This is a genomic window from Maritimimonas sp. 2205BS37-2, assembly GCF_056591755.1.
This window is the reverse complement of the sequence record NZ_JBWQOI010000001.1, coordinates 1,499,454-1,544,790: the sequence shown is the minus strand read 5'-3', so window position 1 is coordinate 1,544,790 and position 45,337 is coordinate 1,499,454. Positions and strand designations below refer to the sequence as shown.

The 45,337-nt window shown below is 33.0% G+C and carries 49 protein-coding genes (1 of these 49 running past the window's edge); 20 read left to right on the top strand and 29 right to left on the bottom strand.

Annotation, left to right across the window (positions count from 1 at the left end):
- Positions 1 to 1,081: type IX secretion system protein PorQ (gene porQ, locus AC1EUU_RS07375; RefSeq protein WP_480200747.1), on the top strand; the 1,081-nt coding region annotated here is incomplete at its 5' end.
- 1 nt (position 1,082) lies between these two features.
- On the top strand, positions 1,083 to 1,790 hold the full coding sequence (gene cmk / locus AC1EUU_RS07370) for a (d)CMP kinase (RefSeq protein ID WP_480200746.1): 708 nt from the start codon (positions 1,083 to 1,085) through the stop codon (positions 1,788 to 1,790).
- Positions 1,791 to 1,846: 56 nt separating this feature from the next.
- Here the strand turns inward: cmk and AC1EUU_RS07365 are convergent, their stop codons facing one another.
- From AC1EUU_RS07365 to AC1EUU_RS07345, 5 genes are all read right to left on the bottom strand, one after another.
- Positions 1,847 to 3,037: a retropepsin-like aspartic protease gene (locus AC1EUU_RS07365; protein WP_480200745.1), complete on the bottom strand. Its 1,191-nt coding sequence runs from the start codon at positions 3,035 to 3,037 to the stop codon at positions 1,847 to 1,849.
- A 119-nt stretch (positions 3,038 to 3,156) separates the two neighbouring features.
- Positions 3,157 to 4,461, bottom strand: a complete 1,305-nt coding sequence (locus AC1EUU_RS07360; protein ID WP_480200744.1) for a M20 metallopeptidase family protein — start codon at positions 4,459 to 4,461, stop codon at positions 3,157 to 3,159.
- Between the two features lie 68 nt (positions 4,462 to 4,529).
- The gene (locus AC1EUU_RS07355; RefSeq protein WP_480200743.1) at positions 4,530 to 5,120 is read right to left on the bottom strand and encodes a Crp/Fnr family transcriptional regulator; all 591 of its coding nucleotides are present in this window, start codon (positions 5,118 to 5,120) and stop codon (positions 4,530 to 4,532) included.
- An 85-nt stretch (positions 5,121 to 5,205) separates the two neighbouring features.
- The gene (locus tag AC1EUU_RS07350) at positions 5,206 to 5,835 is read right to left on the bottom strand and encodes a 7-carboxy-7-deazaguanine synthase QueE (protein WP_480200742.1); all 630 of its coding nucleotides are present in this window, start codon (positions 5,833 to 5,835) and stop codon (positions 5,206 to 5,208) included.
- Positions 5,836 to 6,321, bottom strand: a complete 486-nt coding sequence (locus AC1EUU_RS07345) for a RidA family protein (protein WP_480200741.1) — start codon at positions 6,319 to 6,321, stop codon at positions 5,836 to 5,838.
- 118 nt (positions 6,322 to 6,439) lie between these two features.
- Here AC1EUU_RS07345 and AC1EUU_RS07340 point away from each other — a divergent pair, with 118 nt between their 5' ends.
- The 5 genes from AC1EUU_RS07340 to AC1EUU_RS07320 are packed head-to-tail and all read left to right on the top strand — an operon-like array spanning position 6,440 to position 10,245.
- Positions 6,440 to 7,957 (top strand): helicase HerA-like domain-containing protein, encoded by a 1,518-nt coding sequence (locus AC1EUU_RS07340; protein ID WP_480200740.1) that lies wholly within the window; start codon positions 6,440 to 6,442, stop codon positions 7,955 to 7,957.
- 3 nt (positions 7,958 to 7,960) lie between these two features.
- Positions 7,961 to 8,506 carry a hypothetical protein gene (locus tag AC1EUU_RS07335; protein ID WP_480200739.1) on the top strand — a complete coding sequence of 182 codons (546 nt, stop codon included), beginning with the start codon at positions 7,961 to 7,963 and terminating at the stop codon, positions 8,504 to 8,506.
- Between the two features lie 50 nt (positions 8,507 to 8,556).
- Positions 8,557 to 9,054 carry a YkgJ family cysteine cluster protein gene (locus AC1EUU_RS07330; RefSeq protein ID WP_480200738.1) on the top strand — a complete coding sequence of 166 codons (498 nt, stop codon included), beginning with the start codon at positions 8,557 to 8,559 and terminating at the stop codon, positions 9,052 to 9,054.
- 5 nt (positions 9,055 to 9,059) lie between these two features.
- Positions 9,060 to 9,734 carry a signal peptidase I gene (gene lepB / locus AC1EUU_RS07325; RefSeq protein WP_480200737.1) on the top strand — a complete coding sequence of 225 codons (675 nt, stop codon included), beginning with the start codon at positions 9,060 to 9,062 and terminating at the stop codon, positions 9,732 to 9,734.
- 49 nt (positions 9,735 to 9,783) lie between these two features.
- Positions 9,784 to 10,245 (top strand): DUF6174 domain-containing protein, encoded by a 462-nt coding sequence (locus AC1EUU_RS07320; protein ID WP_480200736.1) that lies wholly within the window; start codon positions 9,784 to 9,786, stop codon positions 10,243 to 10,245.
- A 6-nt stretch (positions 10,246 to 10,251) separates the two neighbouring features.
- On the opposite strand, the gene AC1EUU_RS07315 is transcribed toward AC1EUU_RS07320, so the two are convergent.
- Positions 10,252 to 11,487: an exo-beta-N-acetylmuramidase NamZ family protein gene (locus tag AC1EUU_RS07315; protein ID WP_480200735.1), complete on the bottom strand. Its 1,236-nt coding sequence runs from the start codon at positions 11,485 to 11,487 to the stop codon at positions 10,252 to 10,254.
- A 5-nt stretch (positions 11,488 to 11,492) separates the two neighbouring features.
- Between AC1EUU_RS07315 and AC1EUU_RS07310 the strand changes: the two genes are divergently transcribed.
- A complete protein-coding gene (locus AC1EUU_RS07310) occupies positions 11,493 to 12,728 on the top strand; it encodes an ABC transporter permease (protein WP_480200734.1) in 1,236 nt (411 codons plus the stop codon).
- Positions 12,729 to 12,898: 170 nt separating this feature from the next.
- Positions 12,899 to 14,272, top strand: coding sequence for a dihydrolipoyl dehydrogenase (gene lpdA / locus AC1EUU_RS07305; RefSeq protein WP_480200733.1), 1,374 nt, complete (start codon positions 12,899 to 12,901; stop codon positions 14,270 to 14,272).
- Between the two features lie 143 nt (positions 14,273 to 14,415).
- Here lpdA and AC1EUU_RS07300 read toward each other — a convergent pair whose 3' ends face one another.
- From AC1EUU_RS07300 to AC1EUU_RS07285, 4 genes are all read right to left on the bottom strand, one after another.
- Entirely contained in the window at positions 14,416 to 15,099 is a 684-nt protein-coding gene (locus AC1EUU_RS07300; protein ID WP_480200732.1) for a DUF4386 domain-containing protein, read from the bottom strand.
- 74 nt (positions 15,100 to 15,173) lie between these two features.
- The gene (locus AC1EUU_RS07295; protein ID WP_480200731.1) at positions 15,174 to 15,416 is read right to left on the bottom strand and encodes a hexameric tyrosine-coordinated heme protein; all 243 of its coding nucleotides are present in this window, start codon (positions 15,414 to 15,416) and stop codon (positions 15,174 to 15,176) included.
- Positions 15,417 to 15,487: 71 nt separating this feature from the next.
- A complete protein-coding gene (locus AC1EUU_RS07290) occupies positions 15,488 to 16,111 on the bottom strand; it encodes a Crp/Fnr family transcriptional regulator (RefSeq protein WP_480200730.1) in 624 nt (207 codons plus the stop codon).
- Positions 16,112 to 16,241: 130 nt separating this feature from the next.
- A complete protein-coding gene (locus AC1EUU_RS07285) occupies positions 16,242 to 17,213 on the bottom strand; it encodes a YitT family protein (RefSeq protein ID WP_480200729.1) in 972 nt (323 codons plus the stop codon).
- A gap of 104 nt (positions 17,214 to 17,317) precedes the next feature.
- Between AC1EUU_RS07285 and AC1EUU_RS07280 the strand changes: the two genes are divergently transcribed.
- Entirely contained in the window at positions 17,318 to 17,740 is a 423-nt protein-coding gene (locus AC1EUU_RS07280; RefSeq protein WP_480200728.1) for a secondary thiamine-phosphate synthase enzyme YjbQ, read from the top strand.
- Between the two features lie 223 nt (positions 17,741 to 17,963).
- The gene (locus tag AC1EUU_RS07275; protein ID WP_480200727.1) at positions 17,964 to 18,191 is read left to right on the top strand and encodes a hypothetical protein; all 228 of its coding nucleotides are present in this window, start codon (positions 17,964 to 17,966) and stop codon (positions 18,189 to 18,191) included.
- Between the two features lie 141 nt (positions 18,192 to 18,332).
- Here AC1EUU_RS07275 and AC1EUU_RS07270 read toward each other — a convergent pair whose 3' ends face one another.
- From AC1EUU_RS07270 to AC1EUU_RS07260, 3 genes are all read right to left on the bottom strand, one after another.
- Complete coding sequence (locus AC1EUU_RS07270; RefSeq protein WP_480200726.1) at positions 18,333 to 18,749, bottom strand: hypothetical protein; 417 nt, start codon at positions 18,747 to 18,749, stop codon at positions 18,333 to 18,335.
- Positions 18,750 to 18,864: 115 nt separating this feature from the next.
- A complete protein-coding gene (locus AC1EUU_RS07265; RefSeq protein ID WP_480200725.1) occupies positions 18,865 to 19,560 on the bottom strand; it encodes a hypothetical protein in 696 nt (231 codons plus the stop codon).
- Between the two features lie 42 nt (positions 19,561 to 19,602).
- A complete protein-coding gene (locus tag AC1EUU_RS07260; RefSeq protein ID WP_480200724.1) occupies positions 19,603 to 20,064 on the bottom strand; it encodes a MarR family winged helix-turn-helix transcriptional regulator in 462 nt (153 codons plus the stop codon).
- A 156-nt stretch (positions 20,065 to 20,220) separates the two neighbouring features.
- On the opposite strand from AC1EUU_RS07260, the gene AC1EUU_RS07255 reads away from it, so the two are divergent.
- Complete coding sequence (locus AC1EUU_RS07255) at positions 20,221 to 20,859, top strand: peroxiredoxin (RefSeq protein ID WP_480200723.1); 639 nt, start codon at positions 20,221 to 20,223, stop codon at positions 20,857 to 20,859.
- A gap of 71 nt (positions 20,860 to 20,930) precedes the next feature.
- On the opposite strand, the gene katG is transcribed toward AC1EUU_RS07255, so the two are convergent.
- On the bottom strand, positions 20,931 to 23,126 hold the full coding sequence (gene katG / locus AC1EUU_RS07250; RefSeq protein WP_480200722.1) for a catalase/peroxidase HPI: 2,196 nt from the start codon (positions 23,124 to 23,126) through the stop codon (positions 20,931 to 20,933).
- Between the two features lie 210 nt (positions 23,127 to 23,336).
- On the opposite strand from katG, the gene tpx reads away from it, so the two are divergent.
- The 7 genes from tpx (at position 23,337) to lpxK (ending at position 31,053) form a co-directional block, all read left to right on the top strand.
- Positions 23,337 to 23,843, top strand: coding sequence for a thiol peroxidase (gene tpx / locus AC1EUU_RS07245; RefSeq protein WP_480200721.1), 507 nt, complete (start codon positions 23,337 to 23,339; stop codon positions 23,841 to 23,843).
- Positions 23,836 to 24,207: a diacylglycerol kinase family protein gene (locus AC1EUU_RS07240; RefSeq protein ID WP_480200720.1), complete on the top strand. Its 372-nt coding sequence runs from the start codon at positions 23,836 to 23,838 to the stop codon at positions 24,205 to 24,207. The genes tpx and AC1EUU_RS07240 overlap by 8 nt, the downstream gene beginning before the upstream one ends.
- A gap of 62 nt (positions 24,208 to 24,269) precedes the next feature.
- Positions 24,270 to 26,657, top strand: coding sequence for a DNA translocase FtsK (locus AC1EUU_RS07235; protein WP_480200719.1), 2,388 nt, complete (start codon positions 24,270 to 24,272; stop codon positions 26,655 to 26,657).
- Between the two features lies 1 nt (position 26,658).
- Positions 26,659 to 27,306 (top strand): outer membrane lipoprotein periplasmic chaperone LolA1, encoded by a 648-nt coding sequence (gene lolA1, locus AC1EUU_RS07230; RefSeq protein ID WP_480200718.1) that lies wholly within the window; start codon positions 26,659 to 26,661, stop codon positions 27,304 to 27,306.
- A 102-nt stretch (positions 27,307 to 27,408) separates the two neighbouring features.
- Positions 27,409 to 28,851: an LptF/LptG family permease gene (locus tag AC1EUU_RS07225; RefSeq protein ID WP_480200717.1), complete on the top strand. Its 1,443-nt coding sequence runs from the start codon at positions 27,409 to 27,411 to the stop codon at positions 28,849 to 28,851.
- A 1-nt stretch (position 28,852) separates the two neighbouring features.
- The gene (gene ribB / locus AC1EUU_RS07220) at positions 28,853 to 29,998 is read left to right on the top strand and encodes a 3,4-dihydroxy-2-butanone-4-phosphate synthase (RefSeq protein ID WP_480200716.1); all 1,146 of its coding nucleotides are present in this window, start codon (positions 28,853 to 28,855) and stop codon (positions 29,996 to 29,998) included.
- A 20-nt stretch (positions 29,999 to 30,018) separates the two neighbouring features.
- Positions 30,019 to 31,053 (top strand): tetraacyldisaccharide 4'-kinase, encoded by a 1,035-nt coding sequence (lpxK, locus tag AC1EUU_RS07215; protein ID WP_480200715.1) that lies wholly within the window; start codon positions 30,019 to 30,021, stop codon positions 31,051 to 31,053.
- Here lpxK and AC1EUU_RS07210 read toward each other — a convergent pair whose 3' ends face one another.
- The 11 genes from AC1EUU_RS07210 to AC1EUU_RS07160 form a co-directional block, all read right to left on the bottom strand.
- Positions 31,054 to 31,602, bottom strand: coding sequence for a hypothetical protein (locus AC1EUU_RS07210; RefSeq protein ID WP_480200714.1), 549 nt, complete (start codon positions 31,600 to 31,602; stop codon positions 31,054 to 31,056).
- 6 nt (positions 31,603 to 31,608) lie between these two features.
- On the bottom strand, positions 31,609 to 32,085 hold the full coding sequence (locus AC1EUU_RS07205; RefSeq protein ID WP_480200713.1) for a hypothetical protein: 477 nt from the start codon (positions 32,083 to 32,085) through the stop codon (positions 31,609 to 31,611).
- Positions 32,086 to 32,168: 83 nt separating this feature from the next.
- Entirely contained in the window at positions 32,169 to 33,827 is a 1,659-nt protein-coding gene (locus AC1EUU_RS07200; RefSeq protein WP_480200712.1) for a serine hydrolase domain-containing protein, read from the bottom strand.
- Positions 33,827 to 34,246, bottom strand: coding sequence for a nuclear transport factor 2 family protein (locus AC1EUU_RS07195; RefSeq protein ID WP_480200711.1), 420 nt, complete (start codon positions 34,244 to 34,246; stop codon positions 33,827 to 33,829). The genes AC1EUU_RS07200 and AC1EUU_RS07195 overlap by 1 nt, the downstream gene beginning before the upstream one ends.
- A gap of 10 nt (positions 34,247 to 34,256) precedes the next feature.
- Complete coding sequence (locus AC1EUU_RS07190; RefSeq protein ID WP_480200710.1) at positions 34,257 to 35,024, bottom strand: type 1 glutamine amidotransferase domain-containing protein; 768 nt, start codon at positions 35,022 to 35,024, stop codon at positions 34,257 to 34,259.
- Between the two features lie 76 nt (positions 35,025 to 35,100).
- On the bottom strand, positions 35,101 to 36,147 hold the full coding sequence (locus tag AC1EUU_RS07185; protein WP_480200709.1) for an AraC family transcriptional regulator: 1,047 nt from the start codon (positions 36,145 to 36,147) through the stop codon (positions 35,101 to 35,103).
- A 366-nt stretch (positions 36,148 to 36,513) separates the two neighbouring features.
- A complete protein-coding gene (gene lipA, locus AC1EUU_RS07180) occupies positions 36,514 to 37,380 on the bottom strand; it encodes a lipoyl synthase (protein WP_480200708.1) in 867 nt (288 codons plus the stop codon).
- Positions 37,381 to 37,432: 52 nt separating this feature from the next.
- Positions 37,433 to 38,650 carry an Nramp family divalent metal transporter gene (locus tag AC1EUU_RS07175; protein WP_480200707.1) on the bottom strand — a complete coding sequence of 406 codons (1,218 nt, stop codon included), beginning with the start codon at positions 38,648 to 38,650 and terminating at the stop codon, positions 37,433 to 37,435.
- A gap of 102 nt (positions 38,651 to 38,752) precedes the next feature.
- Positions 38,753 to 39,313: an RNA polymerase sigma factor gene (locus AC1EUU_RS07170; RefSeq protein ID WP_480200706.1), complete on the bottom strand. Its 561-nt coding sequence runs from the start codon at positions 39,311 to 39,313 to the stop codon at positions 38,753 to 38,755.
- On the bottom strand, positions 39,313 to 40,422 hold the full coding sequence (locus AC1EUU_RS07165) for a glycosyltransferase (protein ID WP_480200705.1): 1,110 nt from the start codon (positions 40,420 to 40,422) through the stop codon (positions 39,313 to 39,315). Before AC1EUU_RS07165 ends, AC1EUU_RS07170 begins: the two co-directional genes overlap by 1 nt.
- Positions 40,423 to 40,437: 15 nt before the next feature.
- Positions 40,438 to 40,641: a membrane or secreted protein gene (locus AC1EUU_RS07160; protein WP_480200704.1), complete on the bottom strand. Its 204-nt coding sequence runs from the start codon at positions 40,639 to 40,641 to the stop codon at positions 40,438 to 40,440.
- A 136-nt stretch (positions 40,642 to 40,777) separates the two neighbouring features.
- Here AC1EUU_RS07160 and aqpZ point away from each other — a divergent pair, with 136 nt between their 5' ends.
- Positions 40,778 to 41,458 carry an aquaporin Z gene (aqpZ, locus tag AC1EUU_RS07155; protein WP_480200703.1) on the top strand — a complete coding sequence of 227 codons (681 nt, stop codon included), beginning with the start codon at positions 40,778 to 40,780 and terminating at the stop codon, positions 41,456 to 41,458.
- Between the two features lie 162 nt (positions 41,459 to 41,620).
- Here aqpZ and AC1EUU_RS07150 read toward each other — a convergent pair whose 3' ends face one another.
- The 4 genes from AC1EUU_RS07150 to AC1EUU_RS07135 all read right to left on the bottom strand — a co-directional run.
- Entirely contained in the window at positions 41,621 to 42,121 is a 501-nt protein-coding gene (locus tag AC1EUU_RS07150; RefSeq protein ID WP_480200702.1) for a DinB family protein, read from the bottom strand.
- A gap of 159 nt (positions 42,122 to 42,280) precedes the next feature.
- Entirely contained in the window at positions 42,281 to 42,754 is a 474-nt protein-coding gene (locus AC1EUU_RS07145; RefSeq protein ID WP_480200701.1) for a hypothetical protein, read from the bottom strand.
- 713 nt (positions 42,755 to 43,467) lie between these two features.
- Entirely contained in the window at positions 43,468 to 44,475 is a 1,008-nt protein-coding gene (gene murB / locus AC1EUU_RS07140; RefSeq protein ID WP_480200700.1) for a UDP-N-acetylmuramate dehydrogenase, read from the bottom strand.
- A 60-nt stretch (positions 44,476 to 44,535) separates the two neighbouring features.
- Positions 44,536 to 45,337: the 3' portion of a pyridoxal phosphate-dependent aminotransferase gene (locus AC1EUU_RS07135; protein WP_480200699.1), read on the bottom strand. The gene runs 389 nt beyond the window's last position; the window shows 802 of its 1,191 coding nt (coding positions 390–1,191); the start codon falls outside the window, past its right edge; the stop codon is at positions 44,536 to 44,538.

Genomic DNA, 45,337 nt, shown 5'->3' with positions numbered 1-45,337 from the left:
GAATAATTACGTTATAATTTATATTTCTCTTTTCTTTGCGCATTGTATGAGAGTAATTGTAGCATTTCTTTTATGGTTCATTTCTGCCACTTCTTTAGCACAGGTAGGTGGCGAACGCATTTATAATTTTTTAAATGTTACTACTTCAGCAAGACAAGCAGCTTTGGGCGGAGAAACACTTACATTAGTTGACGATATTCATCAAGCCCTTTGGAACCCATCAATGATTAACCCGGAAATTGATAACCAAGTAGGACTGAGCTATGTCGATTTTTTAACAGATGTAAATTACGGATCACTTTCTTTCGCACATTTATTTACCCGAAGAGTAGGAACATTCCATGCAGGGATTACCTTTGTAGATTACGGTAAATTAATTGCTGCTGATGAACAAGGTAACGAAACAGGCACATTTAAGGCCAGAGACTTAGCATTTCAAGTTGGTTATGCATATGAATTACCTTGGCAGAACTTTTATGTTGGTGCTAATTTAAAGTTTATCAATTCAACGATAGAAAATTTTTCCTCAAGCGGAATCGCGGCAGATTTCGCATTGACCTATTATGATGAGTTTAAACCTTATATGTTCTCTGCCGTTATACGTAATATAGGTTATCAGATTTCTGTTTTTGATGAAGAACGGGAAAAACTTCCTTTAGAAATTGCCCTTGGAGCTTCTTATCAACTAGAACACATTCCGCTAAAATGGCATGTAACTATTAATAGCCTGCAAAAATGGAAATTAAGTGTACCGAACCCTTCAGACAGCCAGACTTCCATTGGAGGCGAAACAACAAATGATGATGTTACCTTTTTAGGAAATGCCATACGCCATGTAAGCGTTGGAGCTGAATTTTTTCCTGATAAAGGATTTAACCTAAGATTGGGCTATAATTTTAGACGTGGAAGAGAATTACGATTAACCGAAAGCCGAACTTTTGCTGGATTTACTGCTGGTTTTGGCTTAAAAATGGGTAGATTTAAACTAAATTATGCTTTTAGCAAGTTTCATCCAGAGACAAACACAAATACATTTTCTTTAAATATTGATTTGGCCAGAGAAGGCTTTAAACGTTATTAATTTGAAAAACAAGAATAAAATAATCATTGCTATTGATGGATTTTCTTCAACAGGAAAAAGTACTATTGCAAAGCATCTAGCTAAAGAGTTAAATTACTTATATGTTGATACAGGTGCCATGTACAGGGCTGTGACTTATTATGCCATGCAACATGATTATGTAACTTCTAACTATCTTGATGCAAAGCGATTGATAGCCGATTTAAAAAAAATAAAACTAGAATTTAAGTATAACGGAGATTCAAAATTCTCTGAAATGTATTTGAATAATGAAAATGTTGAACGAGAAATAAGAACAATTAAAGTATCTAAATTTGTTAGTCAAGTCTCTGAAATTTCTGAAGTTCGTAGAAAGCTGGTTGAGCAGCAACAGTTAATGGGCAAAGACAAGGGTCTTGTAATGGATGGACGAGATATTGGCACAGTGGTTTTCCCTGATGCAGAGCTTAAGCTATTTATGACAGCTTCACCTGAAAAGAGAGCTGCTAGACGCTATAAAGAACTACTTGATAAAGGGCATAAAGTAAATTATGAAGAAGTACTGCATAACGTTCAACAACGTGATAGAATTGATTCTACGCGAGAAGACTCACCTTTAAAAAAAGCAAAAGACGCCATAGAATTTGATAACAGCGATATGGGCTTGCGAGAACAATTTGAAAGAGTTTATAGCTTGGCGCTAACAAGAATGGACAAGAAAAACAAGTAATAAGTCTTACGTATCAAATTTATAGGTAAAAACTATTGTTTTTGATCCCTATACTATTATAAATTTTCTATTTTTTTTACTTCTACTTCCTTTCTATTCCCATTGTATTCTACTTCAATTTTTAGTAAATCTTTATTGATAATGTTTTTCCATTTTTTTGACCAAAACTCACATAACTCTCCCGATTGTCCATATTTAGTCAAATCAATATTGTTAATTTTTAAAACTCTAGATTGAGGTTTTATTTTACCAATTAAGCTACTTTTTTCATATATATTGCCGATGGTGATTATTCCCTTATCATAATCTGTAAAAAAACCTACCTCATAGATAATAGGATTAACATAATTTAATTTATTTTTCTCATCTAAAATTAAACTATCATTTTCCCAATCTATAGTAACTGTAAAATTTTGAAAAAACGAGTTCCCCAAAACAGAAGAATTAAGAGGTTTAATTAAAAAATAATATGGCGATTTAAATTTATAATCATTGATATAGAAATGTTCTAGTTTCTTATAATGAGTTACTCCTTCTTTGGCTCCTGAAAAATTAGCTCCTTTTACTCCTATTTTCTTAATTGATGGCTTTTCTTTTAAAACAGTAGTGTCTCCTGTTTGGATAAAACCATTAAATCCGGTATCAAATGTAAAACGTTTATTTTTTTCTCCTACCTTTAAATTTAGATGAATGTTACCGACAATCCCCGAATTCATTTTTATTTTTTTGTGATTATCAGAAACAGTAAACTTTTTACTATCGTCAGAGATTCTAATGACTTTTTTTTGATAATCTATTTGCCAATTTGATTTTCTCATTAAGTTATTTCCGATAAAACCGTCTATCTTTTTACAGCTTATGTATCTTCCAAATTTTGAGATATCCCAAACCATTCCTACAGTTTCTTTGAATGTAATACCACCAATATCTATTGCACCAATTCGAACTCTCTTTACTTTTTTCTTTGAATCTTTACCATTCGAAATTGTTCCTTTTTTTAACCGTTTTAAATTTAATTGATTAACAATTGTTGGGTCTATGAGATTTAATTCAGCTCCAGTATCAAATAAAAAATTGAATTCTTTTCCATCAATTGTCACGGGAATGAAAATAAAACCATTTACATAATCGAAAGGAATTTCTTTAAAATAATCATGATCAGTTACAAATCCTTGTTTTTTATATTTAAAAGTTGCACAACTACTAAGAAGGATAATTAAAGAAATAAGAACTATTCGTTTGCTCATTTTTTGTTAGAATTTTTGGTGTTAATAATTAAATTTTATGCAATCTTTTGAACAAATAATGTTCCAAAAAGAATAGGCATATCTTTTTTCTGTAAATTTTTATTTAAAAGTATGAGAGATTATTCTTTTAGTCTTTCAACTATCATTGAAGAAAAGTAATTTACACCTGTTTTTATACATTCTTCGTCTACAGCAAAGTTAGGTGCATGTGGCATAGAAATAATACCTTTTTCAAAATTAGATCCTCCTAGATAAAAATATACTCCAGGTACATGCTTTTGAAAGAAAGCAAAATCATCACCTCGACCATCAGGCATTTCGCCATATAAAAGAAAGGTATTTTCCCTGCCATAAATCTCTGAAATGCTCTTCATAGATTTCTTAGTTAGGTTTTTATCGTTTACGATATTTGCTCTTCCAGTTTCAAGGTATTCGATTTTAATTAAGTCTTTTGAAAATTTTGACGTACTAAGTTTTTCTTTTAATAAGGGCAAGATAGTATCTAGTTTTTTCATTATGCTCGAACTAATAAAGGTACTTATCGATATCTTTTCATCTGTTTTTTTAACGGAAAAATTTTGATTTACGGTTACATAATTTTTATAAATCGTATTCGGATTAGCAATACCAATATTTGGGTCTAACAAATTTCTATTATCCCAAAATTTGCTTTCTGGTTCAACATTTTGAAAACTAGATATTACTTTTTTTGCATGATCTATAATTGCTTCATCTTTATTAGAACTTTTATAGGATACTTTAAGTACTCGATATTCGGCGAACATCCATTCAGGCTTCGTTGAAATCATTGTTGATGGCATTGGAGCAATATGTGTAGCATATATTTCAGCTGGATTAATAATATCGAACAACCCATCTTTAATCATTGCTTTGGCACCTTTAAAATTTTCTTCAGATGGCTGAAATATGAAATAAACTGTTCCGGTTAAATTTTCTTTTTGACTTGTCAATACATTGGCTATCCCCAGCCCAATGGTTGTGTTAACATCATGGCCACATATATGCCTTACACCTTTATTTTTTGATTTAAAATCTACAACGTCTGGAATATCTGAAGGCATTGCATCTATATCTGATCGCCAAGCAATTTTCTTCCCTGGTCTATTTCCCTTTAGAATACCTACAACTCCATAGCCACCTATGTTAGTTTTAACTTCTAACCCAAGCGATGATAAATACTCTCCTATTTTTTCCGAAGTTCTTTTTTCTTGTTGAGAGACTTCCGGATATTGATGAAAATCTCTACGAATTTTGATGAGACTATCAAAAATAATTTCCGTTTGTTCTTGAATATTTTTATGAATTAATATCTTCTCTTTAGAGGTTTGACATGAGGCGAGAAATCCGATAAAAAAAGAGAAAATTATGAAAGCATTCTGAGGATTAATTTTAGTTAAAGACATATTTAAAGTATTGATATTACAAACATTAAATATTTTACGATTATACACCTGTCACATTTGTGACATAATTATTTTTTAGCAAGTTTGCTTCGTATTCTACTTAGCGATTGGCGCTCAATACCTAAAAAAGAAGATAAATGAGAAAGACTAATTCTATTTATGATATCTTTATTATTCTTAATAAAACTTAGATACCGTTCTTCTGCCGTATTAAATAAAAAGCCTTCCACTCTGTCATTTAATATAGTTAAAACCTCTTCTGCGGTTAAACGGCCATATTTTTCACCATTTTTAAACCTATTGTAACTCTCCTGAATAACTTCATAGGGTAATTTAATAATAATAGAAGGTTCTAAACATTCCATAAAATATTTTGAGGGTCGCTGCTTTATAAAGGCAGGATAATCGGTTGCATAACTATTTTCTTTTGCAAAGCCTGTTGTTATTTTATTTCCTTTATCGTTAATATAATACCGCCTTAAAAGTCCCTTACAAATAAACCCCATCTCCTTTTGAATCTCACCTCTTTTAAGGAAAAATTCTTTTTTTTCGAACTCACATATAGAAATGTAGGGTCTAATAAAATCTATTTCTTCTTTAGATGAATTAGAGAATAATTTGATATAAGAATCGTAATACTTCTCATATTCTTTTTTCATTTTATTCTTATTTAATTGTTAAGTAAAAATTCAATATAAAGAGATGTACATTAAAAAAATAGAACAATGATGCAACATTTAAAATTTAAGGAATATTCAAATACTTATGGGTTTGTAGCGAAATTTTCCATTTTGGGTTTTTCATTACATAATCTACCAAAAGTGGTGTCATTTTTTCTTGCTTGCTCCACTCAGGTTGTAAAAATAATTGACAATTCTCATTTACTTTTGCTGCCTGCTCTTCAGCAAACATAAAATCATTTGTATTATAAACAATCATTTTCAGCTCATGAGCTTGCTCATAAATTTCATCTAACGGAAGTTTTGTTTTTTTGGGTGAAAGACAAACCCAATCCCAAACACCAGTTAATTCGTAAGCACCAGAGGTTTCAATATGCGTTTTAATGTTATTCTTCTGAAGGTTTTTAGTTAAATAAGACATATCCCACATTAATGGTTCACCTCCAGTAATTACCACTGTATTTGAATATTTTTTAGCATTATTAACAATGCTATTAGCTTCAGTCGGAGGATGTAAATCTGCATTCCAGCTTTCTTTCACATCACACCAATGACAACCAACATCACAACCTCCAATCCTAATGAAATAAGCAGCGGTTCCTGTATGATACCCTTCACCTTGAATTGTATAGAACTCTTCCATTAATGGAAGCATTTCACCTCTATCGATTAATTCTTTTATTTTTTTATCCATTTATTTAACGGCAGCGATTACATCGATCTCAATTTTTGCATCGATTACTAAATCGGCCACAAAGGTAGTTCTTGCGGGTTTATTTTTAGGAAAATACTGACGAAAAACTTCATTAAAATCTGCAAAATCATTTTTATCAGTTAAAATCACAGTACATTTTGAAACATGTTCCAGATCTGAGCCGTTAGCCTCTAAAACATCTTTAATATTTTCTAATGCCTGTGTGGCCTCAGCTTTTATTCCACCATGTGCAATCTTTAAAGAGTCATTATTAAAACCCACTTGGCCAGTTAAAAATAGAATATCACCAATACGAACGGCGTCTGAATAAGGAGCACTTTTTCTACGTTCAATTTTAGATTCTAAAAAATCAATTTTAGATTTTTCAATAGTAACGATTTCTTGAGTTTCTTCTTTTTTGATAGTATCACAACCAAAAAAAGTAAGTACGGTTAAAAGGCCAACGAATAGTAGTAGTTTTTTCATGATTTTAAAATTAGTTGTAACGAAGATACAAAACACCCGTATTTTAATTAAAGTGTTAATTTTTGTTTTGGCATTTTTAATCTTATTTTTATGACTTCAATCAAACAGAACACTTTAAATGAGTAAAAGCGAAGAATTTTTTAATTATATAAACGAAGGTTATAAAACCAAAGGAGAATTTCTTACTCTGGGTTCAGCCATGTTAGGTGAAGAAACAATTACTGAAGCCTTTATAAAAGTTCCTTTAAAAACATTGAATCGACATGGTTTAATAGCTGGAGCAACTGGTACGGGTAAAACAAAAACGTTACAAGTATTGGCTGAAAATTTATCCGATCAGGGGATTCCTGTTTTATTAATGGATGTAAAAGGAGATTTAAGTGGTTTAGCACAACCAAGCCCTGGACACCCTAAGATTGATGAAAGGCATCAAAAAATAGGTTTACCTTTTGATGCAAAATCTTTTCCGGTTGAAATTTTAACAATTTCTGAGCAAGATGGCACACGTATGCGTGCTACGGTTTCAGAATTTGGCCCAGTCTTATTATCCAGAATTCTCGATTTAACAGAAACGCAAAGTGGTATTGTTGCGATCCTATTTAAATACTGCGACGATAAAAAATTACCTCTTTTAGATTTAAAAGATTTTAAAAAAGTTATTCAATTCGCAACCAGTGAAGGTAAAGAGGAATTACAACAAGAGTATGGCCGTATTTCTACAGCATCAACGGGAGCAATTCTTAGAAAGATCGTTGAAATTGAGCAACAAGGAGGTGATTTATTCTTTGGCGAACGTTCATTTGATGTACAAGATTTAACCAGAATTGATGAAAATGGAAGAGGCGTTATTTCTGTTCTTCGCTTAACAGATATTCAAGATAAGCCAAAATTATTTTCAACGTTTATGCTACAATTGTTAGCAGAAATTTATGGAACATTTCCAGAACAAGGAGATTCTGGCAGACCAGAATTGGTGCTTTTTATTGATGAGGCACATTTAGTGTTCGAAGAGGCTTCTAAGGCATTATTGGCTCAGATTGAAAGTATTGTAAAATTAATTCGATCTAAAGGAGTAGGGGTGTACTTTGTTACACAAAACCCTAAAGATGTTCCAGAAGATGTATTAGCACAATTAGGATTAAAAATTCAACATGCTTTACGTGCATTTACTGCAAAAGATAGAAGAGCAATAAAGTTAACCGCAGAGAATTACCCTGATTCTGAATACTACGATACAAAGGAAGTATTAACAAGTTTAGGTATCGGAGAAGCATTGGTATCTGCCTTAAACGAAAAAGGAATTCCAACACCTTTGGCTAGGACAATGTTGCGTGCTCCTATGAGTAGAATGGATGTTTTAACCCCGAAGGAGCTAAAGGACCAAATCGCAAAATCAAAAATTGCTAAGGGATATAATGAAGAGATTGATCGTGAAAGTGCATATGAAATCTTAAATGGCAAAATAGAGAAGATTAATGAGCAAGAAGAAAAAGAACGAAAAGTTAAAGAAGCGGCTAAAACCAGAGGCAGAACAACAACTAGAAGAAGCACACGAATGAATCCGATCTTAAAAGTAGTAACCAGTGCAACATTCATAAGAGGTGTACTTGGAGTTTTAAAAAAAGTAATAAAATAAAAAATGAAGAAGTTTTTGTTAGTAGCGTTGGTAGCAATAATGTTTGTACAATGCAAAAAAGAGGATAGACATACAATAGCAAGCGGGCAGTTAGGAATGCTAACTTCAAATACACAAGTGTATGAACTAAAAGATTTATTTAAGAAAGATTCTTTAGTTAGTAGAACGGGAGAAGGGGAGTTCGCCGATGCTTCATTCGACGAGCATCTGGTTTATGAAAAAGGAGGGAAGCACTTGCTGACTTTAATTCCTAAGCAACAGCACGATTCAACATCAGTTATTGAAAGTATACAAATTTTTGACAAACGCTATAAAACGGTAAAAGGCTTAAACCTAAGCTCTACCTTTAAAGATATTGTAGAAAATTATACAGTTAATAAAGTAGAGTCTACACCTGCATCTGCAGTTTTATTTATTGATGAATTAAATGTAACGATAGCCATTGATAAAAAAGATTTAGGGATAGGCGAATTTAATTTTCAAAAAGTACGATTGGATCAAATACCTGATTTAGCCAAGATTAAATACTTTACACTTTGGTTTGATTAATAAGTGAATTGCTAGCTATAAATTCTAGTAATTTCGATCTAAACTTTTATATGGAAGAACAGCTCAATAACTTACCAAGAAAAGCTAAAGAGAAATATGCCGAGACTAAAAAGTATTTTACCAAACTAAAGAAGAAAAACCCGAAGCGTTTAGATCTTTTAATGCAACAGCTGCATGATGAAGAATTTGAAACGACAGACTGTTTAACTTGTGCAAATTGTTGTAAAACAACAAGTCCAATATTTACTGATAAAGATATTGCTCGAATTGCAAAGCACTTTCGCATGAAAGAACATCAATTTATTGAGAAATATTTACACCGTGATGAAGATGATTTTATGGTACTTCATAGTGCACCATGTACTTTTTTAGATGAATCTGACAACACTTGTTTTATTTATGATATACGACCAAAAGCTTGTGCAGAATACCCACATACGAATCGTAAAAAATTTGCTCAGTTAACGAGTTTGACTTTAAAGAATACAGAGGTATGTCCGGCTGTATTTAATATCGTTGAAGAACTAAAGAAGAACCTACCTTTATAGCTATAATGAAGTCACTTAAAATTGTAATTATTACTTTAATTATACTCTATTCTATTGCGGAAATTTCGGGTGCATTTAAATTCTATAATAATCCTTCTACTGCTAATGAGCCAAATTTAAAGATGAATTCAAAGATGTTGGTCTCTAATTTATTTTCTCCTAAAGTAGGAGATTTTATCTGTTTTAAGCACGAAGATGACTATTTCGGTAAATTTATTAAAGTAAATAGGCTTTGCGGGCAGGGGAAGGATACTATTGAAATAAAAGATGGCGTACTTTATGTAAATGGAAAGAATGTGGATAAGGACTTAAATTTAGTTCATAATTATATTATCGAAGAAAAAGATTTTATGGAATTGGAAGGCGACGGATTTATCAACAAAGAATTAAACGGAGCAAAAATTGATAGTAATAGTTATTTAGTATCTCTAGAGAAGAAAATAGCAACCAAATATCAATTACATTCTAAACAAAACATTATATCTGTAGGAGAAGGGAAAGGGAAAATATATAAAGGATTTGATCAGAGATGGAGTAAAGATAATTTTGGCCCTGTTGTGGTGCCTAAAGGCAAGTTTTTCGTTTTAGGTGATAATAGAGCTAATTCTATGGACTCTAGATCAATTGGGTTTAAAGATGTTGATGATGTGATTGGAATAGTAATTTATCCTAGAGAATAATACAAGCAACCAATTTCTTTTTCGAACATCTTATCTGCAAACAATAAACATGAAAAAGGTTTTATTTCTTCTGGCAGCCACATTACTTTTTATTTCTTGTACTTCAGATGATGATGGTGAATTTACTGAGCTAATGAAAAATCGTCAGTTATGGGATTCATCTGGGATAGATACTTATTTTTGGACAGAAAATATAAGCTGTTTTTGTGGAGGAGTATTAGAACGTAAATTAATGGTAATTAGTAACGTTAAGAATAGTGTAGTATTTGATGAATCTCATTTACCGCCTACACAAACGGCTGAAGATATTTTAAATGACACCAATAGTATATTGGAGGCTTTTGATTTAATTAAAACCATAATAGATCAAAACCCCGCTTCTCTTGTTGTTGAATATAATGGCGAGTATGGATTTCCTACGCTAATCAGTGTTGATTATGATTTTCAGATTGCCGATGACGAAATAGTATATAGTTATTCTGATTTCGGACTTCCGCTTATAACAAACTAACACAGTCTAGTTAGGATAAATTAGGTACTTATTTCTAATTTTTTTAAACTTTTCTAGGTCTATTTGCCAAGTCTTTTTTATCTCTTCTGCCGATAAGCCTTGTTCTATTTGTTCTTGTAATTTGGTAGTGCCTGCATGTATAGTAAATGTAGTACCAAAAAACTTTTCTGATTTGGGTGTTCGCTTATAAGCATCTATTAGCCATTTTAAATTAACAATGTTTAAATGCTTTTCATTTCTTAGGTCAATACCGTTGCAATTTTCACCTTTATGTTTTGGGTATTTCGCACCAAAATTTGCTTTTGGCGTATAACTAAAATCGGTGGGTTCAAAAAAAGGGGCGCCATAAATTTGAAATTGCATTTCGGTTCCGCGCCCGGCATTAATAGTTGTACCTTCAAAAAAACCAAGGCTAGGATATAAATTAATTGCTTTGGTATTTGGTAAATTCGGTGATGGTCTTATTGCTAAATCATACTTCGTTGTATGCGTATAATTCTGTAAGGGAATTACAGTTAAGTCGCACTTATCGCCATTTTTTAACCAACCCTCATTATTGATCATTTGAGCGTATTCACCAATAGTCATTCCATATACCAATGGAATAGGGTTTAACCCTAGAAAACTTTTGTGTTCAAGCTCGAGTGTTGGTCCGTCAACATAATGTCCATTTGGATTTGGCCTATCAAGAACTACCACCGGAATTTTGGCTTCGGCGCACGCTTCCATAATATATTGTAGTGTTGCTATATAAGTATAAAATCGAACACCAACATCTTGAATGTCGAAAACAACAATATCTAAACCTTTTAATTGCTCTTGAGAAGGTTTTTTACTTTTACCATGCAATGAAATAATGGATAACCCCGTTTTTGTGTCTTTTCCATCATCAATATGTTCGCCAGCATCTGCTTTTCCTCGAAAACCATGTTCAGGAGCAAAAACTTTCACTATTTTTATTTGTCTTGAAAGTAAACTATCAATTAGATGTGTATAAGAATGATCTTTCTTAAAAATTACTGAAGTTTGATTGGCTACCACACCTACATTTTTCTGTTTTAAAAGATCTAAGTATGCTTTTGTATTGTTAGCACTTATAATAACTTCTTTCTTTTGTTGTTTAGTTGCGTCCTCAGCAATTTGGGTCTCTTTTTTTGAGGTTTGTGACTTGCAGGAAATCAATATAAAAAGAGAAAATAAAACCGAAAAGAAATATGTACTTTTGAACCACCTATTAATCATCTACATTGAATTACGAGTTATTTATAGCAAAGCGAATCATTGCTGCTAAACAGTATAAAAGTAGTGTTTCGTCTCCAATAATAAAAATAGCTATTGCGGCCATCGTTTTAGGTATAGTTATTATGATGATTTCTATTGCTACGAGCCTTGGATTAAAACATAAGATTAAAGAAAAAATATCTGGATTTAATGGGCATATTCAGATAACAAATTATGAGGATAATAATTCGCAGATTACGGTTAATCCTATTCCAATTGAGCAAGATTTTTATCCTGATTTTACTTCAGTTGAAGGTGTTAAGAGTGTTCAAACGTATGCCACTAAAGGTGGTGTAATTCGTACCGAAACGGATTTTGAAGGTATTATTCTAAAAGGGGTTTCGCATGACTTTGACTGGTCTTTTTTTAAAGATTATTTGGTCAACGGCAAGCTATTAACTACTAGCGATGAAATGTCAAGTGAGGTACTTGTTTCTAAAATTACAGCAGACAGGCTTGGCTTTAAAGTGGGAGACACCTTCAACACCTTTTTCGTAAAAGATGATCCAAGTAAAGCCCCAAATGTACGTGTATTTACTATAGCTGGAATCTATAGTTCCGGATTTCAAGAGTTTGATGAAAATTATGTAATTGGAGATATTAAACAAATTCAGAGGCTTAATAAATGGAGTCAAAATCAAGTTGGAGGTTTTGAAGTTTTACTTAAGAATTTTGATGAATTAAAATTTAAAGGCGAAGAAGTTTATCAAAATGTGGGTTCAACGTTAAATGCTCAAACTATTGGTGAAAAGTACCCTGCTATTTTTGAGTGGATGGATCTATTTGATGTAAATACATATGTTATTTTGGGTATCATGATTTTAATTGCGGGTATTAATATGATTACAGCTTTATTGGTTTTAATACTAGAACGCACCCAAATGATTGGAATTTTAAAGGCGTTGGGAAATTCAAATTGGAGCATTCGAAAGATATTTTTGTATAACGCTGCTTACTTAATTGCAGTGGGTTTATTTTGGGGTAATGTTATTGGAATTAGTATTCTATTAATTCAAAAGTATTTTGGCGTAATTAAATTAAATCCTGAAACTTATTATGTAAATCAAGCGCCTGTATATTTAGATGCAGGCTATATTGTTTTATTAAATGTTGGTACCTTAGTTTTATGCTTACTAATGCTTCTAATACCTTCTTATATTGTTAGTAAAATTAGCCCGGTAAAAGCTATTAAGTTTGATTAGTTTTAATAATTATTATGAGTTCATATGGAAGTAAACTACTTATTTATTGGTAATTTATTGTGCGTTACTGGCATTGAAGAAAAAGAACATAAAAACCCATAAAAAATACCTAAATTTGTGCTTCCAAAAATCAGCATAACGAATAACTCTTTAAAGATAAAATTTACGAAATGAAATACGATATTATAGTTTTAGGAAGTGGCCCAGGCGGATATGTAACTGCTATCAGAGCTTCTCAATTAGGCTTTAAAACTGCTATTGTAGAAAAAGAAAGCCTTGGAGGTGTTTGCTTGAACTGGGGGTGTATACCTACGAAAGCCTTATTGAAATCTGCTCAGGTATTTGAATATCTTAAACATGCCGAGGCATATGGTTTATCTGTAAAAGATGCCGATAAAGATTTTGAAGCCGTTGTAAAACGTAGTAGAGGTGTTGCAGAAGGAATGAGTAAGGGGGTTCAGTTCTTAATGAAGAAAAATAAGATTGATGTACTCGAAGGTTTTGGTAAATTAAAACCGGGTAAGAAAATTGATGTTGAGGGGAAAGAATACAGTGCTGATCATATTATTATTGCCACTGGTGCTCGCTCTCGTGAATTACCAAGTTTGCCTCAAGATGGAAAAAAAGTAATTGGATATCGTGAGGCTATGGTATTGCCTAAGCAACCTAAGAAAATGATTGTTGTAGGCTCTGGTGCCATTGGTGTTGAGTTTGCATATTTCTATAACTCTATGGGTACTGAAGTCACAATTGTAGAGTTTATGCCTAATGTTGTACCGGTAGAAGATGAAGAAGTATCAAAACAATTAGAGCGTAGCTTTAAAAAGAGCGGAATTAAAATTATGACTTCAGCTGAGGTTACTTCTGTTGATACTTCAGGTAAAGGGGTAAAAGCAACAGTAAAAACCAAGAAAGGCGAAGAAGTGTTAGAGGCTGATGTTGTTTTATCTGCGGTTGGTATTAAAACCAATATTGAAAATATTGGATTAGAAGATGTAGGGATTGTGGTAGATAGAGATAAGATTTTAGTAAACGATTTTTACCAAACGAATATACCTGGGTACTATGCTATTGGTGATGTAACTCCAGGCCAAGCATTAGCACATGTTGCTTCTGCAGAAGGAATTTTATGTGTTGAGAAAATTGCGGGACAGCACGTGGAAGCCTTGGATTATGGTAATATACCTGGATGTACTTATTGTACACCAGAAATTGCTTCTGTAGGATTAACAGAGAAGCAAGCTAAGGAAGAGGGCTATGATATTAAGGTTGGAAAGTTTCCATTCTCAGCATCTGGTAAAGCAAGTGCCGGTGGTAATAAAGACGGTTTTGTAAAAGTAATTTTTGATGCAAAGTATGGTGAATGGTTAGGTTGTCATATGATTGGTGCTGGTGTTACCGATATGATTGCTGAGGCTGTATTGGGTAGAAAGTTAGAAACTACAGGGCATGAAGTTCTTAAAGCAGTACATCCACATCCAACAATGAGTGAGGCCGTTATGGAAGCAGTAGCCGCTGCTTATGATGAAGTGATACATCTTTAATAATCATTGCTTAACTAAAATTTGTTGAGTCGAAACAATCTATAAATTGTTTTACATAAAGTATTAAAAAGCCAAAGTGAAAACTTTGGCTTTTTACTTTAATTCAATGGTGTTCATTTTATCTTTTGTTCTAAATGAAAAAATTAATTGATAGCATTGTACTTCTCTGTTTTGAACCCCACAATAAGTAAGAAAATAATAAAACTTAATACAAAGATGCCGTTTTGAACAAATAAATAGAACGATACGGGTACTTCAAATAGCTGTAAAGAACCACCGGCAAACACAATCATTTGTGCTAATATTCCCCAAGTAGCTAACCACTTTGGTACTAAAGTGGTCTTCAATAGAAAGTAATATAAAATGCCGCCACCAATAGCATAGCACATCAATAATAAAAAATGGGCCCAATAATAAGCGCTGTGATGCATAGCGGCCAGCGTTGTGAAATTTGATAAGCTAGTTACTGAAGCTGAGCTATACTCGGACGCTACGGTTAATAAAGAAGTATGAATAACATTACTAATAGTAATAATCGAAAAACTTAGTAAAGCAATTCCAATATAGGCAACCGCTAAACGTGAGCTGTATTTTTTAACAACCGGATAAAGATAGATTGCAATTAAAACAGAAATTGCACTTCCGAGCATATCTAAACCAATTGCTAACTTCATTTGATCACTGTTGACAACTAAATGATCTAAGAATTCTTTGCTATTAGATGCTACGCCAGCCAGCCCTCGCGTAGCGGTGCCCCAAGCTCCGGCAATCATATTTAACAAAAAAAGGATACCTACTATACGACCTGTATTTCTGGTAATCTGCATGATGAAAAATTTAGTTAGTTATTCTTATTAGTGTCAGATCACCCGATATCGTTACATAAAATTTAATTGCATATTTATTGTCTCCAGTAATTGTTTGCTTTGGCAATAATGGCAAACTCTGTAGCTACCGTTTGACCAATAGCAATTAGCATATTGGCATCATTGGCATATGTTGGCCGAAGTTTTTCGCGAATTTGGGCATCTGGCTGTGTAATTTTTATGGTAAGCCTAGCAATTTTTATAGCTAACACTCGGCCTTCTTCTGGGGTTTTGGTAATTAAAGAGTTACCAGGAATTAAAGTTGTTTGCGCCGTCATAATACATTGATTTTAAATTAATACATCAAAATTAAATTCTGTATAATTAGAAATCGGTGATATGTGTCACACTACCGCACTTTTATTTTTCTACCTATTTGCTCAACTTTATTATCAATTCCTAATTTTTTAAGTAATCGACTTATAACTTCCCTCGATGTACCTAAGTCTATAGCAATTTCTTGATGAGAGATGCTCAATAACATTGCATTAGTAAGTTTAGATTTTGTTTTTAAATAATTATACAAACGCTCCTCAAGATTGTAGCATATAATTTGTTTCGTTGTGTCTAAAAGATCATTGTAATGTCGTTGATAGTCTTTAATAACTAGGCTACTGAGCGAAGGATATTTAGTTAGCCAAATTTTTACACGTTCTATTGGAAGTAATAATAATTGTGCCGATGACTCAGTGATCGCAGAAAATGATGCGTATTCATTGCTAAATAAATGCGCAAAACTATAAATGCAAGAACCTCCTGAAGAAATATAATAAAGAAGCAACTGAACAGAACTTTCAACACGATACACTTTCACCGTTCCGTTGATTACAATTGGCAAATATTTCACAAAATGACCCTGTTGAACAATATAGTCCCCTGGTAAATAATTTTTTAACAATGAGTGTTTTTCTATTTCAATAAGTAGCTCTTTATCAAAATTTGGATAACATTCTTTTAGAAAATCAGATTTCAAAATATAGTATTTATAATACAATCAAACTTATTAAGAATCTTTTGATCTTTCAACAAGTAGATCCTAATTTAACTCATAAAAAAGTTTGTAATGAGTTCTGTTTACCTACTTTCGGTATAAGGCCATTTAATTATTTTACAAAAACCCGTTTCTTAATCATACCACCTTTGGTATCTTTTATACTTTGTTTAAACACAAAGGCGTTAGAATCTATTTTATCGATTTCGGTTTGCAATCGGGCTATTTCGAGCCGGGTTACAATGGTGTAAAGAATGTTAAGATCACGTCGCTCTTCACTGCTTTTACCATATCCGCCTTCTCCTTTGTAGATGGTAACTCCACGACCTAGTTTTTCGGTAATCATAATTCGTAATTTTTCACTTTCCTTAGAAATAATGGTTATACCGGTATATTCTTCAACACCTTCGATGACGAAATCTACGGTTTTAGACGCAGCAAAATAAGTGAGCATGGCGTAGAGTGCAACTTCTACAGAAAGAATATATGCACCTGCCAAGAAAATGAGAATATTAAATAACAGTATAACGTCACCAATGGTTAATCCTGTTTTTTTACTGAGGTAAATCGCAAGTACTTCGGTGCCATCGATTACGGCACCGCCTCTAATGGCTAAGCCAATTCCGGCACCTAAAAAGAAGCCGCCAAAAACGGCGATTAACAATTTATCTGAAGTGATAATAGGATAAGGTACAAGGTATAAGATCAAAGCTAAACCCAAAATCGCAAGAGCACTTTTTAAAGCAAAGCGAGGCCCAATATGAAAATATCCTAAAATAATAAAAGGTAAATTCACTAAAACTACAAGTATGGAGAGTGATAAAATTGTCGTTTCAGAAATTAGTAATGAAATGCCCATGGCACCGCCATCAATAAAATTATTTGGCAGTAAAAACCCTTTAAGCCCAAACCCGGCAAAGAAAATACTTAGAAGAATGAAGAAAATATCATGTGCTTTATGCCATATATTTACGCGAAGTAATTTGGCTTCCTTTGCAAGCTTTCTGTTAGTACTAATATCTCTTTCTTTTTTGAACTTTCGTTTTGCTAGAACGATGCTTATTTTTTGCCAAAATGATTTCATAAAAAGTAATGTGTTTTACAAAAAGTTTATTTTTATTGAGACTGTTACTAAGTTACCTGATTTTAATTTAAAATTGATAATTTCAATATCAAATTCTAACACCAATGAAAATAGTTCAAAAAGAATTTCGTTTACCCGCCTTTAACCGAGGATATCACCTAATTACTAATTTAGTGTTAGAAAAGACTCCTGAATTACGTCAGATTAAACAAGGAGTTTGTCAAATATTCATAAAGCATACTTCGGCTAGTTTAACCATTAATGAAAATGCTGATTCAACAGTTAGGCAAGATTTTGAAAGCCATTTAAACGTAATGGTGCCTGAGAATGCACCTTATTATAAACATACTTTTGAAGGCCCTGATGATATGCCGGCTCATATTAAAGCATCACTAATGGGGGCTTCGGTGCAAATTCCTATTTCTAATGGAAGATTAAATCTTGGTACTTGGCAAGGAATTTACCTTTGCGAACATAGAGATTATGGTGGTTCTAGAGAATTGGTTGTAACTATTTTTGGAACATAAATCTCTTGATCTCCAGACTTAAATTTTAATAGGTAAAACCCCCTTTTTTTACTACAGGTAATTCCCTTTGTTAAACAGGTAAATACCTCTTGCAGCAAACAAGTGTTTAGCTGTACTTTTACCACATAATAGTTGACTATTATAGGTCTTACTTTTTATGCGTAAAGATTACCGCTATTAAGTACGATTAAACGGATGAATAGTAATCACAATAAAAATTGTTATGGCTACAGAAATAGTAACCGATTATTGGTTGAATTATAAGCCCGCAACTCAAACTGTTCGAGTTTGGATTAAGACGGCGGCCAGTGGTTGGAACCTCGTTAATGAACTAGCTTCGGAAAAAGCTGTTTTTTTAAGTGATATGTTACGTAACGAAAAGCCTGTTTTTTGGATAACGGGTAATGTTGCTTTACATACAAAAGAAGAACCACCAGGAGAAGCTGAATAGGCTTCCTATTTGGGATACGTTGGATAGGTACTGTCTTAAAAAATAGTGCCTATCTTTAAAATAATTCCCCTCTGATAGTTGTTTTTTTAATGGTCGTAGAACAATGAAAATTCAAAAAAGATCAAATGGAAGTTAAAATAATTAGCCAAACGCCAATAAATCGGGTTCTAGATATTCGATTTTTGCTTTGGCATCCGTAAAAATATTCTTACTGTAATGCTTTTTAAGTAAGCTTTTAAAATTATTTTTTAATCTTGGGAATTCCGCTAGCATACCTCTAAAATCCATAGCCTTCGTTTTTTGCATAAAATGATGCACAACATGTGCAGATGCTATGGTAAGTGTTTTATTAAACTTGGTGCCATCTCCATATTTATTATCAAATTCAATTATCTGTTGACTAATATTTCTAATAGCTTTTTTAACACCGTATTTTTTAATGTGAATATATGCTAATCTTAAGTGGGCTTCATGAGTGAAATAGCATTCTGGGAGCATACAGCTCTCAAACTTTTCTTCAAACTCATCATTGGTTAGTAGATGATGTTTTTCAGTCATAGTTGGTAGGTTTAAGTAACTTAAACTTTTCCATTAGCTTGACGAATTTAATCTTTTTTATTTAATATCCAAATTATTTAACAGCTTGATCAATAGATATATCTGTTAATAAATTCTATTTTTTTGTTAATTGCCGAATGGCTACTAAATGACAAAACAAGACAACAGGTACTATAAATGCTGGTAACAACACATATGGAGCATACAAAACCGCAATATTTGGTTGGTCGAAAGCGAGTTGTTGAAAATTAAATGGCGCAGAAAGTAATGCATTTACTACAATAAATAATAAAAGTGCGAGACACACTACATTCCACAATAACAATATAGCTTTGTTAATACGAAGTTTTTTAATTCCAAAATATGCTATAAATGGAGCTGTTATGCCCGCTAGAATATCGTAGTTTCTACCTGCAAAAGTCATGAGATCGGGAATGGTTTTATACAATGCCAACGCATATAGTATAATTTCAACTGGTATTCGTACCACATGTAGGAGTGTAGATTCATACATAGGTAAGCTATCAATATATCTTTTTCCTTTTTTCGTGCTGAATAAATATGTTATAAATACTAAAACTGGACCGAATATATAAATGAATGGAGGTGGAGTAGTTCTCGTATTTTCAAAATATAATCCATAGGTAGTGATTATATATTGTGCTAGTATCCAAATAGAGAGTGCGAGACATATTCTAGTGGTGAGATGACTATATTCTGATGATTTTTTTAGAACCCTATAGAAGAGATAAAATGTTAGTAAGGTTGTGCCAATAAAGGCCAGATCTAAACTTAAAGGTAGGTTCTCCATAATGCATTATATTAATTGTATATACAAGTATATTTATAAAAATTATTCACTTATTTCAGATAGATTGGCTCTCAGAGCTTCAGTTATCACATCTAGTTGTTTAATATTATATAGCCCTAAAATAGTTTCAACTTTTTGATGTAGATCGTGCCAAATTGGAGCGACTTCTTCTAATAATTTATAGCCTTCACTCGTAATATATAGTAAGGAATTTCTAAGATCATTGCCTTTTTCTGAATGCACCCATCCTTTTTCCTTTAAACGTTTTAAATCTCTGCTCATAGTAGATTGATCTAAGATCAACATGTCTGCAATGGCCTTCTGGTTAATACCATTTTTTTTACCTATAATAAATAGTATAGATAGCATACTACCCCTTAATCCAAAAGGGTTGATTTTTTTTTGATATGCAGAATTTAAAATACGGTGTAATTTTCGCAATTTCGCATTAATACAAAATTGTGGCTCAATAACATCAAAATTTGGAGTTTCTATGTTTTTCATAATTGATTGTAAATATACAAATTATTTGTATATACATGTTTTTTTAATGCTAATAAATTCTCGCTATTATTTTATAAAATTTTTAAATACAAGAGGTACTGTTTGCCAAATTCAGTTCGTATATTTGCCGCTTAATTTTAAAAAACTAAAAACATAATGGCTGTATTAGTAGGCAAAAAAGCTCCTGAATTTTCTGCACAAGCTGTGGTAAACGGAGGCGTATTTGAAGAGAATTTTTCATTAAATCAATATATCGATAACAAATATGTAGTATTATTCTTTTATCCTAAAGATTTCACGTTTGTTTGTCCAACAGAATTACATGCGTTTCAAGAGAAATTAGCAGAATTTGAAAAAAGAAATACTGCCGTAGTAGCTGTTTCTACAGATACTGAACAATCGCATTGGGGATGGTTACAATTAGCAAAAGACCAGGGGGGCATTAAAGGAATCACATATCCTTTAGTTGCTGACACAAATAAAACAATTTCAAAAAACTATGATGTGTTAGCAGGCGATTATTATTATGATGATAATGATATGCTACAAGCTGAAGGGGAACTTATCGCTTATAGAGGTCTATTTTTAATAGATAAAGAAGGTGTGGTACGTCATCAGATTGTGAACGATCTACCTTTGGGGAGAAACGTTGATGAAGCTTTACGTATGATTGATGCTTTACAGTTTAATGAAGAGCACGGAGAAGCGTGTCCAGCCAATTGGAATGCTGAAAAAGAAGGTTTAAAAACTACCCATGAGGGTGTTGCTGAATATTTGGCGAAACACTTAAATTAGAGATATAAACGCTCATTAATAAAAAAGGCCAGCTTTTAAAAACTGGCCTTTTCATTTTAAACAGAGATAGTTTAGTTTAAATCAAAACGATCTAAATTCATTACTTTCGCCCAGGCAGCAACAAAATCGTTCACGAACTTTTGTTCTCCATCATTAGCACCGTAAACCTCACATATTGCTCTTAATTCTGTGTTTGAGCCAAAGATTAAATCAGCCCGAGTAGCTGTAAATTTAACTTTACCTGTGCTACGATCACGCCCCTCAAATAAAGTATCATCTTCATTAATTGCATTCCAGGTATATGTGAAATCTAGAATATTTGTAAAGAAGTCATTGGTTAAGCGTCCTATCGTATCTGTAAAAACACCATGATTGGAACCATCAAAGTTAGCACCAAGTACGCGTAGTCCACCTACAAGCGCGGTCATTTCCGGTATCGAAAGTGTCAATAAATTGGCACGATCTACTAATAGATCTTCGGCTGCAGCTTTTAAATGAGGATTCATATAATTTCTGAATCCATCTGCCAATGGTTTTAAGTGATTAAATGATTCAATGTCCGTTTGTTCTTGAGAAGCATCACCTCTTCCTTGTAAGAATTGTGCAGAAACCGAATATCCGGCCTTACCAGCTGCCTCTTCTACAGCAGCATTTCCGGCTATTACAATTAGATCTGCCATAGATACTGTTCCTGAAAATTCATTTTGAATACCTTCTAATGTATTTAACACCTTTTCTAAATTCGCCGGATTATTCACTTCCCAACTTTTTTGAGGTTCTAAACGCAAACGACCTCCATTAGCACCACCCCGCATATCAGAACCACGATAGGTAGAGGCAGAAGCCCAAGCTGTTCTTACTAATTCAGAAATTGATAAATCAGAAGCTAAAACCATTTTCTTAAGTGAAGAAACATCATCATTACTCAATGTATAACTAACCTTAGGTATTGGATCTTGCCAAATTAATTCTTCTTGAGGCGCTTCGGGTCCTAAATAACGATCGATCGGTCCCATATCTCTATGTGTTAACTTAAACCAAGCTCTAGCGAACGCATCTTCAAAAGCAGCATGGTCTTCATGAAAACGTTTTGATATTTCTAAAAATCCAGGGTCCATTTTAAGCGCCATATCAGCCGTAGACATGATCAATGCTTGCTTACCATTAGCATCGCCAGCTTTCGGAGCCATTCTTGCATTTGAAGCAGCAGAAGGAGTCCATTGATGTGCTCCTGCCGGACTTTTGGATAACTCCCAGTGATAATTCAATAATACATCAAAATAATCATGATCCCATTCAGTAGGGTTTGGAGTCCAAGCTCCTTCTAAACCACTTGTAATGGCATCATCTAAAACACCGGTTCCAAATGTATTTTTCCATCCTGTACTCATTTCCTCGATGGAAGCTCCATGAGGTTCGGCACCTACATATTGGTCTGGATCGGCTGCACCATGCGCTTTACCAAAAGTATGTCCGCCCGCAACAAGCGCTACAGTTTCCTCATCATTCATAGCCATTCGTCCAAATGTAATTCTTATATCATGTGCAGACTTTAAAGGATCTGGAATCCCATTAGGCCCTTCTGGATTTACATAAATAAGTCCCATATGAGCAGCGCCTAAGTGTCCTTCTAATTCACCGGTTTCATAGCGGTCGTCATTGCCTAACCATTGATTTTCTGATCCCCAATAAATATCTTGTTCGGGCTCCCATACGTCTTCTCTACCACCGGCAAAACCAAACGTTTTAAATCCCATAGATTCTAAAGCACAGTTTCCAGCAAGAATCATTAAATCTGCCCATGAAATTTTGTTACCATATTTCTTTTTTACGGGCCATAATAATAATCTGGCCTTATCTAAATTTCCATTATCAGGCCAACTGTTTAATGGTGCAAAACGATGTGTTCCTGTAGCGGCTCCTCCGCGCCCATCTCCCACACGGTATGTCCCGGCGCTATGCCAAGCCATACGAATCATAAATGGTCCGTAATGTCCATAATCAGCAGGCCACCATTCTTGTGAGTTTGTCATTAAATCAATAACATCTTGTTTTAATTCATTGTAATTAATACTGCTAAACGCTTTGCTATAGTCAAAATCTTCACCCATCGGATTAGATTTTACAGCATGCTGTCTTAGAATATTCAGTTTTAATTCATTTGGCCACCAATCTCTATTAGTGGTTCCGCCGCCGGCACTTTGTTTATCATTTCCATTATGAAATGGGCATCCGTTTGCCCCATTTGTATTGTTATTTCCTTCCATGGTTATTTGTTTTTTGAGGTATCTAAAGTTACTGATTTTTGTTGTTAAAAGAAGATTCAAAAATTGATTCTAACTATTTTATAATAATCAATTTTTATAGAGAAGCTCTTACCTATAATAAATAGCTGTCATTGAAGAAAATATTTATACGCCTAGTTAGCATCAAATGTTTATTATTTTTTAATTTTAAAACTCAAAAAATATATTAATATGGCAACAATAACATTAGGAGGAACTCCTACGCAAACTATAGGTAACTTACCAGAAGCTGGTTCTCAAGCACCAGATTTTACTTTGAGAAAACCTGATTTATCAAAAACCAGCTTATCAGATTTTAAGGGATCAAAAGTGGTCTTGAATATTTTTCCTAGCGTAGATACTGGCACCTGTGCTGCTTCGGTACGCCAATTTAACAAGGAAGCGGCAGAATTAGAAAATACGAAAGTATTATGCATATCACGTGATCTGCCGTTTGCTCAAGCTCGTTTTTGTGCTGCTGAAGGTATAGAAAATGTATTATGTCTTTCTGATTTTGATACTGCCTCTTTTGGGAAGGATTATGGGGTGGAAATCGTAGAAGGACCTTTTGAAAATCTACATTCTAGAGTAGTCATTGTTTTAGATGAAAATGCAAAGGTTTTATATACAGAACAAGTACCTGAAGTTGGAGATGAACCAAATTATAAACCTGCGTTAGAAGCGTTGATGGATGCTTAAACAAAAAGATGATTTCTTTATTAGTAGAATAAAAAGTGTAAAATTCGCTTTAAGAGGTATTTGGCTCTTAATAACTACAGAGGCGAGTATTATGGTGCAATTTGTAATCGCAATACTCATGACCATTTTAGGTTTTATAGTACATCTATCGGCTACAGAATGGATATTACAATTTTTAGCTATTGGTTTGGTGCTTGTTGCCGAATCTGCCAACACAGCTGTTGAAAAATTGGCTGACTTCATACATAAAGATTATCATAAAGACATTGGCTTTATTAAAGACATTGCTGCCGGAGCTCCGGCTTTTGCAGCAATAATTGCGGCGATAATTGGCTTTATTATCTATTTGCCAAAATTTTCTTAAACCGTAATGATAAATAGCCACTCTTATAAAATTGTGTATTTTTGTGACATACTGAATTATTGATGGCAAAAAAGAAAAAAGGCACTACAAAAAAAAAGGGAAATAATCGCATAATTAATTTTTTTAAGAGTAAACAAACACATTTAATTTTTGGTGTTTTTTTAATGCTCTTTAGTATTTTCTTGTTGGTTTCTTTTTTCTCATTTTTTTCTAATTGGCAAGCAGATCAAAGTCAGTTAGCACAGTTTGCCGAACGTACTGAACAAGCTAAGAATCTACTAGGGAAATTAGGAGCGCAGGTGAGCCATTTTTTTATTTATAAAGGTTTTGGACTAGCGTCTTTTATACTACCAATTCTAATGTTTTTTACAGGATTGGTTGCCGCATTTAGTTTGCAGTTAAAACTTCTTCGAAAGTCCTGGTTTTTAGGACTTGTTTTTGCCGTTTGGATTTCTTTAGCTTTAGGCTTCTTTTTACCTGGTAAGCCATTATTTGGTGGAGTAGTGGGCTTTGAACTTAATGATTTTCTAAACGATTATATTGGAAAAACCGGAGTATTCTTAATATTGCTTTTTAGCATGTTGGCCTTTTTAATTTCTCGTTTTAAATTGACACCAGAACTTATTAAAGAAAAAATTCCGAAAAGGAAATTAAAAAATAAAGCTACAAATGTTGTAGATGATATAACTGATGAGGGCTATGTTACCGAGGCGATTCAAGAGAAACCAGTTTCTGAAATAGAATTAAAAATGCCGGAAACTCTAATTGTTGAAGAAAAAACAGTAAGCCCTGAATTAGAATTTGAACGTACAAAGAAAATAGTAGAGAAGGAAGAACCAAAAATTGATGAAATGAAAGTAGAGGTTGAAAAAACCTTTGAAGAAGATCAATTGGTAGAAAATCTTTCAAACAAATTGGTAGAAGATTTTGGCGAGTTTGACCCTACGTTAGAATTATCTCAATATAAATTTCCTACGCTAGACCTGTTAAATGATTATGGCAATCAAAATATAACCATTGATCAAGAGGAGCTAGAAATTAATAAAAACAAGATTGTTGAAACATTAAGTAACTATAAAATTGGTATAGCAAGTATCAAGGCAACCATTGGCCCAACGGTTACCTTGTACGAAATTGTACCCGATAAAGGTGTACGTATCTCTAAGATTAAAAACTTAGAAGATGATATTGCATTGTCACTTTCTGCATTAGGTATACGTATTATAGCACCAATTCCCGGCAAAGGAACTATTGGTATTGAGGTGCCAAATAAGAAGCCGAGTATCGTTTCTATGAAATCGGTGTTGTCAACTCAAAAATTCCAGAAAGCTAAAATGGAGCTTCCATTGGCTTTGGGTAAAACAATTTCTAATGAAACTTTTGTTGTTGATTTAGCAAAAATGCCTCACTTGTTAATGGCAGGAGCTACCGGACAAGGAAAATCAGTTGGTCTAAATGCTGTATTGACCTCATTATTATACAAAAAACACCCGGCAGAGGTGAAATTTGTATTAGTAGACCCTAAAAAAGTGGAACTGACCTTATTCAATAAAATAGAGCGACACTACTTAGCTAAATTACCAGATTCTGAAGAAGCCATTATTACCGATACTAATAAAGTGGTGAACACTTTAAATTCTCTTTGTATAGAGATGGATAATCGCTACGATCTTTTAAAAGATGCATATGTTCGTAATATCAAAGAATATAATGAAAAATTTAAGGCTAGAAAATTGAACCCAGAGAATGGGCATCAGTTTTTACCTTATATCGTCTTAGTTATTGATGAGTTCGCAGATTTAATTATGACTGCTGGAAAAGAGATTGAAGGCCCAATTGCACGTTTGGCTCAATTGGCAAGAGCAATTGGTATTCATTTGATTGTAGCAACACAAAGGCCTTCTGTTAATGTAATTACCGGATTGATCAAAGCGAACTTTCCTACAAGAGTGGCGTTTAGAGTTACTTCAAAAATTGATTCGCGCACAATTTTAGATGCGCAAGGGGCAGACCAATTAATAGGTAAAGGAGATATGTTAATTTCTACAGGAAGTGATTTAGTACGATTACAATGTGCTTTTGTTGATACACCAGAGGTCGACAGAATTACTGATTTTATAGGTTCTCAGAGAGCGTATCCTAATGCTCATTTACTGCCAGAATATGTTGGCGAAGAGAGTGGCACAGGTCTTGATATAGATATAGCGGATAGAGATGTACTCTTTGCTGAAGCAGCGCATGTTATTGTTAATGCACAACAAGGGTCGGCATCTTTATTACAACGAAAACTAAAGTTAGGGTATAACCGAGCTGGACGTATCATAGACCAATTAGAAGCGGCCGGAATTGTTGGGCCATTTGAAGGAAGCAAAGCACGACAAGTATTGATAAGTGATATATTAGCGCTTGAAGAATTTTTAAAAAATGAAACGAATAATAAAACCAATTAAAATGAAGAAGATTTTTACTTTTTTAATAGTATTTATTTCAACAACGGTAGCATTTGCACAAAACGGTGCAAAAGCACAGAAGCTATTAGATGAGGTCTCTGCCAAAATGAACTCCTATGAGAATATGTATGTAGAGTTTAAATATGTGCTAGATAATACTAAAGAAAATGTGCATCAAGAAACACGTGGTAACGCGACAATGAAAGGTGACTTGTATAATGTGAATTTTTTAGGTACAAATCAATTGTACGATGGTAAAAAAATATATACCATTATACCAGAAGATGAAGAAGTGAATATAACCGATGCTGATGCCGAAGAAGATGATACCTTAACTCCTTCAAAATTTTTCTCTTTCTATAAAAACGGATTTACATATGATTGGGCAGAACTTAAAAATGTAAATGGTAGAAAAATACAATATGTTAAATTAAATCCGATTGATAGTAATTCACCGATTGCTAGTGTATTACTAGGTGTAGATGTGAATACAAAACATATTTATAATCTAATTGAAACAGGAAAAAATACAACTGTAACCACATTAACAGTGTCTAAGTTTAAACCAAATCAGGAATTAGCGAGTAACTTTTTCTCTTTTGATGAAGCAAAATATAGAGCTAAAGGATACCTGATCAATAAACTTTAGTTATTGATAAAATAGAAGGTGAAATACCCTTGAAATAATTAAGTATTCTCTAACAAGGGAATACTTATTTTTTATGTAGTTTTGACCTGTTAAAATCTGACGTTGAAAATATTAAACAGATACATACTCAAGAGCTTTCTAGTACCATTTTTAGCTACTTTTTTTGTGATATTGTTTGTGTTAGTAATGCAAACATTATGGCTGCAATTTGATAAGATAGCTGGAAAAGGAATTAGCATACTTTTAATTCTTAAATTTCTTGGATACATAGCTCAGATGATGACGCCAACAGCATTGCCAATTGCAATTTTGCTTTCGTCAATTATGGCACTTGGTAGCTTGTCTGAAAATTATGAATTTGCCGCTGTAAAATCAGCCGGAATTTCCTTACAGCGATTTTTACGGCCATTAATACTTTTAATGGTGGTCTTGAGCGGATTAAATTTTTTGTTCCTAAATTATGCCTTCCCCAGAGCGGCATTTAAATTCAAGAACTTATTGCTCGATATGCAAAAAACGAAACCTGCATTAGCATTAATTCCTGGTTCCTTCAACACAGAAATACCTGGCTATAGTATCAAGTTTGCCGAAAAATATGGAGAAGAAGATAATCTCTTAAAAGATGTACACATCTATTATGATCTCGATAAAGGAAATGCAAATACTAAAGTTATTAAGGCAGAACATGGTAAGATTGTCTCGGAAGATGGTAGTAAATACATGACGTTAATTTTAGAAAAAGGTTATCATTACGAAGATATCATTCCTACAAAAAGAACCTATCAAAAAACGAAGAGTATGCCTTTTACGAAATCGTATTTTGATGAGTATACCGTGAATATTGATGTTTCTAAGTTAAGTGATATAAATGCATCAGAATACAAGCAAGATCGTGAGATGTTAAGCCTAAGACAGCTTGGTTATTATACTGATTCTTTAAAAACACCCTATGATGAATTTATAAAGAACAAAGCCGAAAGTTTTTATACTCGAGTAGGGGTAGGAGAAATGTATTCAGATTCATTATTTAAAAAAGATTTAGAGCCACAAATACTTGCAAATTTTGATTCAGTAAATAAGATTTTGGTATTAGATAATGCAGTTAGCAATATTAACAGAACTATTTCTGATATTTCTACTTATAAAAAGACTTTTAAAAATAAACAGAAGTTTCTCAATGTTTATAATACCGAATATCATAGACGATTGGCATTTTCAATCGCATGTTTGGTTTTATTTTTTATTGGAGCTCCGTTAGGATCTATTATAAGAAAAGGTGGTTTTGGACTACCTATGGTATTAGCAATCCTTATCTTTGTAATCTATTATTTTGTGTCTACTTTAGGAAGAAATATGGCACATTCGAGTTCAATAACAGCTGTATTTGGAGGATGGTTAGCGACCCTGATTTTATTGCCATTGGGCTTGCTACTAATGCGAAGAGCAACACAAGATAAAGGTATTTTCAATGTTGATCTGTTTTTACAACCAATTACAGACTTTTTTAAACGATTGTTTCAATCGAAAAAACGAAAAATAAATTAAGATGATTTCAACAAAACCAGAAACATTTAAACTCAATACGATCAAGGAAGCCGTTAAAGACATTAAAGATGGTAAACTGGTAATTGTAGTAGATGATGAAGATAGAGAAAATGAAGGTGATTTTATTGCAGCAGCAGAAACTGTAACACCAGAAATGATCAATTTTATGTCTAAACATGGTAGAGGGTTGATATGTGCTCCTTTAACTGTAGATAGATGTGAGGAATTGGGTTTAGATATGATGGTTAAAAACAATACCGTTTTACATCATACTCAGTTTACGGTTTCCGTTGATTTATTAGGGCACGGATGTACTACAGGGATCTCTGCACATGATAGGTCTAAAACGATAAAAGCATTAGTTGATGATACCACTAAACCTCATGATTTAGGACGCCCGGGACATATTTTTCCTCTAAAGGCAATGAATGGAGGTGTTTTGAGAAGAACAGGCCATACAGAAGCTGCGATAGATCTTGCACGTTTAGCAGGATTCAAACCAGCAGGTATTTTAGTTGAAATTTTAAATGAAGATGGTTCTATGGCACGTTTACCACAACTTATTGAAGTTGCGAAGAAACATGACCTAAAGATAATTTCTATAGAAGATTTGGTTGCTTATAGAATGCAACATGATTCATTGATTGAAAAAGTTGAAGATTTTACAATGGAAACCAGATTTGGTAAATTCCGTTTACGAGCGTACCAGCAAACAACAAATAATCAAGTTCATATAACATTAAGTAAAGGCGAATGGGAAGAAAATGAGCCTGTACTAGTACGCGTTAATTCAACACTTATCAATAATGATATTATAAGATTATTGACAAGCAAACCAGATGACACCTTTAGTAGAACATTTAAATTAATCAATGAAGCTGGTAAAGGAGTGGTTGTTTTTATTAATCAAGAGAACCAATCATTTAATCTAATTAATAGGTTAAAAATGATTAAAGATTTACAATCTGAAGTAGAGAATGAAGTGCCAAAAATTAAACTAGACGCAAAAGATTTTGGTATAGGAGCTCAGATTTTACATGACCTTAATATTAGTAAGCTTCGAATCATATCTAATAGCCCAACACTAAAAAAACGTGTAGGTATTATTGGTTACGGACTAGAAATTATAGACACAGTAACTTACTAGTATTTTATACTTTTACTATCGTGAGTTTAATCCGTAAAATATTATATCCATTTTCCTTACTTTATGGAGAGATTACAGGTACTCGCAATAAACTATATGATAAAGGTGTATTAAAGTCTACAAAATTTGATCTACCGGTTATAGTGGTTGGAAATTTAAGTGTTGGTGGTACCGGAAAATCCCCACAAATTGAATATCTAATTCGCCTATTAAAGGATGCTTATAAAGTAGCTGTGCTAAGTAGAGGTTATAAAAGGGCTTCAAAAGGTTTTGTAATTGCTAATAAAGATACTTCTGTAGAAAGTATCGGTGATGAGCCTATGCAATTTTACACTAAGTTCAAAGATGAGGTTACCATTGCCGTAGATGCCAATCGTGTAAATGGAATCAATCAACTTATTGAACTTAAAAACCCAGATCTTATTTTATTAGATGATGCCTACCAACACAGAAAAGTAGAAGCAGGATTTAATATTTTGCTTACATCATATGACAAGCTCTATGTAGACGATACCATGTTACCCACAGGAGATCTTCGCGAGAAAGTAGATGGAGCAGATAGGGCACAAGTTATTATTGTTACAAAGTGCCCTGAAACGTTATCAGAAAAAGAGCAATTCGAACTAAGCAACAAATTAAATAGCACGTTACATCAAACGGTATTCTTTACTAAAATAGCGTATAATGACTCTATTATTAGCAAGAAGAATAAGATTTTAATAGAAGATTTAAAAGAATATGAGTTGCTATTGGTAACAGGTATTGCTAAAACAAAGCCTTTAGTTGATTTTCTAAAAAAGCAAAAAGTTATTTTTGAGCACTTAACTTTTAAAGATCACCATAACTTCTCACAAGTTGATTATGCTAAAATTAACGATCAGTTCTCGAAATTGACTTCCGATAAAAAGATTATTCTGACTACTGAAAAGGATTATGTACGTGCTTTTTCAAGTAGTAATGATGTTTATTACTTACCCATTAAAACCGAGTTTATAGCCCACGGAAATGATTTCGATACTTTGATCAATGCCTATATTGAAAAGAGCAGAAAATAATTATTGATTTTCTTTTTTCCATTGCTCCCAATTGGAGGATCCTTCTCTCCATAGTGGAGTTGGTGTTATTTCCTTCGGATTTTTAGGATAAAGAACATACCAAGTGGTGGCGCTATACCTATCCGTACCACCACCAACTAAACTGTCTTTAAAATAATCAACCATAATAGCAGACGAATATCCATTAGTACCTGCAATTTTTGTCCAATGATTTTGCATTCTAAATCGCAATTTTAACGAATCATTTTCAATAGCCGGTGCTTGGCCAATAATTGTTTTGATTTGGGCAAACACCTCCTTACCTTCAAAAATGGTAAGAAAATCGGCACTAGCCACATGTTCAACTCTATTGCTTCCCCAACCAATTCGAATCGGATATCCTAATCTAACTGCATTTAGGAGCTCGGATTTATCTCCAAAAATCGAATTTCCTTCGGCATCATTTTGAAATACTTTTTGCCAACCATAAGTATGTTCAGCGGTTTTCATTTTATCTGTAGTACATGAAATCAGTAATGTTAAAAGGAAGAATATTGAAATATTTTTCATGGCCATTTATTTTAAGAATAATGGTTTGGCGTTATTATCACTAATATTAGCGAACCAGGTCATTATATGGTTTTGTGGAATTCTTTTAATGAGCGTATCACGCTTTTTGTCATACCATACGGCATCAAATTCACCTTTGGTTGTAATCACCACTCTCCATTCTTCAACCAATTTTAAGGTGTCAGCGTAACTTGCGGATAACTGACTCCAATCTACCTTAGAAAGTACTTGAGGGTCTAAATGAGCTATTACTTCTTTTTCGTCTAAAATGGCTAACCAAATAGGTTCGCTTAAATGTTCAATACTATGATTTTTTCCTTTACTTCCCCAACCTATTTTTATTTCTGCTCCATTTCTTATGGCATTAATTACATTAGATTTTGATCCGATCAAGCTATTTCCTTCTTTATCATTTTTATAGATAATTTTCCATTCCTCATTTTTATCATTTTGTTTACATGAAGAAAACAATAAAAAAAGCATCAAGAAAATTAATCTATAACTCGAAAAATTGCTCATAATGAATGATTCATCCTTTAAAGATAATCATTTTATATAGAGAGAAATCATACCTTTTTAAATTTGAGATTAGTGAGGCCATCAGTAGTTATGGAAAACCCACTTATTTTATTCTCTTCATTTTTAATGAATTCAAGGCCAGAAAGCATATAGGTATTACTTCTAAACACTTGGTTAAAAACTGCATATAGTTGTGTTACCCCAGTTCTTAAGTTTCTTGCTTCTAGATTATCTTTTTTTAAAGTAAGTGTATACGCTACATCTAATTCACTGTTATAATAGGTTCCTTCATAATCTTTTAATTCTGTAAGTGTGGGTTTAGAAGGTTGATATTCTTTATAGATCTGAGGTTCGCTATCACCAATGGTTACCGAATATTGATCATTATTAAATGTTACAATAATAATATCATCACTGTCAACTACAAATTGAAATTTGTTTTTACTTAATGGCACCAATGCGGTTTCTCGGCCACTTTCTAATCGCTTATAACGGAGGGTATCACTTTTAATATATATTTGTCTTGCGAGCCCACTTTTATTCCTCCAATAAAAACCTTCATGCCTCTTGAGTTGATTTAATGATAGCTTTTTAGTGTCATCGTCATTAAATGTTATTGATTGGGGCCTTGGGAAGTCATCTTTTAATAAGTCGTAGGCCATAGACATTGCGGGCATGCCATTATATCTATTGTTGTTTCCTAAAACGAATGAAATAAAGTTTTTTGTGTGAAATCTAAAAATATTGCTTCCATAGCCGCCCATTAAACCAAATTGCCATATTGATTCCAACCCTCTTTCAAGATGGTCAAAATATCTTCCATACGTCATGGTGCCCCAAGAAGAAGTAAAATTTTTGCCTGAATCGGTAGTCACAAAAGTATCTAGTTTTTTAATAAGTTTTCCAAGTTGAGGTGTTGGGTTCGTATAGTTCAAATACCATTTGGCTAAATCTTCTGCAGATGTATATAGATTAGTTGCTCCAAGCGTTAAATCATTAATAGGATTATAATTTATTTCTTCCTGAACTTGATATGACTTAGCCGTATTTTTCAGAATATTCCTTGTATTATTGAATATCGTATTATTCATTTCTAGAGGTTTAAATAAATGCTCTGATGTATATGCAATAAAGGATTGAGTTGATGCTTTTGCTACTATTTCTGATAATAAAATAATTTCGGTATCCGATCTGTGGTAAGAAAAGTCAGACCCAGGAATAAAATTCAATTCTTTTTGAGAACTGATTATTTTTAGTGCATCTTCTTTGGTAAATAGATCGTTCGGACGAATACCCAAGAGCTCTTTGATAGGATCTAAATTGTTTAAACCACTTGTATGATTTAGTAAGTGTTTAATTTTTATTGAATGCCTATATATTGGTAAATCTGGTAAGTATGTTCTGATGTTATCTTCAAGTGAGAGTTTTCCTTGTTGTTCTAAAAGTAGCACTGCTAGAACGGTGAACTGCTTGGCAAGATCATCAACTTGAAATTTGGTTTGAGGTGTTATCCTTTTTTGGGATTCAATATCTGAAGCGCCAAACCCTTTTAAGTAAATTATTTTTCCATTATGAATTGCACCAGCAGCAACTCCAGGTTTACTGGTATCTTTCCATGGAGAAAGAATACTGTCAAATCTTTGTTCAACTTGAGAGCAAAGATTAGTTGTATAAGCTATTAAGAGAAATACTAAAATTGGTTTCATTACTCAGGATAGTTTTTAAAAGTGAATGATTTGTGAATTATCTTCCATTGTCCATCGACTTTTAGAAGTAGCATATAATCGGTATAAATGCGTTTTCTGGCTGGCATTAAAATTTCTATTCTGGCCATTGCAGCATCGCCCTCGTAATCAATAGAAATTACTTTTCCAATACGATTACTTTTTCGCCCTGGCTTTACATTATTTATATATTGTTTACCAGACCAAACCCTTAAAGTATCATTGGCAACAAAGTAGAGATTGAAGTTTTCATCAAAAGCTTCCCTTAAACGATCTGGTTCACCATTCGCAGTGCCATCGATATAATCATAAAGCACTTTATTTATTTTTTCAATTTCTGATTGCGAGTTTGCATATGCGAAAGTGATGGCAAGTAATAAAAATGTAAAAAGTCTTTTCATTTGTATAATTTTAATTGTTTTGATTTTCTAATGCCTTGATAATTTCTTTTGCTACAGAAGCGGCAGCGGTTGGATCTTGACCGGTAATTAATCGCTCATCAACTTTAAAATAGTTGTCCCATCCTTTTTCAGAATAGCTAAAGTTTCCTCCCCGTTCTTTAATGAGCTCTTGAATAGAAAATGGAAATGTTTTATAGTATTGTGCATTTTTATTTTCGAATAGATCTGGAAAACCGTTTACCTGCTTTCCGCTATATAAATAGTTTCCATTTTTATCTTTTAGATGTACAATGCCCGCGGTTCCATGACAAATTGCTGAAACAATCCCATTATTATTATAAACAGAAGACGAAATGTTTTGAATGGTTTCATTTTCTGGAACCCCGAACATTGCTGCTCCACCACCTCCATAATACACAGCTTTATAAGCTTTTGGGTTGATCTTAGTAGCTTTAAAGGTTGTTTTGAGTTTATTCATAAACTTAGCATCGTATAGATACTTTTTCTCTATAGAGTCTGAGGTGTACAAGTAACCAAGAGGGATTGCTCCGCCATCTGGACTAACAAAATCTATGTGATAGCCATTATTTACTAATACATCATAGGCAAGAACTATTTCACCGAAGTGATTTGCAGTATTTATATCTGTATTGCCATATGTGTGTTGATTAGAAACAATGAATAAGATTTTCCCTTTAGATAAATCTTCTTCACTTTCTGATTTAACAGTACAACTAAAGGATAAACAAATGCCTAGTAAAAAGATAAATAAACGCATAACCGAAGTAATTTTCAGCTAAAATGAATCTTGAAACCCAAAAATGGTTTTTGAGTTATAAATTAGAAGTTCGGATTTATAAATTAAAACTGCTCTTAAATTGTGAAGGAGTTGTGCCGGCTATCTTTTTAAAGGTGGTGAAAAATGTAGATTTAGAATTGAATCCACATTCATAACCTACGGCTTCTAAGGTTATATTGTTATTCTGTATAAGCATGTTTTTAGCCGCTTCAATTCTATATTCATTAATAAAAACAGAAAAATTCTTACCAAGATTATCATTCAACAATTGAGAGAGTTGGTGTGTGGATAACTGTATTTTTTTTGCGACATCTGAAGATTTAAGATTTGCATTCTTAAACAACTCTTCATTGGCCATAATTACCTCTAATTTTTGAACTAATTCTACAGCTTTATTTGTGTCAATCTTTTTATCTGCATACTTATTATGTTTATTAAATAAAATGGCTTTTTGATTTCTATTAAAGAAAACAAATAAGATTAATAGATAAAGTAAAAATGAAAACGTTAATGCGCCCGATATATAATTGATAAAGCTCGTAAAGTAATAAGATGCTACAAGTGATAAATTACCGATGAGAATACTAAGTAACCATATATCTAAGCTTGTAAGTTTTTCATTCTTATTAAATATTTTTATAAAAATATGTCGTACCGTGTAAATTGAAGCAATTATATAGATAAACCATTGGATATAGATCGTTTTAATGAAATAGGGTCTCCAAAGTTTTATATTGGTTTCAAATGGATATAGATAGCCTACAATTACGGCAATTGGAAGTAAAATAGCAATATGATACTTCCAGATTCTTTTGATGTTACCTGTGGGCTCAGCTATAGATTTTATGTAGAAGTATAAAAATGGACCAACAAAAAAACAGGCTGTAAGTCCGAGTTGTAAGTAATCAAAAGATAGATCTGGATTAAAATAAAAGAATACAGATTTTCCTATTCTAACACTTAACATTAATAAGAAAGCACCCAAAAATTTATTAGATATGTGCTTTGGTTTAGCAAAAAGTAAGAAGTACATGCTTAATACGAGGCCATTAAAGGCACCCAAAGCGCTGAAAAAAAATAAGAGCTCTCTGCTAAATTCCATTTGCTAGAAATAATTTGCAGATAAAGATATTAATTTAACTGAAAGAAGAAATGTTAAAATAAAAAGCGCCCTCGAGAGAGGGCGCATTTCTTAACTAACTCAAATAATTCATACAATGAAAACAAACCTTTAATTTGCTTCACTATCTATATATCAATTCACGTGCCAAACTTTCAAAACTCTAAAATTTTTACATAAAAAAACGCCCTTTAAGCAAAGGACGTTTTCTTTTAACTAACTCAAATAATTTATACAATGAAAACAAACTTTATTTGTTATCAATAATATAACGCAAAGATCGAACGAAAATTGCTTTTTAAGAGTTAATGAACAGTTAAACAGGTGTTATAGAACTGTTAAGATTCTTTAGAGTATATGCTTTTGTGCTTTATATGATGAACGTACTAAAGCACCACTTTCTACATGTCTAAAGCCCATTTCTAGACCAATTTTTTGGTATTTATCAAATTGTTCAGGGTTTATAAACTCTTTTACCGGTAAGTGTTTTTTACTTGGTTGTAGGTATTGACCAATGGTAACAACATCAACATTATTGTTTCTTAGGTCTTCCATTGTTTGTAGTACTTCTTCTTCACGTTCTCCTAAACCTAGCATTATTCCAGATTTTGTTCTATTAATACCCTGATCTTTTAAATATTTTAGAACAGCCAAGCTTCTGTCATATTTAGCTTGAATTCGCACCTCACGGGTTAAACGTCGTACCGTTTCCATATTATGAGAAACTACCTCAGGAGCCACGTCAACGATTCTATCTAAGTTCTTATGAATTAATTGAAAGTCTGGAATTAAAGTTTCTAAAGTAGTTTCTGGATTAGCTCTGCGAATTGCTTTTACTGTTTCTGCCCAGATAATAGATCCTCCATCTTTTAAATCATCCCTATCAACAGAGGTAATTACCGCGTGTTTTATTTGCATCAATTTTATAGAACGAGCAACTTTTTCAGGCTCTTCCCAATCAACTGTTTCTGGTCTTCCTGTTTTTACTCCGCAAAAACCACATGAACGCGTACATATATTACCTAATATCATAAATGTAGCAGTTCCTTCGCCCCAGCATTCGCCCATATTTGGGCAACTACCACTAGTACAAATAGTATGTAAATTATACTTATCTACTAAACCACGCAATTCGGTGTACTTTTTACCAACAGGTAATTTTACACGAAGCCATTTGGGTTTTTTTACAGGTTGTATAACAGATGTTTCAGACATAATTGTTAATCAGAATGCAAATTTACAAAGAAATACTTTTTACACATACACATTATAGGTTCAATAAATACCAAACACTAAATCCAATTAAGAAAAGAATACCTAAGTAGCTCAATATCTTCATACCTAACGAAGGATGCCATTTTTTTGGAGTGTGCTTTCCAGAGATTAATATAAAATTCGCAATGGCATAAAAAGGAGCTGTTAAAAAGGATAAAATGGTAGCTATATAGACCATATCTTTCATGCTGTTAACAAAAAAAGAAAGTATTATGATAGTACCTGTTGAAAGTAAAAGTATCCAAACTAAATAATTAGCTTTAAATGTTTTATTAAATAATAATTCTGTAGACCTGGCCATGGCTCTAGGCGAAGCATCGAGTGTGGTTAGGGTGGTACTAAACATTGTTGTAAATGCAGCTATAGCGATAAAAATTGAAGTATTGCTACCTAAGCTTTGGGTGTAAAGGTTTATCAATTGTTGGGCAAACTTTCCTGCCGATCCGCTAAACTGCTCTCCCGATCCAAACATTACCAATGCTCCCAATGCAATAAAACAAATTCCTAAAAAAACAGTACCGATATAGCCTATATTAAAATCAAATAAAGCTTTTTTCGTATTAAAGTCTTCGCTTGTTGCCTTTTGCTTCTCAAGTGCCCATAATGAATGCCAAGCTGAAATATCAAGTGGAGCGGGCATCCAACCCAAAAAGGCAATTAAAAAAGCTATCTCTATACTCCCTTTGGGTATAATTTGAGTGAAATCTGATGGAGTACCAGAGTTAACTAGCGCCATGCTTACAGCAATAACAGTACTTAAGGTAAGAGTAATAATAATTACCTTGATGAGATTATCTAATACCTTATACTTACCAACCATAAGTATAAGAAGGCAAATAATTGTGATAATAATGCTCCATACGGTGGTATTAACGGTAATACCAAATAGGTTTGCTGCTAAACCTGCAGTAACAATGGTCACTGCGGCCTGGATGGTAAACATGGTTGCGAAAGTGAGCAAATAATAAGCCCATAAAACACCATTCCCTAATTTTTTATACCCATCAATTAAACTTTCACCTGTGGCCGAAGCATATCTTGGGCCGTATTGAAAGAATGGGTATTTAAATAAGTTTACTAATAACAGGGCCCAAAGTAAACCAAAACCAAAATCGGCTCCGGCTCTAGTACTTTGTACCAAGTGCGAAACACCAATGGCGGCTCCCGCAAACAGTAGGCCTGGTCCGAGAGATTGTAAGAGTTTTTTCATAGTTATTATGAATGTAATCGAAAATCTTATTAATTAAACTTGGTGAAATTAAGAATAAATTAATAAGTGGTTTTCAAAGTACAATAAGAATAAATGTTGAAATTAAGAATTAGAATTCTTAATAATTTCAGCCAAAAGCTTTTTTGCCCGAAGTAATTTTACCTTAACATTATTCATGGGCTCATTGGTTTCTTTAGCAATTTCTTTATAGCTCATTTCCTGAAAAAACCGCAGGTTTATAATCTCTTGATAATGGGGCTTTAACTGTTTTATATAAGCTAATAATTGAGCAAGATTTTGTTCAATGATTAATTTATCTACTGGGGTTGGTTCTTCATCTTTTACTCTGTACGCTTCAGAGTCATCTTTATGTATCGATACGGTCTCTGTTTTCTGTTTGCGAAGTTGATCAATTAGTAAGTTATTAGCAATGGTAAGAAGCCAGGTTTTAAACTTATATTTTTCGTCAAAAGAATCTATTTTATCGAACGCTTTTGCAAAACTTCTTATAGTAAGATCTTCGGATTCATTCTCATTACTAGTTTTACTGAACAAAAAACGATATACATCTTTCCAAAAAGTATTTAGAAGCAGTGTGTAAGCAGCTTCTTCACCTTTTTTAGCGTTTTGTATAGCTTCAATTATTTTATCTTTTTCACCCATTACCAATGCTTAGGTTTATTAAATACATTATTTACAAATAATAATAACTGTGAAAAGACTAATAAAAAATCTAAAATAGGAGATAGAAAGATAATATCCTTTTCATTCAATTTTGATGCAGCATTATAAATGGCAATGTATTGAGAGATTAGACGAATAGTTACTAATATAGTTACAGTTTGCCAATTAAACGAGAAAGCGAGTAAAATTATTGCTAACAACCAAAACGAGAGTTGCGAGCTATAAAATAAACCCAATAAGAACTTATGTGTGTTTTTATAATAGCTAGCTGTAGAAATATGTCTTCTTTTTTGCTTAGACCAAGAGGCTAAAGTTGTTTTTGGCTTAGAAATGGTAAAACTTTCTTTTGAAAGACTAAATGTGGTATTCTTTGAAGTTGCTATTTGATTGATAAAAAGATCATCGTCACCCGATTTTAAAGACTGATGCAATTTGAACCCATTAGCTTTATAGAAGAGTGTTTTTTTATATAGTAGATTTCTTCCAACACCCATATAAGGCAATCCTACTTTTGCATACGAAAAGTATTGAATTGCTGTTAGTAAGGTTTCGTATCGAATAAACTTATTAATAAATGACGGTAACTTTTGATATGCACCATAACCTAAAACTATCTGCTTTTCTTGATTAATATTCGAAAGCATTTCAGATATCCAGTTTGATGAGTTTGGGTAGCAGTCTGCATCTGTAAACAATAAAATGTCGTGAGTAGCTACTTCAATTCCTTTTGTAATCGCGTTCTTTTTATTACCGCTGTATGTTTGAGTGGCTTTAAGGTTTACCAATTTTAGATGCTTGTATTTTTCTTGAAAACTGATAATTATTTGTTCTGTTTCATCAGTGGAAGCATCATTGATTATAATAACCTCAAAATTGGCGTATTCTTGATCTAAAATGAGTGGCAAAAATTCTTGAAGATTATTTGCTTCATTTTTAGCGGCAATAATAATAGAAACAGGAGTATTATTTGAATGTTCATCATTATTATTTACAGTGGAAAATGCGAATTTTCCAAATAGGACTATCCAATAAATAACTTGAATGAAGGTAAAAAGTACAAAAAGGTAAAATAGGACTGTGAGTAGCATAAGCTACAAACTTACTTATTTATGTTGAGGTTCAGTACAAGTATCAAATTGATCGGGTGTTTTACCACAAAACCCACATGCATCGCCATCTTTATTCAACATTGGATTTTGACTAGCACAGGTACCGGCAAATTCTCCATCTTTTTTTGCCCATATTTTAATCGCAATTCCTGCAAATGCCAATGCTAATAACCCTAGTGTAATAAAAAACAATTTCATGCTAAAAATCTTTATGCAAAGATACAAAAAAGCCAAACTAAATAAGACGAAAAAAGAATATTGTATCTTTGAGATAATGTGACCTTATCTATTTGTAAGTGTCTTAATTATAATCAATTAATTAAATCTTTTTATTATGAAAAAATATCTAGCAGAGATGCTTGGAACATTTGTTCTTGTATTTATTGGCTGCGGTAGTGCGGTTATTGCTGGTGGTGATGTTGGGTTTTTAGGAATTTCTTTTGCGTTCGGTATTGCCGTTCTGGCTATGGTTTATGCTATTGGACCAATTTCAGGATGTCATATCAATCCTGCCATTACAGTGGCTATGCTCTTTTCAGGAAAAATTAATGCGAAAGACGCTGGTGGTTATATCGTATTTCAAATTATTGGGGCAATTTTAGGTGCAGGAGTATTGTATGTTATTGCTCAAGGTTTATCGGGTTATGATATTGTTGTAAATGGATTAGGGCAAAATGGCTATGGAACCGGTTCTCCAAATGGTTATGATATGCAAGCTGGCTTTATAGCTGAGGTAGTGTTAACAGCTCTTTTCTTACTGGTTATTTTTGGAGCAACACATAAAAATGCGAATGGAAAATTTGCCGGAATTGCAATTGGTTTAGCATTAGCCATGATTCATATTGTAGGGATTCCGGTAACAGGGGTTTCCGTAAATCCAGCTCGTAGTATAGGTCCGGCCTTATTTGTAGGTGGTGAAGCCTTGTCACAATTGTGGTTATTTATTGTAGCACCATTAATTGGAGGCTTAATTGGAGCCTTACTTTGGAAAGTAATTAAACCTCAAGAAGATTAATGAATAATTAAGCTTTCAAAGTATTAAATACCAGGCAAAATGCTTGGTATTTATATATAATTGAATTTTTTAGCTCTGAAGACCTCGCTATTGTGAGGTTTTTAATTTGTTTTGTAGTGTGACTTTATCACCGGAAATGTAAAAAACCAAACTCTAAAAGAACTAAGGAGCGGGGCTATTTTTAATTAAATACTTAATGATAATTCCTAATTGCCCTAAATGGTAGATATCATGATGAAGCATTCCGTTTATTAAAAAATGGTATTTATACACTCCTTTAAAGTCTGTGTCATAATATGTTTCATCAAGAAAAGAATCGTCTTTTGCCTTTAATAATGTAATTAAGTTTGAAAGGGTTGTGTCGTATTCTGATTTTATTTGAATCCAACCTTTAATTTTTAGCTTTTCATTTGTTTGCCAATTTTCTTCACAATCATCTGTTTTACTTCCTTTTCCTGTTTTGATTTTTAAGATGGCCTCATTTCTCCATAGCGTGAGATGAGAAATGATTTCGGCGATACTATGTAAATCGTCAATAGGTCGTGTAAAAACTAAGTCACTACTAATTTTATTCAATTTACTTTCGTATGAACTTCCTATCCAAATTTTCCCACTCTGAATTTCTATTAGTTGTTGAATGATGTGATTGATTAAAGTATTCATCAAATTAAAGTTGGTGAGCTAATTTCAATGAAAAATACCAGATAAGCAAAACAATAGATCTAGAATGAGCTATTCGAGCTGGGGATTTTATCTTTTTTTAAAAACTGAAGGTGTATATTTTATCACACCTTCAGTTTTAATTTTAACAGGTAAGAAAAATTACTGATTTACAGCAATTGTACTTCTGTTAGGAGTCATTTCAACTCTAGTTCTGTCCATTAATAAGTTTGTCCAAAAATCAACTTCTTCTTCACTAAATTTTGGAAAACGAACATGTAATAATTCGTGAATGATATCATCTTCGAGTAGCGGTCTAGTATGAAATATAGTGCCTTTTTTTTCTTCAAAATTAATGGCTATTCCTACAAATTCATGACCTGGAGTATCACCTTCAAGGGCGTCTGTTACTTGCATTTCAGAAATTAATTCACAGGAGATATTCCAGTTTGAAATTTGAAGCAAAGACTTCCATTGTTCTATCATTCTAGAACTTAAAAATGTTGTGTTATCAATTATCATAGCATTATTTAAGCCTTTCTCCTTGTTCTTTTGACAAAACCCTCCAGCATTCATAATTGCCGGTAGGAGACTGTGTAACTGCAAAATATCGATTGTTTTTTTCTCGTATGTCATATTCGCTTGATTCGAATTTAGACTTGCTTTTTACATCGTAAAAACTTAATTTTTCTTTCATGATTTGTTATATAATGGTTGAATTCAAGTAATAAACTAGTTTTATCAACCTGGTTAATAAAAAATTATTTGATAGTTCACAACGGCTTATTGAATACTAAAAATTAACATTTAGCTTAATTCAGTAACTATTGTGACCTGTATGTTTAGTCTATTTATGTTGATTAAATTGAGGGAGGTGCTCTACCGAGAATGTTGTTGTTTAAATTGAAAGGGGAAAAAGAATGTCTAACCTTCTTGACACCCTGAAAAAAGGCTGTCTTAATTGTGTAGGAATCTTGATTAAATATTAGTTCGAATTTTCTTGAAGTAATATATTTACAGAGTTCACATTCTTCAACGCCATCAGAAACATGCTGCTTATGTTCACAGTGATCTACTAAAGATACTTTATGATAAATACGTATGTGACAAAGGTTGCGTTCAAACTCTAGGTCGTCTTTGCAGTGATGTGAGTCGTCTTCATGGCTATGAAGTGAGTTAATAGGAATAAGCGTTACCGCCATGCAAAGCAATAGAAAATAAGCAATAAAACGTTTATAAGATGGACTCACATTGTAAATATAACTTAGTTTTTGGAAAATACAATGACTTCTTAGAATTTACCTTTATTTGGAGGACGCCAAACTTTGTTGCGAAATTGATTGTAAATTCTAAATAATATTTACTTCTGCTTCTAAGTTTATTCCAAATTTTTCTTTAACCGTATGTTGAATTTTCTTTGAAAGCTCGAAAATCTCTTGCCCTTTAGCGTTGCCATAATTTACAAGTACCAACGCTTGTTTTTTATGCACTCCGGCATCGCCAAAGCGCTGTCCTTTAAATCCGCATCGTTCAACCAACCAACCGGCAGGAACTTTTATTTCAGTTTCAGAAACGGTATAATATGGAACTTCAGGATGTTTATGTTGTAATTGCCTAAAATGATGTTTCGAAATGACAGGATTTTTAAAGAAACTACCGCTATTGCCTATTTCTTTAGGATCTGGTAATTTACTTTGACGAATTGCAATTACCGCATTCGATATATCTTTTATTGTAGGATTTTTAACCTCCGTTTTTTCGAGTTCTGATTGAATAGCGCCATAGGAAGTGTTAAGCTTATGACCTGTCTTCGTTAGCTTAAAGGTTACACTGGTAATAAGGTATTTACCCTTAGCTTCTCTTTTAAAAATAGAATCACGATAGCCAAATTCACATTCCGCATTTTTAAACGTAACCAAATCACCTGATTCAATTTCTAAGGCTTGGAGCTCATGCATAAAATCTTTTAATTCAACACCATATGCTCCAATATTTTGGATAGGAGCGGTACCAACATTTCCTGGGATTAGTGATAAATTCTCTACACCACCAAGATCATTTTCTAAACACCAAAGCACAAACTCATGCCAGTTTTCACCGGCGGCAACTTTTACAAAAATGTTATCTTCGGCAGAACGAAGAATCTCCTTTCCTTTTAAGTTAATATGAACAACTAATTGATCAATGTCTTTGGTCAATAGCATATTACTTCCTCCGCTAAGAATAAGGAAATCTTTATTTTTTGCAATCAACGCCTTCAGTTCATTTATAGAGGTTGCACTTATAAATTCTTTGGCTAAAACATCAATACCAAATGTATTATAAGGTTTTAAAGATATGTTTTGTTGAATGTTCAAATTTTTCTTTTTGCAAGGTCAGGAAAAATCGAGACCTTTCAACTAGGTTAAGATAGTATTTTAGTTATTATATTGCTTCAATGCTGCCTTTAAAATTTCTACAGCACGTATCATAGCTTCTTTTTTTAAGACGTAGGCAATCCGCACTTGATTAAGACCTAATCCTTCAGTTGAATAGAATCCAGCTGCAGGAGCAACCATAATTGTTTCTCCACTCAAATCAAATTTTTCAAGTAGCCATTGAGCAAAATCATCTGCGTTTTTAACTGGCAATTCGGCAATACAATAAAAAGCACCACTAGGCTTTGCTACTTTCACACCATCTATTTTTTTTAATTCAGTAATTAAAGTATTACGTCTATCTACATACTCTTCAATCACCTCGTTAAAATAACTTTGCGAAGTGTCTAAAGCGGCTTCGCTAGCAATTAATGCATACGTTGGTGGGCTTAAACGTGCTTGAGCAAATTTTAGGGCAGTTTTTATTACTTGTTTATTTCTAGAGACGATACAACCTATTCTGGCACCGCACATGCTATATCGTTTAGATACAGAGTCAATAACAATTGTATTTTCATTAATGCTTTCTTCTTGTAGAACTGAATAATGTGTGGCTCCATCATACGCAAATTCACGATATACTTCATCAGCAATCAAAAAGAGATCATGCTTTTTAACAATAGCGGCTAATTGTTGGATTTCTTCTTTACTATATAAGTATCCTGTTGGGTTACCAGGGTTACAAATAAGAATCGCTTTTGTTTTTGAGGTAATTAATTTTTCAAATTCCTCGATTGGAGGCAACGCAAAGTTATCTTCGATTTTTGAAATTACTGGTACAACCTTTACTCCCGAAGCCGTT

What these genes read in the sequence shown, in the direction of transcription:
- AC1EUU_RS07365 (WP_480200745.1), bottom strand. Translation starts at nt 3,037, where the DNA reads ATGAGCAAACGAATAGTTCTTATTTCTTTAATTATCCTTCTTAGTAGT.
- AC1EUU_RS07360 (WP_480200744.1), bottom strand. Translation starts at nt 4,461, where the DNA reads ATGTCTTTAACTAAAATTAATCCTCAGAATGCTTTCATAATTTTCTCT.
- AC1EUU_RS07355 (WP_480200743.1), bottom strand. Translation starts at nt 5,120, where the DNA reads ATGAAAAAAGAATATGAGAAGTATTACGATTCTTATATCAAATTATTC.
- AC1EUU_RS07350 (WP_480200742.1), bottom strand. Translation starts at nt 5,835, where the DNA reads ATGGATAAAAAAATAAAAGAATTAATCGATAGAGGTGAAATGCTTCCA.
- AC1EUU_RS07345 (WP_480200741.1), bottom strand. Translation starts at nt 6,321, where the DNA reads ATGAAAAAACTACTACTATTCGTTGGCCTTTTAACCGTACTTACTTTT.
- AC1EUU_RS07340 (WP_480200740.1), top strand. Translation starts at nt 6,440, where the DNA reads ATGAGTAAAAGCGAAGAATTTTTTAATTATATAAACGAAGGTTATAAA.
- AC1EUU_RS07335 (WP_480200739.1), top strand. Translation starts at nt 7,961, where the DNA reads ATGAAGAAGTTTTTGTTAGTAGCGTTGGTAGCAATAATGTTTGTACAA.
- AC1EUU_RS07330 (WP_480200738.1), top strand. Translation starts at nt 8,557, where the DNA reads ATGGAAGAACAGCTCAATAACTTACCAAGAAAAGCTAAAGAGAAATAT.
- lepB (WP_480200737.1), top strand. Translation starts at nt 9,060, where the DNA reads ATGAAGTCACTTAAAATTGTAATTATTACTTTAATTATACTCTATTCT.
- AC1EUU_RS07320 (WP_480200736.1), top strand. Translation starts at nt 9,784, where the DNA reads ATGAAAAAGGTTTTATTTCTTCTGGCAGCCACATTACTTTTTATTTCT.
- AC1EUU_RS07315 (WP_480200735.1), bottom strand. Translation starts at nt 11,487, where the DNA reads ATGATTAATAGGTGGTTCAAAAGTACATATTTCTTTTCGGTTTTATTT.
- lpdA (WP_480200733.1), top strand. Translation starts at nt 12,899, where the DNA reads ATGAAATACGATATTATAGTTTTAGGAAGTGGCCCAGGCGGATATGTA.
- AC1EUU_RS07300 (WP_480200732.1), bottom strand. Translation starts at nt 15,099, where the DNA reads ATGCAGATTACCAGAAATACAGGTCGTATAGTAGGTATCCTTTTTTTG.
- AC1EUU_RS07295 (WP_480200731.1), bottom strand. Translation starts at nt 15,416, where the DNA reads ATGACGGCGCAAACAACTTTAATTCCTGGTAACTCTTTAATTACCAAA.
- AC1EUU_RS07285 (WP_480200729.1), bottom strand. Translation starts at nt 17,213, where the DNA reads ATGAAATCATTTTGGCAAAAAATAAGCATCGTTCTAGCAAAACGAAAG.
- AC1EUU_RS07280 (WP_480200728.1), top strand. Translation starts at nt 17,318, where the DNA reads ATGAAAATAGTTCAAAAAGAATTTCGTTTACCCGCCTTTAACCGAGGA.
- AC1EUU_RS07275 (WP_480200727.1), top strand. Translation starts at nt 17,964, where the DNA reads ATGGCTACAGAAATAGTAACCGATTATTGGTTGAATTATAAGCCCGCA.
- AC1EUU_RS07270 (WP_480200726.1), bottom strand. Translation starts at nt 18,749, where the DNA reads ATGACTGAAAAACATCATCTACTAACCAATGATGAGTTTGAAGAAAAG.
- AC1EUU_RS07265 (WP_480200725.1), bottom strand. Translation starts at nt 19,560, where the DNA reads ATGGAGAACCTACCTTTAAGTTTAGATCTGGCCTTTATTGGCACAACC.
- AC1EUU_RS07260 (WP_480200724.1), bottom strand. Translation starts at nt 20,064, where the DNA reads ATGAAAAACATAGAAACTCCAAATTTTGATGTTATTGAGCCACAATTT.
- AC1EUU_RS07255 (WP_480200723.1), top strand. Translation starts at nt 20,221, where the DNA reads ATGGCTGTATTAGTAGGCAAAAAAGCTCCTGAATTTTCTGCACAAGCT.
- katG (WP_480200722.1), bottom strand. Translation starts at nt 23,126, where the DNA reads ATGGAAGGAAATAACAATACAAATGGGGCAAACGGATGCCCATTTCAT.
- tpx (WP_480200721.1), top strand. Translation starts at nt 23,337, where the DNA reads ATGGCAACAATAACATTAGGAGGAACTCCTACGCAAACTATAGGTAAC.
- AC1EUU_RS07240 (WP_480200720.1), top strand. Translation starts at nt 23,836, where the DNA reads ATGCTTAAACAAAAAGATGATTTCTTTATTAGTAGAATAAAAAGTGTA.
- AC1EUU_RS07235 (WP_480200719.1), top strand. Translation starts at nt 24,270, where the DNA reads ATGGCAAAAAAGAAAAAAGGCACTACAAAAAAAAAGGGAAATAATCGC.
- lolA1 (WP_480200718.1), top strand. Translation starts at nt 26,659, where the DNA reads ATGAAGAAGATTTTTACTTTTTTAATAGTATTTATTTCAACAACGGTA.
- ribB (WP_480200716.1), top strand. Translation starts at nt 28,853, where the DNA reads ATGATTTCAACAAAACCAGAAACATTTAAACTCAATACGATCAAGGAA.
- AC1EUU_RS07210 (WP_480200714.1), bottom strand. Translation starts at nt 31,602, where the DNA reads ATGAAAAATATTTCAATATTCTTCCTTTTAACATTACTGATTTCATGT.
- AC1EUU_RS07205 (WP_480200713.1), bottom strand. Translation starts at nt 32,085, where the DNA reads ATGCTTTTTTTATTGTTTTCTTCATGTAAACAAAATGATAAAAATGAG.
- AC1EUU_RS07200 (WP_480200712.1), bottom strand. Translation starts at nt 33,827, where the DNA reads ATGAAACCAATTTTAGTATTTCTCTTAATAGCTTATACAACTAATCTT.
- AC1EUU_RS07195 (WP_480200711.1), bottom strand. Translation starts at nt 34,246, where the DNA reads ATGAAAAGACTTTTTACATTTTTATTACTTGCCATCACTTTCGCATAT.
- AC1EUU_RS07190 (WP_480200710.1), bottom strand. Translation starts at nt 35,024, where the DNA reads ATGCGTTTATTTATCTTTTTACTAGGCATTTGTTTATCCTTTAGTTGT.
- AC1EUU_RS07185 (WP_480200709.1), bottom strand. Translation starts at nt 36,147, where the DNA reads ATGGAATTTAGCAGAGAGCTCTTATTTTTTTTCAGCGCTTTGGGTGCC.
- lipA (WP_480200708.1), bottom strand. Translation starts at nt 37,380, where the DNA reads ATGTCTGAAACATCTGTTATACAACCTGTAAAAAAACCCAAATGGCTT.
- AC1EUU_RS07175 (WP_480200707.1), bottom strand. Translation starts at nt 38,650, where the DNA reads ATGAAAAAACTCTTACAATCTCTCGGACCAGGCCTACTGTTTGCGGGA.
- AC1EUU_RS07170 (WP_480200706.1), bottom strand. Translation starts at nt 39,313, where the DNA reads ATGGGTGAAAAAGATAAAATAATTGAAGCTATACAAAACGCTAAAAAA.
- AC1EUU_RS07165 (WP_480200705.1), bottom strand. Translation starts at nt 40,422, where the DNA reads ATGCTACTCACAGTCCTATTTTACCTTTTTGTACTTTTTACCTTCATT.
- AC1EUU_RS07160 (WP_480200704.1), bottom strand. Translation starts at nt 40,641, where the DNA reads ATGAAATTGTTTTTTATTACACTAGGGTTATTAGCATTGGCATTTGCA.
- aqpZ (WP_480200703.1), top strand. Translation starts at nt 40,778, where the DNA reads ATGAAAAAATATCTAGCAGAGATGCTTGGAACATTTGTTCTTGTATTT.
- AC1EUU_RS07150 (WP_480200702.1), bottom strand. Translation starts at nt 42,121, where the DNA reads ATGAATACTTTAATCAATCACATCATTCAACAACTAATAGAAATTCAG.
- AC1EUU_RS07145 (WP_480200701.1), bottom strand. Translation starts at nt 42,754, where the DNA reads ATGACATACGAGAAAAAAACAATCGATATTTTGCAGTTACACAGTCTC.